This is a genomic window from Vibrio sp. NC2, assembly GCF_025195005.1.
Taxonomy (GTDB): domain Bacteria; phylum Pseudomonadota; class Gammaproteobacteria; order Enterobacterales; family Vibrionaceae; genus Vibrio; species Vibrio splendidus.
The window spans coordinates 1-57,671 of record NZ_JANVFC010000002.1 but is presented as its reverse complement, the minus strand read 5'-3'; the positions used below and the strand labels follow the sequence as shown (position 1 = coordinate 57,671).

Annotated in this window: 48 protein-coding genes, 2 tRNA genes and 4 pseudogenes; 18 read left to right on the top strand and 36 right to left on the bottom strand. The window is 42.8% G+C overall.

The annotated features are described in order from the left end of the window. Window positions 1-112: 112 nt before the first annotated feature. The 9 genes from NX845_RS03985 to NX845_RS03945 all read right to left on the bottom strand — a co-directional run bounded on the left by NX845_RS03985 (window position 113) and on the right by NX845_RS03945 (window position 6,852). Window positions 113-1,036, bottom strand: coding sequence for an ABC transporter substrate-binding protein (locus NX845_RS03985; RefSeq protein ID WP_260256553.1), 924 nt, complete (start codon window positions 1,034-1,036; stop codon window positions 113-115). Window positions 1,037-1,038: 2 nt separating this feature from the next. Beyond that, window positions 1,039-1,914: a metal ABC transporter permease gene (locus tag NX845_RS03980; RefSeq protein ID WP_017095751.1), complete on the bottom strand. Its 876-nt coding sequence runs from the start codon at window positions 1,912-1,914 to the stop codon at window positions 1,039-1,041. Beyond that, window positions 1,914-2,648 carry a metal ABC transporter ATP-binding protein gene (locus tag NX845_RS03975; protein WP_065682500.1) on the bottom strand — a complete coding sequence of 245 codons (735 nt, stop codon included), beginning with the start codon at window positions 2,646-2,648 and terminating at the stop codon, window positions 1,914-1,916. The genes NX845_RS03980 and NX845_RS03975 overlap by 1 nt, the downstream gene beginning before the upstream one ends. Continuing rightward, complete coding sequence (locus NX845_RS03970) at window positions 2,648-3,583, bottom strand: metal ABC transporter solute-binding protein, Zn/Mn family (RefSeq protein ID WP_065682499.1); 936 nt, start codon at window positions 3,581-3,583, stop codon at window positions 2,648-2,650. The genes NX845_RS03975 and NX845_RS03970 overlap by 1 nt, the downstream gene beginning before the upstream one ends. Window positions 3,584-3,628: 45 nt before the next feature. Beyond that, the gene (locus NX845_RS03965; protein WP_065682498.1) at window positions 3,629-4,222 is read right to left on the bottom strand and encodes a DUF6162 family protein; all 594 of its coding nucleotides are present in this window, start codon (window positions 4,220-4,222) and stop codon (window positions 3,629-3,631) included. Then, window positions 4,219-4,554, bottom strand: coding sequence for a hypothetical protein (locus NX845_RS03960; RefSeq protein ID WP_065682497.1), 336 nt, complete (start codon window positions 4,552-4,554; stop codon window positions 4,219-4,221). The genes NX845_RS03965 and NX845_RS03960 overlap by 4 nt, the downstream gene beginning before the upstream one ends. Before the next feature lie 115 nt (window positions 4,555-4,669). Next, the gene (locus NX845_RS03955) at window positions 4,670-5,506 is read right to left on the bottom strand and encodes a DUF4198 domain-containing protein (RefSeq protein WP_065682496.1); all 837 of its coding nucleotides are present in this window, start codon (window positions 5,504-5,506) and stop codon (window positions 4,670-4,672) included. Window positions 5,507-5,606: 100 nt separating this feature from the next. Then, window positions 5,607-6,125: a DUF2271 domain-containing protein gene (locus NX845_RS03950; RefSeq protein ID WP_017093561.1), complete on the bottom strand. Its 519-nt coding sequence runs from the start codon at window positions 6,123-6,125 to the stop codon at window positions 5,607-5,609. 97 nt (window positions 6,126-6,222) lie between these two features. Then, on the bottom strand, window positions 6,223-6,852 hold the full coding sequence (locus tag NX845_RS03945; protein WP_017095756.1) for a PepSY-associated TM helix domain-containing protein: 630 nt from the start codon (window positions 6,850-6,852) through the stop codon (window positions 6,223-6,225). 416 nt (window positions 6,853-7,268) lie between these two features. Between NX845_RS03945 and NX845_RS03940 the strand changes: the two genes are divergently transcribed. Next, window positions 7,269-7,589, top strand: a complete 321-nt coding sequence (locus NX845_RS03940) for a hypothetical protein (protein ID WP_102482660.1) — start codon at window positions 7,269-7,271, stop codon at window positions 7,587-7,589. Between the two features lie 166 nt (window positions 7,590-7,755). On the opposite strand, the gene NX845_RS03935 is transcribed toward NX845_RS03940, so the two are convergent. From NX845_RS03935 to NX845_RS03905, 7 genes are all read right to left on the bottom strand, one after another. Then, window positions 7,756-8,934, bottom strand: a complete 1,179-nt coding sequence (locus NX845_RS03935) for a lipopolysaccharide assembly protein LapB (protein ID WP_017081050.1) — start codon at window positions 8,932-8,934, stop codon at window positions 7,756-7,758. Then, a complete protein-coding gene (locus NX845_RS03930) occupies window positions 8,931-9,551 on the bottom strand; it encodes an energy transducer TonB (protein ID WP_017093558.1) in 621 nt (206 codons plus the stop codon). The genes NX845_RS03935 and NX845_RS03930 overlap by 4 nt, the downstream gene beginning before the upstream one ends. Window positions 9,552-9,570: 19 nt before the next feature. Further along, the gene (locus tag NX845_RS03925) at window positions 9,571-9,975 is read right to left on the bottom strand and encodes a biopolymer transporter ExbD (protein ID WP_004731145.1); all 405 of its coding nucleotides are present in this window, start codon (window positions 9,973-9,975) and stop codon (window positions 9,571-9,573) included. Next, window positions 9,972-10,532, bottom strand: a complete 561-nt coding sequence (locus NX845_RS03920) for a MotA/TolQ/ExbB proton channel family protein (RefSeq protein ID WP_017081048.1) — start codon at window positions 10,530-10,532, stop codon at window positions 9,972-9,974. The genes NX845_RS03925 and NX845_RS03920 overlap by 4 nt, the downstream gene beginning before the upstream one ends. After that, window positions 10,532-11,908: a MotA/TolQ/ExbB proton channel family protein gene (locus NX845_RS03915; RefSeq protein ID WP_017081047.1), complete on the bottom strand. Its 1,377-nt coding sequence runs from the start codon at window positions 11,906-11,908 to the stop codon at window positions 10,532-10,534. Before NX845_RS03915 ends, NX845_RS03920 begins: the two co-directional genes overlap by 1 nt. After that, window positions 11,908-12,675: a DUF3450 domain-containing protein gene (locus NX845_RS03910; protein WP_017095757.1), complete on the bottom strand. Its 768-nt coding sequence runs from the start codon at window positions 12,673-12,675 to the stop codon at window positions 11,908-11,910. Before NX845_RS03910 ends, NX845_RS03915 begins: the two co-directional genes overlap by 1 nt. A gap of 179 nt (window positions 12,676-12,854) precedes the next feature. Beyond that, a complete protein-coding gene (locus NX845_RS03905; protein WP_065682495.1) occupies window positions 12,855-14,951 on the bottom strand; it encodes a TonB-dependent siderophore receptor in 2,097 nt (698 codons plus the stop codon). Between the two features lie 548 nt (window positions 14,952-15,499). Here NX845_RS03905 and NX845_RS03900 point away from each other — a divergent pair. Then, window positions 15,500-16,804, top strand: a complete 1,305-nt coding sequence (locus tag NX845_RS03900; protein WP_065682494.1) for a dicarboxylate/amino acid:cation symporter — start codon at window positions 15,500-15,502, stop codon at window positions 16,802-16,804. A 236-nt stretch (window positions 16,805-17,040) separates the two neighbouring features. Here NX845_RS03900 and NX845_RS03895 read toward each other — a convergent pair whose 3' ends face one another. The 3 genes from NX845_RS03895 to NX845_RS03885 all read right to left on the bottom strand — a co-directional run bounded on the left by NX845_RS03895 (window position 17,041) and on the right by NX845_RS03885 (window position 19,642). Continuing rightward, complete coding sequence (locus NX845_RS03895; RefSeq protein ID WP_065682493.1) at window positions 17,041-18,426, bottom strand: sensor histidine kinase; 1,386 nt, start codon at window positions 18,424-18,426, stop codon at window positions 17,041-17,043. Further along, window positions 18,423-19,088: a response regulator transcription factor gene (locus tag NX845_RS03890; RefSeq protein ID WP_017079290.1), complete on the bottom strand. Its 666-nt coding sequence runs from the start codon at window positions 19,086-19,088 to the stop codon at window positions 18,423-18,425. The genes NX845_RS03895 and NX845_RS03890 overlap by 4 nt, the downstream gene beginning before the upstream one ends. Before the next feature lie 80 nt (window positions 19,089-19,168). Then, window positions 19,169-19,642 (bottom strand): NYN domain-containing protein, encoded by a 474-nt coding sequence (locus NX845_RS03885; protein ID WP_004731130.1) that lies wholly within the window; start codon window positions 19,640-19,642, stop codon window positions 19,169-19,171. Between the two features lie 275 nt (window positions 19,643-19,917). Between NX845_RS03885 and NX845_RS03880 the strand changes: the two genes are divergently transcribed. Next, on the top strand, window positions 19,918-20,469 hold the full coding sequence (locus NX845_RS03880; protein ID WP_065682492.1) for a DUF4174 domain-containing protein: 552 nt from the start codon (window positions 19,918-19,920) through the stop codon (window positions 20,467-20,469). 51 nt (window positions 20,470-20,520) lie between these two features. On the opposite strand, the gene cobA is transcribed toward NX845_RS03880, so the two are convergent. From cobA to nirB, 4 genes are all read right to left on the bottom strand, one after another. Then, a complete protein-coding gene (gene cobA, locus NX845_RS03875) occupies window positions 20,521-21,297 on the bottom strand; it encodes a uroporphyrinogen-III C-methyltransferase (RefSeq protein WP_065682491.1) in 777 nt (258 codons plus the stop codon). Window positions 21,298-21,593: 296 nt separating this feature from the next. After that, window positions 21,594-22,409, bottom strand: coding sequence for a formate/nitrite transporter family protein (locus tag NX845_RS03870; RefSeq protein WP_017079293.1), 816 nt, complete (start codon window positions 22,407-22,409; stop codon window positions 21,594-21,596). 123 nt (window positions 22,410-22,532) lie between these two features. Further along, on the bottom strand, window positions 22,533-22,856 hold the full coding sequence (gene nirD, locus NX845_RS03865) for a nitrite reductase small subunit NirD (protein ID WP_004731122.1): 324 nt from the start codon (window positions 22,854-22,856) through the stop codon (window positions 22,533-22,535). Window positions 22,857-22,871: 15 nt separating this feature from the next. Further along, on the bottom strand, window positions 22,872-25,430 hold the full coding sequence (gene nirB, locus NX845_RS03860) for a nitrite reductase large subunit NirB (protein WP_017079295.1): 2,559 nt from the start codon (window positions 25,428-25,430) through the stop codon (window positions 22,872-22,874). Window positions 25,431-26,050: 620 nt separating this feature from the next. Between nirB and NX845_RS03855 the strand changes: the two genes are divergently transcribed. Continuing rightward, window positions 26,051-26,506: a plastocyanin/azurin family copper-binding protein gene (locus tag NX845_RS03855; RefSeq protein WP_260256552.1), complete on the top strand. Its 456-nt coding sequence runs from the start codon at window positions 26,051-26,053 to the stop codon at window positions 26,504-26,506. 169 nt (window positions 26,507-26,675) lie between these two features. On the opposite strand, the gene NX845_RS03850 is transcribed toward NX845_RS03855, so the two are convergent. The 5 genes from NX845_RS03850 to NX845_RS03830 are packed head-to-tail and all read right to left on the bottom strand — an operon-like array spanning window position 26,676 to window position 32,711. Continuing rightward, on the bottom strand, window positions 26,676-27,119 hold the full coding sequence (locus tag NX845_RS03850; protein WP_004731117.1) for a CopD family protein: 444 nt from the start codon (window positions 27,117-27,119) through the stop codon (window positions 26,676-26,678). 9 nt (window positions 27,120-27,128) lie between these two features. After that, window positions 27,129-29,873 (bottom strand): arsenate reductase (azurin) large subunit, encoded by a 2,745-nt coding sequence (locus NX845_RS03845; RefSeq protein WP_260256551.1) that lies wholly within the window; start codon window positions 29,871-29,873, stop codon window positions 27,129-27,131. After that, the gene (locus tag NX845_RS03840) at window positions 29,874-30,458 is read right to left on the bottom strand and encodes an arsenate reductase (azurin) small subunit (RefSeq protein ID WP_065680018.1); all 585 of its coding nucleotides are present in this window, start codon (window positions 30,456-30,458) and stop codon (window positions 29,874-29,876) included. Then, window positions 30,455-31,621, bottom strand: coding sequence for a cytochrome-c peroxidase (locus tag NX845_RS03835; protein WP_260256550.1), 1,167 nt, complete (start codon window positions 31,619-31,621; stop codon window positions 30,455-30,457). Before NX845_RS03835 ends, NX845_RS03840 begins: the two co-directional genes overlap by 4 nt. Further along, window positions 31,608-32,711: a cytochrome-c peroxidase gene (locus NX845_RS03830; protein ID WP_260256549.1), complete on the bottom strand. Its 1,104-nt coding sequence runs from the start codon at window positions 32,709-32,711 to the stop codon at window positions 31,608-31,610. Before NX845_RS03830 ends, NX845_RS03835 begins: the two co-directional genes overlap by 14 nt. 137 nt (window positions 32,712-32,848) lie before the next feature. Between NX845_RS03830 and NX845_RS03825 the strand changes: the two genes are divergently transcribed. From NX845_RS03825 to NX845_RS03770, 12 genes are all read left to right on the top strand, one after another. Further along, window positions 32,849-34,837, top strand: coding sequence for a hypothetical protein (locus NX845_RS03825; protein ID WP_065682487.1), 1,989 nt, complete (start codon window positions 32,849-32,851; stop codon window positions 34,835-34,837). A 232-nt stretch (window positions 34,838-35,069) separates the two neighbouring features. Beyond that, the gene (locus NX845_RS03820; RefSeq protein WP_017087539.1) at window positions 35,070-35,585 is read left to right on the top strand and encodes a sigma-70 family RNA polymerase sigma factor; all 516 of its coding nucleotides are present in this window, start codon (window positions 35,070-35,072) and stop codon (window positions 35,583-35,585) included. A 4-nt stretch (window positions 35,586-35,589) separates the two neighbouring features. Beyond that, window positions 35,590-36,528, top strand: a complete 939-nt coding sequence (locus NX845_RS03815; RefSeq protein WP_065682518.1) for a FecR domain-containing protein — start codon at window positions 35,590-35,592, stop codon at window positions 36,526-36,528. An 86-nt stretch (window positions 36,529-36,614) separates the two neighbouring features. Continuing rightward, window positions 36,615-39,740, top strand: coding sequence for a TonB-dependent receptor (locus NX845_RS03810; RefSeq protein WP_065682486.1), 3,126 nt, complete (start codon window positions 36,615-36,617; stop codon window positions 39,738-39,740). A gap of 234 nt (window positions 39,741-39,974) precedes the next feature. Continuing rightward, a complete protein-coding gene (locus NX845_RS03805) occupies window positions 39,975-41,306 on the top strand; it encodes a PKD domain-containing protein (RefSeq protein WP_065682485.1) in 1,332 nt (443 codons plus the stop codon). Window positions 41,307-41,665: 359 nt separating this feature from the next. Continuing rightward, window positions 41,666-43,054 carry a PKD domain-containing protein gene (locus NX845_RS03800; protein ID WP_017094790.1) on the top strand — a complete coding sequence of 463 codons (1,389 nt, stop codon included), beginning with the start codon at window positions 41,666-41,668 and terminating at the stop codon, window positions 43,052-43,054. 195 nt (window positions 43,055-43,249) lie between these two features. Beyond that, window positions 43,250-43,978 (top strand): Slam-dependent surface lipoprotein, encoded by a 729-nt coding sequence (locus NX845_RS03795; protein WP_017094789.1) that lies wholly within the window; start codon window positions 43,250-43,252, stop codon window positions 43,976-43,978. A gap of 90 nt (window positions 43,979-44,068) precedes the next feature. Then, window positions 44,069-45,607, top strand: coding sequence for a surface lipoprotein assembly modifier (locus tag NX845_RS03790; protein WP_065682484.1), 1,539 nt, complete (start codon window positions 44,069-44,071; stop codon window positions 45,605-45,607). A gap of 288 nt (window positions 45,608-45,895) precedes the next feature. Further along, window positions 45,896-46,852, top strand: coding sequence for a tonB-system energizer ExbB (gene exbB, locus NX845_RS03785; RefSeq protein WP_017087532.1), 957 nt, complete (start codon window positions 45,896-45,898; stop codon window positions 46,850-46,852). 2 nt (window positions 46,853-46,854) lie between these two features. Beyond that, entirely contained in the window at window positions 46,855-47,283 is a 429-nt protein-coding gene (locus NX845_RS03780; RefSeq protein WP_017087531.1) for a biopolymer transporter ExbD, read from the top strand. Then, window positions 47,283-48,185: an energy transducer TonB gene (locus tag NX845_RS03775; RefSeq protein ID WP_260256548.1), complete on the top strand. Its 903-nt coding sequence runs from the start codon at window positions 47,283-47,285 to the stop codon at window positions 48,183-48,185. Before NX845_RS03780 ends, NX845_RS03775 begins: the two co-directional genes overlap by 1 nt. Window positions 48,186-48,428: 243 nt before the next feature. Beyond that, on the top strand, window positions 48,429-49,619 hold the full coding sequence (locus tag NX845_RS03770) for a hypothetical protein (protein WP_065682482.1): 1,191 nt from the start codon (window positions 48,429-48,431) through the stop codon (window positions 49,617-49,619). A 35-nt stretch (window positions 49,620-49,654) separates the two neighbouring features. On the opposite strand, the pseudogene NX845_RS03765 reads toward NX845_RS03770, so the two are convergent. The 3 genes and pseudogenes from NX845_RS03765 to NX845_RS03755 form a co-directional block, all read right to left on the bottom strand. Continuing rightward, a pseudogene (locus NX845_RS03765) lies at window positions 49,655-50,037 on the bottom strand (transposase); the annotation flags it as partial. A 172-nt stretch (window positions 50,038-50,209) separates the two neighbouring features. Next, window positions 50,210-50,283, bottom strand: a tRNA-Cys gene (locus NX845_RS03760). 273 nt (window positions 50,284-50,556) lie between these two features. After that, window positions 50,557-52,347 (bottom strand): citrate lyase ligase, encoded by a 1,791-nt coding sequence (locus NX845_RS03755; RefSeq protein ID WP_065682517.1) that lies wholly within the window; start codon window positions 52,345-52,347, stop codon window positions 50,557-50,559. Between the two features lie 339 nt (window positions 52,348-52,686). Between NX845_RS03755 and NX845_RS03750 the strand changes: the two genes are divergently transcribed. Beyond that, a complete protein-coding gene (locus NX845_RS03750; protein ID WP_065682481.1) occupies window positions 52,687-53,625 on the top strand; it encodes a VirK/YbjX family protein in 939 nt (312 codons plus the stop codon). Between the two features lie 414 nt (window positions 53,626-54,039). On the opposite strand, the gene NX845_RS03745 is transcribed toward NX845_RS03750, so the two are convergent. The 3 genes and pseudogenes from NX845_RS03745 to NX845_RS03735 all read right to left on the bottom strand — a co-directional run. Next, a complete protein-coding gene (locus tag NX845_RS03745; protein WP_254657897.1) occupies window positions 54,040-54,255 on the bottom strand; it encodes a hypothetical protein in 216 nt (71 codons plus the stop codon). A gap of 415 nt (window positions 54,256-54,670) precedes the next feature. Continuing rightward, the gene (locus NX845_RS03740; RefSeq protein ID WP_254657896.1) at window positions 54,671-54,868 is read right to left on the bottom strand and encodes a LysR family transcriptional regulator; all 198 of its coding nucleotides are present in this window, start codon (window positions 54,866-54,868) and stop codon (window positions 54,671-54,673) included. Beyond that, window positions 54,831-55,305 (bottom strand): annotated as a pseudogene (locus NX845_RS03735) (DDE-type integrase/transposase/recombinase); the annotation flags it as partial. The pseudogene NX845_RS03735 and the gene NX845_RS03740, both read right to left, overlap by 38 nt. A gap of 57 nt (window positions 55,306-55,362) precedes the next feature. Here NX845_RS03735 and NX845_RS03730 point away from each other — a divergent pair. Then, window positions 55,363-56,391 (top strand): annotated as a pseudogene (locus NX845_RS03730) (IS630 family transposase). 7 nt (window positions 56,392-56,398) lie between these two features. On the opposite strand, the pseudogene NX845_RS03725 reads toward NX845_RS03730, so the two are convergent. Both NX845_RS03725 and NX845_RS03720 read right to left on the bottom strand, forming a co-directional pair. After that, a pseudogene (locus tag NX845_RS03725) lies at window positions 56,399-57,083 on the bottom strand (IS3 family transposase); the annotation flags it as partial. 512 nt (window positions 57,084-57,595) lie between these two features. Beyond that, a tRNA-Cys gene (locus tag NX845_RS03720) sits at window positions 57,596-57,669 on the bottom strand. Window positions 57,670-57,671 lie beyond the last annotated feature (2 nt).

Genomic DNA, 57,671 nt, shown 5'->3' with positions numbered 1-57,671 from the left:
AAACTCAGACTAGAGCCAACGGACAAGAACAAAAAAGGCAGCCTCTATTTGGGCTGCTTTTTTGATCGCATTTGTTGAACGAGCGGTTTATTAGCTAACTTATTTTAGCCACTTAGCCTTTGAAAGGCTCAACTTCCCAGCGAGCAAATGGCGCTTTTGCGTTAATCCCTGCTCTTCCCCAACGGTCTACGGAATCAACAACAAGAATTCGCTCATTCGGTACCAGTGACTTAATCAACGTCGTTGGCTTTTTCGCTGTGACTAACCAGAGTGCATCGTCTTCTGAAAACATGGCTTTGAGTTTCGCTTTGTCTTGCTCTGTCCATTCCAGTTCAGCTTTGAACATGCGCTCTTCAACAAAAAGTTGGCTACCAGAAGCAAAATCTTCCAAGCTTTCTGAAAGCAACAATACTGAATCTACGTCGTTATCCAATAACACCGCTTGTTGCTTGTTAATCAGTTCACGAACATCAAGCATCACGCGTTGTAGGTTGCTATCAATGGTCTCAGCTTGCGCCGGCCACAACAACTTAAAGTCATCAGCCACAATTGCCGCCATACGCGTTAGATTGGTTGGGTTTAACCACGCGTATTTAGACACTTCACCATTTGATAACGTCAGCGCAGCGACACCTTGCGCACGCGGTGTAATCGCTTGAGCAGCATCAACCTCAACCAAACGGATGTTGCCTTGTCTTGCGTATACAAATGTAGGATCAGCTTGCCAGATAGATGACAGCGTTAGTGCAACAGTCGCCTTTTCACCTGACTTAAGCACCTTACTTGCGCCCTTAGTGCCAAACCAATTAGGCAAGCGATCAATACCGTAGCGTTTTGGTGGTAGGTATTCAGTGGTAATGTCTGTGCCTCTGGTTAGCTCAGTCGCCAACGCGTAGGTCACCGGCGTACTGGTTAGGATATCTTCAGCATTAACATTGAGAGACACCAATGAGCCAACCAACAACAGACTACTAAGTGCACTCACTTGAGCCGCTGCTTTCACTGAGATTGAGATACGGTTCATTAAAGAAGTCATGATTATGCCTTTCTTATAATTCGGTATAGCGTCGCCGCTAGGAAAAAGGTCGCAGAAACGATGATGATTGAAGCGCCCGAAGGTACTGGTAGTTTCAATTCCATAGGTAAGACGGTTCCAACTAAACACGCGACCGTTGCCAGCAACGCAGAAAGCAAAACAAAGCTGCCCATGCGTTTTGTCAACAGTCGAGCCGTCGCGCCTGGGATGAGCAGTAATGCCCCAACAAGAACCGCCCCCACGATCTTCACTGCTGCAATCGTCACTAAGGTGATCATCATGACAAACAAGTAGTCATAAAAGCTGGTGTTATAGCCACGAACCTTGGCAATATCAGGGCTAATACAAGTGAGAAGAATACGGTTGAACGTCGGTATCAAGAGCAAAATGATGAGTGCGCAGCTGCCTGCGAGGATTGCTAAGTCTTGATCTGTTACCGTGAGAATCGAGCCAAACAGCACGTTTTCAAGCATGTGAATGTTGATCTTACGCGCCACGTACATCAACAATGCCGCGCCGACCGCTAAAGCGAGCGCAAGGAAAACGCCGACTAAAGTATCGTATGGCACATTGGTTCTGTTTCTTACAAAATGAAGAAGCAACGCAAAGATCATACAGAAACTGAACAGACCAATAATTGGGTTTTCTGGTGGCTCACCAAGCAAAACACCGATAGCAATACCGGTTAATGCGGCGTGACCTACCGCTTCAGAGAAGAAAGCCAGACGCTTTGCAATCACCAAAGTACCAAGGCCACCTAATAACGGGCCGAGTAATAGCGCCGCAACCAAGGCATTCACCATGAACGCGTACATGAAGCTGTCTGATAACCAACCCGCTTCAACGCCACTTATGGCAAGTTGTCGTAACCAATCCATTACGCAACCTCCTTCGATTTAACGATAGCTGCACCACTGCTGTAGTGCTGGAACAAGCTTTCAATCTTACTTGGGTGTAGTACCTGCTCATTAGGACCACTATCAACCAAGAATCGATTCACAACATGTACATTCGCTTCAAGGCGACGCACTGCAGTTACATCATGATGAACGGCAAGAATGGTGCGACCTTCATCAACGCATTCACGAATTAGAGATTCAAGATAACGAACGCCCTGCTCGTCCATACCTGTGGTCGGCTCGTCTAAAACCAATAAACTTGGGTTATCCAATAAGGCTTGAGCAAACAATACACGTTGTTGCTCACCACCCGATAACTGGCCCATACGGCGGTCGCTACGAGTCGCCATACCCACACGATCCAATTGCGCGAGTGCGAGATCCAATTGCTTAGACTTACGACGCCAAAATAGTGGAATTCGAGTTTGGTTAAGCAACACGAAATCCATGACCGTCAGAGGTAAGCTCGATTCGAAGGTCGCTTTTTGAGGAACGTAACCAATACTTGGCTTTTCTGGCCAATGAATATTGATTTGCCCAGAGAAAGGTGTGAGACCAAGAACAGAGCGCAGCAAAGACGTTTTGCCTCCGCCGTTTGGCCCCATGATCACATGGCACTGACCCGCTTTAAGTTCTAGTGAGATATCGTCAAGAATGACGTTGTTGTCGTATTGCAGACCGAGCCGATTAATTGAAATTGATGGACCTAGCATTATGCATTCCCGCTCTTCGCTTGGTTAGCCGCAGCAAATTTCATGGCTTCGATCAGCGTTTCTAGGTTCTTCTTCATTTCAACTGCGACTTTGTCGTCTTCATATTCACCGTGCGTCATGTGAGAGAAACGGTAAAGCTGAACGCCCGTTTCCGCTTCAATGGTGTCAACAAAACGGTTTGGCATGTTGAGCTCATAGAACAGAACATCAATACCCGATGCGCGGATCTTCTCGATCGTTTCTTGAAGTTGGCTCGCACTCGGTTCAACACCGTGTGCAGGCTCAATCACCGCCGCGACATCCACACCAAATTCTTGAAGGATGTAGCCATACGCATTGTGCGTAGTCGCTACCTTCATGCCTGATGTATCGAGCTCACCTAATGACAACATCGCATCGCGCTTCATAAAGCGAAATTGCTTTGCGTATTTACGTGCATTCTTACGATAAAAAGCCGCGTTGTCTGGGTCGAGCTTAGAGACTTCGCTCGCGATGGTGTAAACCTTTTGAATCGTTGTCGAAAGCCCAACAAACGTATGCGGGTTCACAGCACCTTGACCAACAGACTGGCCTAATGCGGGAAGTAGAGGCACTTCTTTGTTTGCTTCGATCACCACTAAGTCATCACGTTGCGCGGCTGAAATCACTTTAAGCGCGAAATCATCGTGACCAATACCGTTTACCACGATGGCATCCATTTGGCTCAATCGCTTCAAATCATTGGGTTGTGGTAAGTAGTTATGCGGATTAAACCCAGCATCAACCAATGGAAGAATGTTCACTTTGTCACCTACCACGGCTTTTACGTAGCTGTAGTAAGGCTGAAGCGTGATACCAATCGTCAGCTTATCGCTATCGATCTTATATTCTTTTGCCAATGCATTGGGTGTCATTAACACCGCCAATAACGACATCAATAGAGTCATAATTCGCATAGTAAATCTCTTATTATTAGTGAGCATTTTTGTAAGCCGGGTTGTTTAATGAGAAGAAGCATCATGCTGTTCAACTTCTGATTCATTGACGACCATTTTCCAGTCTGCAGATTCCAGTGTGTTCTCATCAAAATTAGTCGGTTGACTTGCGACGCCACCAAAGAAAATCCAGATTTCAGGTGAAACGCTGTTCGCGTTTAAAATAAAGGAGTCCGCAAAGCCATGTTCGCTTTGTGCAGCATATTCACTTGATGTAGCTTGTTCACTTGGTGTAGAAAAGTAGTAACCGTGCTCGTCCAATAACCAAGTATGAGAACCTTTACGTTTCCAACTCTGGTCTTCAACAAATGGCGCGACCCATTCATCTTTAAGTGATACGACACTTGGCCATTCGCCATCAGAGTCCATACGCAGGTCGCGAATCTCTTCATGCGCTAAACGCAGTTCTGACAACATTGCCAAGTTTTCTTGTTCAACATCGGTCACCAGAATTTGATGATCAAGTACCGCTTTTACGTGGGATTCTGCTTGATGAAATGGAATAGCGACCGTAGCAAAGCTCAGAATGAACACAATGATCAGCCCTACCCATTTACCTTCTCTGCCTCCCGTGTCAGCACGTACGCCTTGAATCATCATTTCTCGCTGATCTCTACAACGTCGACTTCAACAGGAAACTCGTGGCCTGAATCAAACACAAGGTAAAACTCAGTATCTGGGTTTGGAAATTCAACAATAGATCGCTTATCGGTCATCTGTTTTGCAATCAAGTTGTCTTCGTAGTCGTACATCTGAACCGCGTAATCAATCGCTTTGCTACCGTCTGAATAGCCCGCTTCGCAAGCCACGGTTTTGCCTTCAAACCAGCAGCTCATTAATGGGAAGTGTGCTTGCGCAGGTAATGCAGCGAAACCAAGTCCCAGGGCTAAGCAAGGAGTTATTAGTGCGTTAAGTTTTGTTTTTATTGTCATGGTTCGTACCCTAGCCACAGTGCAAATTCTCAGTAGTAAACTGAGCGATAAAGGGCTCAAATGAGCCCTTAAGTTTTTGATTTCTTAATCAGGGATCTAGCCCCGACATCACAAATTATTGAAGCAGTGCTTCGAACGTTAGGTGAACGTTCGCGCTTGCTTTGTCTGCCAGTGGGTTGTCAATCAACTCACCTTTGTAGTTCGCTTTCATTACGTAACGACCCGCTACGTCTGGAGTGAACGTGATTTCGCCGTTCTCATCACTCACTACATCAATCTGTTCTTGGTGGTTGCGGTAAAGCGTGCCTTCACGAGTGATTTCCGCTTTCACGTCTTTTTGAATTTCACCGTTGTAGAAGAATTGGAATGTCACCGGTTCGCCTTCAATGATATCTGAAGGGTGCGTTACTGGCTTCATTTCAAGTAGCTTGCCTTCAATTTTGAAGACTGAATCCGATGGCTTACCTACTGTGATGTAGCTTTCTGCACGAGTGAAGCTGATTTGCGTTACCACGTCACGCGACTTTTCAGGAAGAACTGAATCACGTTCCGCTTTGTTTGCTTTGACCCATTTCACTGTGTCACGACGACCCGCTTTGTATTGCGTGTAGTAAGAAGGCTCATTGTTAATCGCAACTTTGTGCGTGCCTTCTTCTTCAAAGTAGAAATCAAAGATTGAACGACGTTTACCGCGAATAACAAAGTTAGGACGCTCGCTGCGACCGTCTGGCATGATGATATGAGCGTTTTCACTGCCTGCTGGCTTATCGAAAACGAACGTACCGTGAGATGCAGTCACGTCGAACGTTAGCCAATCGCCGCCTTCTTTCGATACGGTAAAGTGTGATGGCAAAATCCAGCGTGGGTGAGCTTGTGCCGTTGTCGTCGCTGCTAGGCCGAATGCCATCACACCCGCTAGTGCAAGTGCCTTAATTTTTGTCTGTTTCATCATGTTAAATTCCATTATTTATAATTGTTAGCCGTGTCGCTCTATCTGAGCCTACGATGACGACTGTCTATTCTGTTCAGTTTGCTTTTGCTATTCGCACTTACTATTTAGCGATGTAGTTCAGAGTGATTTCGCCCGTCTCTTCTGTCGCCTTTAGCTCATAAGAAGCATTTACATCCGTTAGCGATACTTTTTGACGAAGGTAGTTACGGCCACCGTGTTCGCGAACAACTTCGATATGAACCGTGTATTCGCCTTGCTCTAGAGCTTGGCCGTCATCGCTCTTACCATCCCAAACGAAACGGTACTGGCCAGCTGGGCGCGTTGCAGAAGTCACTGCATCAACCAATTCACGATCGTAACGCCCAACTTTTCTCCACCAGCTACGTAAGTCTTTAAGCCATTCATCTTTACCGACCCAAAGCTCGATGGTTTTCACTGACTTTCGTTCGCTGTTCTCTACCCACACCGCCACATAAGGACGCGCGTACATAGAGGTATCAATCTTTGGAAGCTTAAAGTTCACATCAAGTTTTGCCGTATCAGGGATCGCTTGTGCCATACCTAGGCTTGGCAAAAGAGATAAAGCAAGAAGCGCCTTGCTCCAGTTCATTTTTTTCATGTTTAACAACCTTTTAAATCCGTTTAACCTTTAGTTCGTTCTTCAAGCTGATTCACTAAACTGACTCATCAGCCTAATTCATCAAGCTAACGAGGGGTTAAGGTACGGCGAAAAAATAGATAGCAAGCGAGATTGCAGACCCAAATACCGTCCATTTAATGGAGGTATTCAGTGTTTTTTTCTTAGGTAACAGTAAGCACACGCCTGTAAGTACAAAGAAGATCATCAGTAGCGCTGTGATATCGATGAACCACTTCCAAACTTCACCGCTGTTACGGCCTTTGTGTAGATCGTTCAAAAGTGCGATAACGCCGTAATTGGTGGTTTCGACTTCCACCATTTCAGACGTCACGTCAACGAACACAGAAGCGTTGTAGCCTGGTCCTTTGAAGTCCATAGACACTTCACCGATGAGCAACTCACCGCCTTCAATCTCGGCGTAGATGTCTAAACCTGAAGGGACGCCAGATAGGTTGGCTTCTTCAAACAGAAATGTCTCAAAGGCCGTTTCGTCGGCTTTTAATCGTCCGTCTTGGATTGAAAATAAACTTGCAGGAAGCGTTAACGTAGACCGTTGGATATTGGGTTGGGTTGATTCAAATAACTCAGGTCGATTAAGGGTGATACCTGTCACTGAGAAGAAAAGAACAACGAACAGAAGCGCCATTGAGATATAAACATGAAGTCGACGAGCCCATGATTGAACCGCCCTACTTTTTAACGACATACAAACCAATACCTATAAATTTTATGGCGACAATTTAGTTGATAATCATTCGTATTGGCATTCAATTTACATTGTTTACGTTTGCCGAGCAGCGTAAGGAGATTTACATAACATTACATGGGAAGTAATCGAACTGCTTATCTACTCTGTTAACATGTAAATCTTGTTAACGTTTAAAGCTGGCGGTAATAACTGTTTCAAACGTCAATCAAGGGGACAAACGTCAATCTGATTCAACCGAAAGATCATCGATAGAAAGCAATAGGTGGATACACCGTGCATTTAAGAAAGGAAAGCTGGAAGTATTTAGAACTGAGATCACTATCAAGATCATTAACATCACGATCTGTTCAAGAGTAGTTTAAGCTATTGTCTATAAAACGAGCATGGCGATACATGTTTAAAAGGATTTTGAAATGCGTATGATTATTTTAGCTTTTACCATGTTGGTAACGGCTTGTACTAGCCAGATTATCGGCACTGACGAACATATCGAGAGTTATATCGGCTCCAATATTGCCGACGCCCAAAAGTTGTATTTAACGCCTCACTCTCAAGCTGTTTCATTTTGGGAATCGCGCACGTTTGCTTGGGTAGAAACTCAAACCCCACTCAAGAATGGCGAAACACAACATGCTTTCAAAAATCCCTATCGTGACTGCACTATCAACTGGGTTGCTGACCAAAACGGAATGATCATCGCGGGATCGCACAGTGGCGAGATGTGTAGCCCTTAACTTTGCCTTTGCTCATACCTCGATCAAACAGCAAGGCCTAATGAAACACTAAGGCTCAATTTTATTCAATATATAAAAAAGGGTGTCATTTGAACGATCAAATGACACCCTTTTGCTTTTCTTGTTTCTAATGTGCTGTTTCTTGTCTTCTGTTTGCTATGAGCGGTTAGACGTTTCCGTTGTCACTTACCGTTCTAAGCTGAGTCAGGTATTTGATCCAACCTTTCGCCTCAGAAGAGGGCTCAATGTTGTTCGCACGCTTGGCTTGAGCAAGGGCGTTATCAAGATTCTTTAACTTGTACCATGAACGCACTTTCGCTAAAGCAACGTCGGCTTGTTTGTTTTTGTCTTTCACTTTGTCTAAAACAACCAACGCTCGGTCGTAGTAACCTTGCTGAACCAATAGCTGTGCCACATTCCAGTGGTATTGAGTGTCCTTTTTAGAGGCTAACGTCCACACTTCAATGGCATTGTCCCACTCTTTAGCTAGCTGCCAGTAAGTTGCTTGCTCAGCCAGAAGTTGAACGTCACTGTTCGCGTCATCTAACTTACTTATTTCTTCAGCAGCTCGCTCTGGAATACCTCGTTTGGCATAAAGCTGTGCTAATAAACGGCGATCCGAATTTTTAAGCTCAACGCCCTGTAAATCAGCCAGTGCTAACGTGTTCAATGCATCACGATTACGTTCCAATCTTAGCTGAATACCGACAAGTTGACGCCACCAGTTATCTTTCTCTGGTTGAAGTTCAATGAGACTTTCCAGTGTCGGAATAGACTGCTTCCACTGTTTTAACTGAAGCTGTGCGCCCAATTTTAGCGATAGAGGCGACAACTCTGCTTTTGAATTGAATTTGTCTCGATTACCGATGGCAACTAAGACTTTCGACCAGTTTTCAATTTGGTATTCAGCTTGTGCAATTCGCATCCAAAGCGTGTCTTTCTTTTCTTTTTCTGGCGCTGTTTTCACTAACTCGTAATAGTGCGGAAGCGCGTTTTTAAACTGCTGATCGTTCAACAACAAATCAGCCAGCATGCGCTTCGTTATCCAAGCTTGCTCATCAACCAGCAAATTGCTGTCGACCGCATAAGTAAGCTGCTTGATTGCCGTGTCGGTTTTGCCATCTTGCCAGTAAAACACACCCAGCATACGAGCTACGTACGCTTTGTCGTAGCCTTTCGAAAGCTCCAAGCCCGCAAGTACGTCAATCGCCTGTTTAACCTGTTCATCTTGAGCAAGCTTATTCGCCTTTTGAACACGAATAGCAGTATATTGAGTCAGCTCTTTTGCTTGTGTTGTAAGGGGCATTAACAACAAGCCCACTAATATCCATATCTGTTTCATCATTTTGCCAACTTAAACTCTAGTTTCACGGTTTGACCAACCTGAGCTATCGCTTTTCCATCGACGACTTTTGGTTGATATTTCCATTTTTTAAGTGCTCTCATCGCTTCACGTTCAAACATACGACGTGGGTTTGCGTCAGTGACTTGAATATCAACTGGGCGCCCCGTCTCATCGATAGTAAAAGACATAATGACATGACCTTCAGCGCCACGCTTAAGCGCCTTCGCTGGGTAACGAGGTTCTACTCGATACAGAGGCATTGCCTGTTGGTTCGACCCAAAATCAGAAAATGTCGGTGCGTTAATCGCTAAGCCATCAACCGATGTATTCAAATCCAATGACGGCAGTGAAGACATCGAATTCAGAGGCGTAACTTCAGCTTGTGACTGAGACGTTTTCGCTTCCGGTGGCGGCTCTGGCATTTCTGGTTTTTCAGGGACTGCACGTTGTCTTCTTTGGACTTCTTGTTCTTGTTCCACCATCACCATATTGAAACTTAACGTCTCACTATTATCTGGTGATCGTTGGTGGCCATTATCGACCATCCAAGCCATAAAAGAAAACAGAGCTAAGCCCAATGCGCCCGCTAGCGGTAAAGCAAGAAATAGGCGAATCATTTATGAAGATCCTCCAAGATCATCGCTTTTCAGCAGCAAGCGCAATGTTTTTAACACCCGCACCTTTAGCAGCGTCCATCACTTTAACAACCGTACCGTTGTAAGCGTGTTCATCCGCTTGAATAACCAAAGAAGCATCAGGTTGTTCTAGCAACAAGTGTTCTAACGTTGCTTGGACACGTTCAACATCAACAACACGTTTATCGATGAAGATGTCATTCGCTGAAGTGATCGCAACAAAGATGCCCGCATCCTTTTGGCTTACTACGTTAGACGCTTGTGGTCGATTGACTTCAACCCCTGATTCACGAACAAATGAACTGGTCACAATAAAGAAAATAAGCATGATAAATACAATATCAAGCATCGAAGTAAGGTCTATTTGAGCCTCTTCGTTTTTAGAATGACGTCGACCGAGTCTCATCGTTGACTCCTTAAAGATTTTTCTAATTTCAATTCTAAGCGGTTACACACTTTCGCTAAACGAGCGTGAACAAACATGCCCGCTAATGCAGCAACCATACCTGCCATGGTTGGCAGTGTTGCCAACGAGATACCTGAAGCCATCAATTTAGGGTCACTGCTTCCTTGAGTCGCCATGACATCAAAAACAGAGATCATACCGGTTACGGTACCTAACAAGCCCAACATAGGACAAATAGCGACTAACAGCTTAATAAAATTCAAGTTTTGGTTAAGCAAGATACTCGCTTGCCCTAACCAACCTTCACGAATGGCTTTAGCATGCCAAGAAGAGTGATCTTCTCTTTCATGCCACTTTGTAATCCAAACTTGGCGTTGCTTTGGAAAATAGAACGCTAGGTAAAGCACGCGTTCTACCACAAGCACCCAATACACTAGGACAACAGCGGCTAGCCACCACAGGACGAAACCGCCCTGCTCCATAAAGCTTGATAAAGACAGCAGCCAGTCACTCGTTAACCAACTTGCTGGTAATAGAGAACCCGACAAAATATCCATTACGCAGCAGTCCCAACTGGTGAAACAACAGCTTTTGATTCAACCGTCTTTTCTGCCTGTTCAGCAACAAGGCCAATCCCTTGTTTCTCAAGAATATTGCGAATGTTCTCTGATTGAGTGCTAAGAATGTTGTGTGCAAGTAGTAGTGGCATTGCAGCAACAAGACCAAGTACGGTTGTTACAAGCGCCATCGAAATACCACCCGCCATCACTTTAGGGTCGCCATTGCCAAACTGTGTAATCACTTGGAATGTTTCGATCATGCCGGTTACGGTACCCAACAAGCCAAGCATAGGTGCGAGCGCTGCTAGAAGTTTCAGCATCGACAAACCTTTCTCTAGGTGAGTCTGTTCATCAACGACCGCTTCTAATAGACGTAGCTCAAGTGCTTCAACCGTTTGGTTTTGTTCTTTGTTGTAAACCGCAAGAACGCGACCCAGAGGGTTGTCGCCCGCTTGTTCAGGGTGCTTAAGTTGTGCGCGAATTTTCTGACGAGCGATAGCCAAAGAAATACCACGAACCAATGCGATGATTAAACCAATTGCCAACAAGCCAAGAATCACTTTACCAACAACACCACCCGCTTGAAGGCGGTCAGTTAGGCTTGGTTCCAAAGCTAATTGATCTAGCATGAATCCACGGGAGGGATCGACTACCACGTTAGACACTTCGCCATTAGCTAATGTAGAAAGCGACGCCAGTGTTGGACCATTTGATGGCTGCTTCAAGTAAACAATCGCATCTTGGTGCTTAGAGTCCCACCATACGTAACCTGGTTCTGCAACCAAACCAATAGAACCTAGGCGATAAACTTCTGCACTTTCAGTTACTCCCTCATCATTAACAAGAGCAACAGTCGATTTGCTTATCTCCGAGCTCGCTTTGATTTGCTCCATCATGCTTAACCAAAGGCCTGTTAATTGAGACATCGAAGGCAATGATTTAGCGTCCACGATGTCATAAACAGTTTCTGTGTAAACAGCTCGATCGACATTAGTAACGGTGTCAGATAGTTCATGATCGAGATCTTTCGCGTTTTGTCTTACAACTCCAAACAACTCACCTAAGCTACCAGTCTCTAAACGCAGTTTCTCTTCTAAACGAGCCAGTTTATTTTCGTTATCACTGAATGTACTCGTTAGAACGTCTGTCGCGTTTTGAACCGATGTACGTTTCGCATCAAGCTGTGCTTTGATGGCTTTGAGTTCTTGTTCTGTCTTTTTGAAGTCAGCCTCACGCACCACGTTGTGAGAAGCTTGAGTGCGGCTTTCTGATTTTGCTTTATTAACTAGTTGAGCAGTCGTGTCTGATGCAGAGAAAGCAGAAAATGAAATGGACGTAATGCAAAGCAATGCTGCTAATGGCTTAAAGTTCATTACTTAACCTCCGCAACAGTCAAAGAAACAGGTAAAGTGATTAAGCTTGGAGATGCTTGCTTATTAGCAATATCGTACGCTTTGTCCAACTCAGATTTCATCGAAGAATCAAGCTCTTGCCATTGGGCGCTATTTTGGTCCCAAGACCAATATTGAGTACCATTCAAGTTACGAGCGACTAGTGAAATACGTCCAAGATGCAAAACGTCAACTTCAAGTACTTTATCTTTACTTAATTCGACACGGCTTGAATAAGAACTGAGCTTAATACCGTAATCCACTTCAATTTGATACGCCTCTAAGATACGGCGATATTTTTCAGCGTCGCTGACATCAGCACGAGTTATCATCGCTTTCAGCTTTTCAACGCGACGCAGACGGCTCTTTTTCTTGAAAGGAAGATCACTTTCAATAACTTCTTGGAGGCCATCGATCATCTTGTACATTAAAGGCACAACACCTTGACGCGTTAGTTTAATTTCATCGATCTGCCCTTCAATGCTCTGAGCTTCTTGATTCTGGCTTTCAACCAATGCAGCAAGGTGATCGTGATAGATTTCTAGATTTTTCACTTCTTCTTGCAGACGCTCAATCTCAGATTGCAACATTAGAGTCGCTTGTGAGCTTTTATCAATAACCTTTTGGCTCGAAGCCGACGCGTTATTGGTCTTGTTTTGAATTGATTGAGCTTGATCCAAGCTGTTTGCCATAGAAGACGTTGCAACCAAACTGATGGCAAGCGCTAGGCTAGTTTTTAAAAGATTCATAATTGTAGTCATTTACTATAAGAAGAAGGTCAAATGAGTTTTATTGATAAGCAGTCTCATTATCATTAAAAGTCACTCGCATTACTAGGGATATTTTTACTAAATAGCAGAATCACGAAAGGGGAAAGTCGAAACCTTCCCCTTAGTATTTAAGCTATCAATGAAACCCTACAGACAAATTAGTATTTAACCTGCAGTGTTGCCATGTAGTTGCGGCCTTCGCCAATGACTACACCGTCAGCATATACCTGACCATTGATTACATCAGTTGAGCCACCGCCGGCTAAGTAATCCGTATCAAATAGATTCTCAACATTAAACCTAACGATCATATCTAAATCAGCGTCATATTTAAGCGTGTATGCAACACCCATATCAACACGGGTGTAACCGTCTTTTTTGAATGTATTAGCATCATCGCCATAACGTGACCCTTCATAGATAACGCCAACGTTTACATCAGTCGCATTGGTAACAGAGTATTTAGACCAAAGGCTCGCTGAGAACTCAGGAACATCTGCTGGACGGTTACCAGCATAAGTTTCATGATTAACAATTTCAGCATCTAGGTACATAGTAGAGCCACTAAGTGATAGCTGTTCTGTAATAAAGCCCTGAGCTGAAATTTCGGCACCACGGTGATGTTGTTCACCAGATTGTGTCTTAGTGTAATCACCGTTCGACTCTTTAACATCAAGTGCGATGCTATCTTGGGTAATATCAAAAATCGCACCGGAAACGAATAGGCTGTTATCCATAAGCTCCCATTTCGTGCCAGCTTCGTATGACTTACCTACTTTAGCGTCAAGAAGTTCGCCATCATTCGTATAAGTTCGACGACCACTTGAAACCATGCCTTGAGGCTCGAAACTTTCAGAATAAGTTAAATAAACACTACCGTTTTCCGCTGGGTGATAAATAGCACCTAACTTCGGAGAAACATGTTCTTCTGCAACACCATTTGCAACTTTACGATCAAAACGCACGCCCGCTAAAACTTGCCATTGTTCATTTATTGAAATTAGGTCTTGAGCATAAAAACCCCAAGAATCATAAGAACTGAAAGTATGACGGTCATTGCTGCTCAACGTTGGTGTACCCACACTTTCACCAGGAGCAACATCTACTGAGTTATAACCCAATTGGTCGCGCTTGTAGCTATAACCTAACCAGTTTGAGCCAACCAAGAATTGGTGTTCCATACCTACCAACTCAAAGTCACTAACTACGTCTAAATAAGCAGTACGAAAACGCCAATTATCTTGACGATGGCTACCACCATGAGAAACCGTACCAGTTCCATCAGGGTTTAAGTTGTCGAAGCCCGGAAAGCTTTCTACATCAGTACGTTCAAAATCTTGGTAATTAAAGCCAGTACTCAGTCGAATTGAATCAGTAAGGTTAGCATTAACATCGATACCAACATTCTCTACGTCATTTTCAATCTCAGACCATTGAGCGTCCCAAATATGCTTATCGCTACCGACTTGTTTACCATCAACAAATAGTGCACCTGAGTCAACACTTCCATCATCATTCGTACGGTCGTAGTGAAGTGACACAAGTACGTCTTCTGTAACATCATAATCAACGAAAAGACCACCAACTAACCTTTCAGTTTGTGGCTTTGAACCATCACCATATTCGCGCCATGAGCTATAACTTTCTTTAGCTATAACGGTACGAGCTCGCAATGTCTGAGCTTCGTTGAGACTACCACTTACGTCCACTACTGTACGTGAGTGATCATTTGAACCAATATCTTGACTTACACTTACTTGAGTTTCATAAGTTGGTTTCTTAGCTACCATGTTAATCAAACCACCAGGAGCTGACTGACCATAAAGTAGACCTGAAGGACCTTTTACTACTTCAACTCGCTCAAGTAATTCAATAGGTTGACGGTAGTGAGACCAATGTTGTTTGCCATCACGAAGAAAACCCGAAGAACTTTCTAGATCGAACCCACGTAAAGAGAAACGCTCTCGGTTACGGCTTGTACCACCAGCACTAACACTTGCATCGTTTTGTAAAACTTCGCCCAGAGTACTAGCACGTTGTTCATCGATAAGCTGTTCATCAATGATCGAAATTTGTCCCGGAGTCTCTAATTGAGTCGCCTCCATGCGCATTGCTGTTGTGTTTGTGTCGGCCTTGTAACCGTAGTCACGACCTTCAACAACCATGTGCTCGTCTGTTTTTACTGTTTCTGCCAATACTGCTGGTGAAGCTAATACTGCGCCGATCACTAAAGCCAATGGGCTCTTTGAAAACATGTCCTTTACTCCGCTTTTATTCTTTTGTACGAGCACTTTGTTATTTATTCGATGTGCTCGGTTGAACCGTTTCCGGTACCACTGAATCATTTCGGGAGTGAATATAAGTGATAACTATTACCATTTGCATTAAATTTACATTCTTTGCATTCGTAAAGATTTGTAAAGCCCACTGAACGTACACTTTCTTTAGCTCAAAAAAATCAATTCAATACGTTAATTGAGCGTGCAGATCTGTAAACATGAATTCAACATTTCACTATAAGGTCATTGGTCTGATCAATCTAAGCAGCCAAGATCAATACAAATACTGTCTTGTCTTATTTACTACCTTTGAAACGACTGATTGATGTATAAAACCCTCGATAAATGTAAATAAATGGTGAATTATTTTGTTTTTATTTGTTTAATTTACACAATTATCAGTGATTCTGATCACATCTATAATTTCAAACTCATTTTTTGTTTTTCGATTTGATCAACCGACTGCTAATCTCCCGCTCACTTTGAAAAGGTATCAAAGTTATAAATAATAAGGAGTGTTCTAAATGAATACCAAGAAACCTATGTCTCTAACTGGTCGAGTTATCCTCGGTATGGTCGTGGGCATATTAACGGGATTTGCCATTCAATCCCTTTTTGCAGACAGCGGATTTGTTAACAACTACATCGTTAACGGACTCTTTGAAGTAGGCGGACAGATTTTTGTCGCCAGTTTAAAAATGCTTGTTGTGCCACTAGTCTTCGTTTCACTAGTGTGCGGTACAAGCTCTCTTAAAGACTTATCAACTCTTGGCCGTATGGGTGGCAAAACGCTTGCACTTTATATCGGTACTACAGCCGTTGCTATCACTCTAGCACTCACTATCGGTAACCTGTTCCAACCTGGAGCTGGTGCGGATCTTACTGCTGCGAGCTCTTTCAAATCAGCGGATGCCCCTTCTTTGGGCCAAGTAATCATCGACATGTTCCCAACCAACCCTATTCAAGCGATGGCTGAGGGCAGAACGCTGCAAGTTATCGTATTTGCTGTATTGTTTGGTATTGCAATCAGTGCAGCGGGTAAACCTGGCGAGCGTATCGCAGCGGTTTTCTCTGACTTGAACGAAGTGATAATGAAGCTTGTTGCTCTTCTGATGAACCTTGCACCTTACGGTGTGTTCTTTTTGATGGCGAAGCTGTTCTCTGGCCTTGGTTTAGGCGCAATTTGGAACCTGGCTGAATACTTCTTAGTGCTTGCTGGTACCCTACTTCTACACGGTTTGGTTACCTACAGCGCAATGCTTAAAGGATTCACAGGCCTAAGCCCAATTACGTTCTTACGTAAGATGGAAGATGCAATCATGTTTGCATTCTCAACGGCATCTTCAAACGCAACGATTCCAGTAACGATGGAAACGGCTAAAAACCGCATGGGCGTAGACAACAAAGTCGCTTCTTTCACTGTACCACTAGGTGCAACTGTGAACATGGACGGCACTGCTATCATGCAGGGTGTTGCAACGGCATTTATCGCACAGGCATACAACATCGACCTGACCATGGGTGATTACCTTATGGTTATCCTAACAGCGACATTGGCGTCTGTTGGTACTGCAGGTGTTCCAGGTGTAGGTCTTGTTATGCTAGCGATGGTATTGAACCAAGTTGGTCTACCGCTTGAAGGTATCGCGCTTATCATGGGTGTTGACCGCCTTCTTGATATGATTCGTACCGCAGTAAACATCACAGGTGATAGTGCCGTAACTATCATTGTGGCTAAGTCTGAAGGTTCTTTTGACGAAGCTCGCTTCAATGACCCTGCTGCTGGTGAGAAAGAAGAAGAAGTTAAGCTAACACGCCAACAGGCATAATCTAGCTTTTCTGTCGCTCTTACCTTCAAGCTAAGGCGTAATTAATGGCTATGCCTAGCTGATAATCAAAAGCGTATAAACAAAAACGCCACTGCTAATGCAGTGGCGTTTTTTATTGGGCTATGTGTCTAAGTTATATTTCTAAGCTATATTTCTGAGCAATATTTCTAAGCTATGTTTCTTAGCACGCTTTCAGTAATAGTTACCTATGGATCTCGACAGGTAATAACAAGAAGCTAATCAGCGATTGGGAACATAAGGTTCACTCTAAGCCCGCCACCGTCTCTATTCTCAACAGTAACCTGCCCATTCATCACTCCCATGGCTTCCTTCACGATCGCTAGCCCAAGACCGTAACCACCAGACTGTTTATCACGGGCTGACTCTATGCGAGTAAACGGATCGAAAATCCCTGCAATCTTGTTATCAGGAATGCCATGCCCGTCATCTTCTACAGATATGACACTGTAACGTTTATCGGTTAACAGTTCATAGGTAGTCACGACAACATGAGCATTCTCACCCGCATATTTGATCGCGTTACTGACCAAATTACCGATAACTCGCAGGAGTAGCCTTTCATCAACATTAACCATTGATGTCGGCGTCTCTAAATCACCAATCAAAGTTTGATTCGGTTTTAAATCATTTTGCATCTGCGCGATTAGCATCGAACAATAATGCTCAAGGTGCATCAAGCTTGACTTGGAGTCATAGCGAGACGTTTCTAGACGGCTGAATTCAAGTATCTCACCCACCAGCTTGTTCATCTCTTCTGTTTCATTTTCCATTCGTTCTAGCAAACCAATGCTTTTATCATCAACCTTGCCGCGCAGCAGGTGTAGTGCGAGGTTTTGCCTTGCTAATGGTGTTCTTAACTCGTGTGAGACATCACGAATCAAACGACGTTGCTTTTCAGCGAGAGACTTAATCTCTACCGTCATATGATCAAAATCATGAGCAAGTTCGTTGAACTCCCGCGTCGTGGAATTTAACTCAGAAACAACACTGACAGTGAAGTCGCCTTGCGCAAGTCTGCGGCTCGCTTCTCTTAATCTATCCAGCGGCTGCTGCAGGCTTTTCGCCATGATAATTGAGAACAGAGACAACACGATCAAAGCTATTACCGCTTTCAACATGTAAGAATATGGCGCAAAGGATTTAGCCGGGTGAAACTGGTGTGGGAGTTGGATAACCAGTGTTTTACCGTTATTGAGTGGCAGGCCGAATATCGGCTTACTCACACGATCACTAAGTTGGTGATCTAACGTTCTTAAGTATTTGAGCTTAAATTCAAAATGCGGGTGCATGTGACGATGTGTAACTGGTCGATTGTCTTTATCGATGACAAACAGATAATACTGCTGAGCATTGCCCCAATCCGCGAGTTCATCCATGTCCCCTTCTTCAATCAATACATTCGCTTGATAAGCAAGGTCGAGCATTTCCGCTTTAACCGATTCTGGCACTTTAAGCAGCGCTTTCATCAAGGCTCTTTCAGCGACACCTTGTAGGATCAAAATGCTAACTAAAATGACGGTCAGGTAACTGAATAATTGGAAAGTGAGTCCGTCTTTGCGCTTAGCAATAAAATCAGGGCAACGCAGCAGTTTTTTACTCATACTCCTACCGACTCTAGGTAGCTATAACCTTTACCACGAACAGTTTTGATATGTTGCTTCGACAAGCCAGCTTGAACCAATTTTCGGCGTATATTACTGATGTGCATATCTAAATTACGATCGAAAGGACAAAGCTCTTTCTTTAGAACATGGATTTGCAGGTCAGATTTTGAGACGACAATACCGTCATTTTTGACAAGATAATCAAGCAGATCTTTTTCAGTGCCCGTGAGAGGTAAACGAGATAGTTGTTCGCACAAACCGTGATTAGAGGAAGCTAAAGATTGTCTCTGGCGTTCAAAACCGACTCGGCGCAAGATCACCTTAATACGGGTTAGGAGCTCAGGAACATTGAAAGGTTTGGCGATGTACTGGTCGGCTCCAGCTTGGTAGCCATCCAGCATAGAGGCATCGTCGTTTAGTGCAGTCAGCATAAGAATGGGAGTAGCAAAACGCTGACAAATACGCCTTGCCACTTGAATTCCGCTCAAGTTTGGAAGCATTACGTCTAGTAGAACCAAATCGACAGGGTTCGATTGAATAAACTCTAGCGCAGATTCACCACAATGAACGGTATCAACGTGATACCCCTCATTTTCCAATACTTCACCCAGTAACTCACACAACTGGATATCATCATCAACAACTAAAACGCGAGACATTGCATACACCGATAAATAAGAACAGTTTGCATTCTAATTATCGTTATTATTGATTTCAATTATAAAGTGCGGGATTTCCTCTATAGAAGAAAATCTTTTTCAATCGGTACAAATTTTGAGGCAGAATCGATAAGATTTTGAGCAGTTAACCCCGGAACACCATACACTTCAACAGGTTTGCCAAAACGCTCTTTGATTCGCTCTACAAGGATTTCGAAATCACCGTCTCCTGATACCAAAACAATCGTATCAACCGTCTCTGCAAGTTCTATCGCGTCTAACGCAATACCCACATCCCAGTCGCCTTTTGCACTGCCATCTCGGCGCTGAATAAAGGGCTTTAACTTCACATTAAAACCCACACCACGAAGGATATGGTGAAATTGACGCTGCTTTGGATCTTGGCTTGAGATTGCGTAAGCATTAGCTGCCACAACGTTACGCCCTTCCGTGGCAACATACCAAAACTGGTTATAATCAAAGTTAGAACGGTATTTGTCGCGCGTTGTGTAGTAAACGTTCTGAACGTCGACCAAAATTGCTATGTTTTCCATAATTTCATACCTTTAGATTTTCCGTATACCCTATTCTATTCAACTCTAAAATGCGAGCCGCTTTCTTTAATAAAAATGAACTCATTAGCTATGCTTAACGTAGCTATTATTGGCTTGACGTAGCTATTATTAGCTTAACGTAGCTGTTATTGGCTTAACGTCGCTACTATTAGCTTAACGCAGCTGTTATTGACTTAACGTCGCTACTATTAGCTCAACGTAGCTGTTATTCGCTTCACTCAGAGCTTGTTTGAGTTTATCAAGGAAGGTGGAACATGCAGTACCGACAAATAATCAAATCATACCTTGGCAGCATCACTAATGGCTCAGTATTGCCACGTTGCTGCGCAGCGATAACCAAAGCAATATCCAAACCATTAAAAACTCTATTAACAAGCGCGGTTATGTTTATGATTCTGTCAGTCAACTCGTTACACGCTTACCCAGCCTACTCTCACTCCAAGGCCTTACCGCACCGCAGTGTGATCTATTTTGCGCCGAAGGAGGACTCCGCCGTCAAAGAGTTTCTCAATGAAGTGTTGATCAATAACTGTCAATTGGATGAACGAGACGTGGTTATCATAGTCATCGCGGAAAGCGGCTACACAGTCCCTACTTGGCTTGAAGAAGAATTTAACTTAGAGGCGGTAACCGACAGCTATGGAATACCGAAAGGCTCACATACTGCTGTTTTGATAGGTAAAGACGGAAAAGAAAAGCACCGATGGAATGGGAAGACTGATTGGAACCTTATCACCAACATTATTGATGAGATGCCTATGCGCCAAAAAGAAATGCAGCGACAAAGTAGCCGCTGCAGTATTTGATTCTTAGTCAGCTAAACGGTCGCTTAACACACTAACTTGTAAAATAATCAATTAAGCTTGCTTGTCAAACCAAGCCAATTTTTCATGAAGTTGGGCAACGCTACCTACCACAATCAATGCTGGGCTTTTTGCAACGCTGGCAAGGTTGGCTAGGTCACTCAACCCACCACGGAACACTTTCTGCTCTTGACGCGTACCATTCTCAATAATCGCAACCGGCATGTCTGCTCGCATACCGTTATCCAGCAAGTTTTTCTGAATGTTCGGGCTCTCTTTCAGACCCATGTAAAACACGATCGTGTGATTGTGTTGAGCAAGCGAACGCCAATCAATATCTTCGCCATCTTTCTTTAAGTGGCCAGTAATGAATTGAACGCTTTGTGCGTGATCTCGATGTGTCAGCGGAATACCCGCGTAAGCAGTCGCCCCTGCAGCTGCGGTGATACCGGGTACCACTTCAAATCTCACGCCGTTTTCAGCCAGAGTTTCACACTCTTCACCACCACGACCAAAGATAAACGAATCACCACCCTTTAGACGGACAACGTGCTTGTTTTCTTGTGCTTTGGTCACCAATAATTGGTTGATCTGATCTTGTGGTACACAGTGATGATCGAGCTTTTTCCCCACATACAGCATTTCTGCATCGGAGTTAGCCATTGCCAAGATATCTTTAGATACTAAGCGGTCATAAACGACCACATCAGCCTGTTGAATAACGCGTGCCGCTTTTAGGGTAAGTAAGTCTGGGTCACCAGGGCCCGCGCCTACTAATGAAACCAATCCCTTGGTTACTTCTTTAACATTCGATGACGATACTTCTGACATGCTGTGCTCCGAAGGTTTGCTTGTTTTATCTCAAGCTTCAATCTATGTGATAAGTCACTGTATTCATGATGACTTATCCAAATCCTTAACCCTTAGACTATCAGGTGTTGAGCTAAATATTCAGTCTAAATACTAACGAAGATAGAAGTAATTATAACAAAACAGTCTATTGCAGCTATTTTACTCAATAAAAATCAACGCATTGATGATGTTTAAGGCTTTCGAACTAAAAAAGCCCCAAACATGTTGTTGGGGCTCTTAATCTCATACTAAATTACGTTTCACCGTATTCAGAATTACTTAGCACCTAAAGAAGGAGCGGTTCTAGCGTGTGTTAGGAACAAAGGTACACATGTTAAGAACAAACCACCTACGATGTTACCTAGGATTGTTGGGATAAGGTTGAAGTTCAACCATGTCGCGATACCGAAATCAGCGCCTAGAATCATACCCAGTGGGAATAGGAACATGTTTACTACTGTATGCTCGAATACTAGTGCAAAGAAGATAAAGATTGGGAACCACATCATTGCGACACGACCAGACACTGTACGTGCTGTCATGTTACCAATCACACCTAGACAAACCATTAGGTTACAGAAGATGCCGCGTACGAAACACGTGATCCAGCCGTCCATACCCATGTTTTCAAAACCTAGGCTGCGACCAGTAGAAACAGCGATGAATTTCTGCGCTACTGCATTTGGTTCTAGAGAGAAATTACCCGTTAATGAGATAGCAACCAGTACCGCAACGATTAGAGAACCGATAAGGTTACCAAGGCCAACAATACCCCAACAACGCAGTACACGCCCCCAAGTCACACCTGGGCGGTTATCGAATTTCGCTAAAGGTGCAAGGCCGAATACGCCCGTTACTAAGTCGTAACCCATTACACTTAGAATCACGAAGCCTACTGGGAACACAAGAGCGCCAACGATGCCGATACCTGTTTGCACGATAGCCGTGATTGCTACAACAACGGCTAGAGAAAGAATGATGCCTGCCATTGTGCTTCGAATCAGAAGATCACGAGTACTCGTTTTCGTTTTCGCTTCACCCACATCGATCATCGTTTGAACGAATTCAGCTGGTTTAAAATCAGGAGACATAAGGTTGTCCTTAAAAAGTTAAAATTAAAAGTTAAAATCGGATAGGAAAAGGTTCTAGTTGCCGAACTAAGGCAATGTCGATAACTAGAACCCTTGATCTATCAAATCTTGTTACGTATTCGATTATGCTGAGATTTCAACAGCACCTTTGGTAATACGAGCTTTATACGCTTTCACGCTGAAGTTCTCGTCTTCCATGCACACACCTGTTGCTAGGTTAAAGCGTTGCTTCTTAAGTGGGCTCGCCACCCAAAGCTCACCTTTGTGCTCAACCGTTAAACCGCGAGATAAAACGTTTGATTGGAAAAACGGGTCAGTATTACTAATAGCGAACACTTCTTCGGCTTTAGTTGGGCGGAAAATAGCAACTTGCTCACCACCAACCAATGCACAAACACCGGTACCTGGAATAATATCTTCGATCTTACAAACTTTGGTAAATGCCATGATGTCGTCTCCCAATTAAACCAGTTCAACGTGAAGGATGTCGCCCTTCGCTTCTGGGTGTTTTTCTGTAAATGTTGCTGGGCGGTGTTGTTCACGGCCATCGTCAACAAACACAACGTTTTCATCACGGTCATCAGCATTGATGAAGTGTGAGAAGCGCTTAAGTTGAGCTTCATCGTTGATAGTGTCAGTCCACTCACAAGCGAAGTTACCCACGAGGCCAGCCACGTCAGCTTCAAGCTGGTCGTTAATGCCAAGTTTGTTATCAACAATCACTTCACGTAGGTAGTCAACGCCGCCTTCTAGATTGTCCATCCATACCGAAGTACGTTGTAGTGGCGCAGCCGTGCGGATGTAAAACATCATGAAACGGTCGATGTATTTCAGCAGTGTTTCTTGGTCTAGGTCGCTTGCCAGTAAGTCTGCGTGACGAGGCTTCATACCACCGTTGCCACACACATACATGTTCCAACCAGCGTCCGTTGCGATAATACCTAAATCTTTACCTTGAGCTTCAGCACACTCACGAGTACAGCCAGACACACCGAACTTCATCTTATGAGGAGTACGGATGCCTTTGTAACGGTTCTCGATCATCACGCCTAGGCCAACTGAATCTTGAACGCCGTAACGACACCAAGTTGAACCAACACATGTCTTAGCCATACGAAGTGCTTTTGCGTAAGCTTGACCCGTTTCGTAACCTGCAGCGATTAACTTCTTCCAGATTGCTGGTAAGTCATCTTTCTGAGCACCGAATAGACCGATACGTTGTGCTCCAGTGATCTTCGTATATAGGTTGTATTCAGCCGCAACATCCGCAAGAACGCTTAGAGCTTGAGGCGTTACTTCGCCACCTGCCATGCGAGGGATAACCGAGTAAGTACCATCTTTCTGAATGTTACCTAAGAAGTTGTCGTTGGTATCGTGCAGTTTTACTAGCTCAGGCTTAAGGATGTGGTCACCCCAGCAAGAAGCAAGGATAGAACCCGCTAGAGGCTTACATACTTCACAGCCGTAGCCTTTACCGTATTTCTCAAGTAGCTCGTCGAATGTTTTGATTTCTTCGATACGAATCAGGTGGAAAAGCTCTTGGCGAGAGTAAGCAAAGTGCTCACAAACGTCGTTCTTCACTTCTACACCCGCTTTTGCAAGTTCAGCGTTTAGCACAGAAGTCACAAGCGGAATACAACCACCACAACCTGTACCTGCACCAGTGACTGCTTTGATATCACCGATGGTATGGTGACCTTCAGCGACCGCTTGAGCGATCTTGCCTTTGGTTACGTCGAAACAAGAACAGATAACGGCAGTTTCCGGTAGTGAATCAGCGCCAAGCGTTGGTTTTTCACCACCAGCGTGTGCTGGAAGAATCAATGCATCTGGGTGTTCTGGTAGGTCAATTTCGTTCAACATAAGTTGAAGAAGGTCACCGTAATCAGAAGTATCGCCAACCATTACTGCGCCAAGCAGTTTCTTGTTGTCTTCAGAAACGATTAAGCGTTTGTAAACTTCTTGCTCTTCGTTTTGGTAAACGTAGCTTTTACAACCAGGAGTACGACCGTTTGCATCACCGATTGAACCTACTTTCACGCCCAGAAGCTTAAGCTTCGCAGACATGTCAGCACCTTCAAATGTGCTTTCGTTACCAACAACGTGGTCAACGGCAACTGTCGCCATCTTGTAACCAGGAGCCACTAGCCCGTAGAACGTTTGGTTCCAAGACGCACACTCACCGATTGCGTAGATATCTTTGTCTGTCGTTTGACAGTGATCGTTGATCTCGATACCACCGCGAGGCGCAATACCTAGACCCATTTGACGAGCAAGTTTGTCTTGTGGGCGAATACCAGCAGAGAATACGATGAAATCAGTTTCTAGCTCAGTGCCGTCTGCAAAACGCATCACGTTACGAGCTTCAGTGCCTTCAGGAGCAATTTCAAGCGTGTTCTTGCTTGTATGGACATTGACACCCATACGTTCGATCTTTTGACGAAGCTGATTACCACCTGCAAGATCAAGCTGCTCTGCCATAAGCTTTGGAGCAAACTCAACAACGTGAGTGGTTACGCCAAGCGCTTTAAGTGCGCCTGCTGCTTCAAGGCCAAGTAAACCACCACCAACAACAACACCAGATTTAGAATTCTTAGCGGTCGCTTCGATAGCTTTTAAGTCTTCGATAGTACGGTAAACAAAACAGTCTTTGCCTTCGTGGCCTTTAATCGGCGGTACGAATGGGAAAGAACCCGTAGCAAGGATAAGCTTGTCGTATTGAATTTCACGACCAGTGCTTGAGTAAACTGTTTTCTTTTCACGGTTAACGTTGATAGCACGTTCGCCGATCAGCATATTGATGCCGTGTTTCTCGTAGAAACCTTCTTTAACTAAAGAAAGTTCATCTGCAGTGTGGTGTGAAAAGTAAGAAGAAAGGTGAACACGGTCATACGCAACACGTGGTTCTTCACAGAACACCGTAATGTCCATGTTTGCAACATCTGTCTTCTCGACTAAATCTTCGATATAGCGATGGCCTACCATCCCGTTACCGATTACGACTAGCTTCATCTTGCTCATAAGAATTCCTGAAGGTTATATATTTCTTAACTACACGAATAATGAATTATGAAAGAAAATGAAAATATGATGTAAATCAATTACGAAAACGAACTACCCGAAAGGGGTAGAACAAAAGAGGTAGATCTGCTTATTTATCGAGCTAAGCAAACGAATAACCTTGGTTTTGATAGGGTTTAGCGGGATTTTATATACACTTTGGCGCACTAGAAAGAGTGTTGTAAAATTTCACAATAGGTTAGCAATGACGTAAGTAAATGACAATCATTTTCATTTACTAACTTAACACAACGTTAAAACTTACGTTAATTTCCAAATTCATGAAGAACTATGTGCAGTTATGAAAGGGTTTTGCCGAATGAATGATCAAAAAATGAACATTGAATCATAATGTCATCCATTTTATTAAATCCGAATCGTGACAAACAACTCGCAAAATGTCCTTAGATTATTAACGAGCCTTGAAGACAAAGCTTTCCCAGTTATCAAACTGTTAATTTAATTGATCCAGCACATATAGCGTTCAAATTCACCGAAGCTATATCAAATCAAGCTTTCAACCAAACGGTGAATAAATTAAAATTATTGGAAATAATTCTCATTTGATAGAGCCAACTACTATGCGTGTACTTCTACTGATCTTAACTATCATTGCCACTCCTGCACTTGCTGAAACAAAAGTCATCAAACAAGTGATGGACATGAATTCTGAAAACATCGACAAGATGTATCAATTCATTCCTGATTACGTAGAAATCGACCCTGGTGACAAGGTGCTTTTTAAAGGAACCGTTGGCTCTCATACTGCTCATAGCATTCAAGGGATGCTTCCTGACGGAGCTAAACCTCTTATGATATCCGGGTCAAACGCTCAGGAAGTCACTTTTGATAAGCCCGGTGTGTACGGAATCAAATGTAAAGTGCACCACAGACACGGAATGGTGGCGCTAGTGGTCGTGGGTGACCCAAATGTTAACTTAGAAGAAGCTCGCACTGCAGCCAAAAAACGTGTGAGTCGCCGAGCTCAGAAGAAGATGCAAGGCTTGCTCGATCAAGCAGAGCAAAAGGTTCAATAACCTTTGTCCCTACTTTTAAAGCACCGACTCTCCATTTGGTATTGAGATAGGAATGCCTGTCTGAAAACGGTTTTCGGGAGTCAGTAACAAGAAACAGCGCCGAATTAGCGCTGTTTCTTGTTATCTACTTAGACATGGTCAAATATTCCGCACTAAACGTACAAACATATCAAACTAGCCACCCCGTTCTGAATGAAACTCCGACAACCACAAACAAAATTGAAATAATAGTCACTGGCACAATGTGCAGCGCCATATCAACCAAGTTGTCCTTCGATAGTTTTGGAATCACACGAAAGCGTGCGTCTAGGGCTAGCAATACCGTCAGAGACAGCAACGTCAATTTAGCGGCAATGCCATGAGCCAATGGAATCGACATATCAAACCATAAGCTAACGTCCGGCAACATGTGATAAGCGAGCATCAACCCGGTCACCACTTGAACTACCAAAGCAGGCATTCCCACCTTTTCGTACCCTTGCTCGAATTCCAACAACATTTCTGGAGAACGGTGTTTCAAGACTTTAGGAAGGATAACGACGCTGAGAATAATGTGCCCTCCCGTCCAAATGGTGGCAGCCAATACATGCAAAACCAATAATACGCCAAACATAAACTTCCCTTACACAATGTTACGTGGTGCAAAGGAGAATCCTTCAAACTCACGCTTATATTTTGATTCACCAATTTTCTTTATTTTGGCGACGCCCATTTTGTAGTTGTAGTTACCACTGATTTGGTCAACTACCATTGTTGTTAAAGCATTCGCTGGGTTCTTCATGTCCATCATATTGCAATACAACACACCTTTTTTCGTGGCTGAGGTGACAATCGCAACGGCTTTAATCTCCGCGTAATCCAGTTGAATGTGACCATTTTTCATTAAGTTACTAAACTGGAAATCGTCTGATTCGATACCCAGAATCGTATCCTTAAAATTGGCCACCCGCTCCGAATACACCAGTACTTCATCTCCGGCTTCTATGCCCCGTTTTTCCGCATCTTCTGGGTGTACTTCAATCCAGTTTTCAGGCCAACGATGCGTGATGTAAGGCCTGCGCTCGGTATCATCAAACCCTGACTGCCAAATTTCGTTAATACGACCATTCGAAAACCATAACTCGTCCTGTTTTGGGGTAAGCCAAGCGTGGAAATCACTGAACAGATCCCAAGGGTGCTTTTGAAGATTGACCTTCCCCGTCTGACTATTAAATTGAGTGAGCTGTTTACGCATAATATTGGCGCCTTGAGGCCCATCTTGCAGCCCTTTGTCGACCAGATCACCCCAACTCATTTCAGTGTCATGTAGGCGCTTAGTGCCAATCAGCTTTTTGGTATCATAGTTATAAAAAACAGGCCCTTGAATCCCTTCAGTACCAAATTCAGCGAGCTTTTGATGAAGAGTTTTTCCTTCAGCATGTGCTGCAACTTTAATCATATTGAAATCTTTACGGCTACCACGGCTAAATCGTGATGACTCTTCAGCTACGTCATTTGAGTTTTGCCAATCAAACCCGTCGTACCCCATTCGCGAAGCCATTTGAGCAACGATCCACCAGTCTGGCTTAGCCTGACCCGGCGCATCAGCGAACTGTTGGTAAAGGCGCAGCCGACGCTCACCATTAGCACGCATGAAATCCTCTTCCCCCCAAGTCGCGGCCGGAAAGATGATATCGGCAAACTGTTTACCTATAGGATCACGTAAGTAAATATCTTGATTGATGACGACCATTCCACCAGAATCTGCACGCTTTTTGAGTGTATCTATAATGTGCTGTTTATCACGTCGCGTCGCTTGGTGAGGATTACGTGTGGTTAAATCGGTGAATTTCTCTTTCAACCCATAGCTGCCACACATAGCTTGAATCCATGTCGTACCAATGACATGGGCCATACGGGTATGCCCAGAATAGAGATATCTATCGGTGTCTATTGAGCGTCTGCGTCTGCCTGCGACTTTTTCAGGTGACTTGTTCCTTGGTAGTTTCCCACCGGCTAGTCCACCACGTTGATGCCCACCAAATCGACCAATCACACGCCCTTCTCGGCCACCAGTACCGATTATCGTTGCAAGGGAGGCGATGGCGTTGGTATTCCCGGTATTATTCGACCAATAAAAGCCCTTCTCTATACCAATTGAGGCTTTAACTCGTTGACCGTTGACTGGCATTGCCAACATCTCAGCGGCTTTGTGGATCTTCTCCACATCAATACCCGCTATCGAAGCGGCATACTCAGGTGCGTACTCTTTCTGCTCCAAATTCCATTGCTTATAATCATCAAAGCCATTCGTTTGGAATTTGCCCCAAGTGGTTCTCCATTGCCATGGCGTATTACGAGTACCCTGACCAAAACCTGAGCTCGATTCCCATTTATTATTGACCCAGTTTTCAATCCACTCATTGTCTTGCCAGCCTTGCTCTAAGATCACTCGAGCAATTGCACCAATCACAAGATTATCGCTACCGGGATTAATATCGAGGTGCAATCCACCTTGAGCTTTAAGCCAGGCTATTCCAGCAGTTTCACGAGGGTTCAAAATCACGGTTTTCATCCCACGATGCACCGCTGGCATAATAAACTGCGTAAAGATGATGGTTTTTGTCTCATACGGATCTGTTCCGCAGATCATCAAAGTATCTGCCGCGCCCCAATCATCATAACTTGGAGCAAAATTATCAAAACCCGCATCTCGAAATCCTGGGGTTGCGGTGACATCTGACGGCGTATCATGAAACGAAAAATTCGCGGTATTGACATGACGCAATGCATACTTTGTTATCGCATAGGTGTTTTCAATATACTGATAGGAATAGGTTTTTACGCAGTAACTGTTCGAACCGTGCGTATCAATCACATGACGGCCGACTTGGGCTGCTATATCCAACGCAAAATCCCATTCTACCGGCTGTAACTGACCGTTAATTCGAACAAGTGGTTGCTTCAATCGATCTTTGGTTGGTGTTTCTGGGTTATAAAGCTTTCTTGCGAGCAGTCCACCACGAACCGAAGAGTCACCGCCTTTATTGACGACCTGTATGTCTTTGTCTGCCACTACAACCACATGGTGTGGTTTGCCATTATGCGAAATAATATTATGTTGCTGTGGCGAAACCCAAGCTTGCAAAGCATGAACCGGGAAATCGACACCAAATGCATTTTCACTTGCAGCAGGGCCACCGGAAGGGCTACTCACGGGCCAGCGATAAACCTTATAACCACACGCAACAATACAATAGTCACACGCTGTTGTGATGACTTCCGCACTAGCAGGTGGCAGTAATGTACTAGTCGGTTGCAGATACTGGCTGTTTAAAGCTGATTTATCGTTTACAGCCAATTTATCGTTAAAAGAAAATTGAGTCATCTAGCTAACCTCCACATCGATCAGATTTTCCATTCGACCAAAGATCAACCCCATAACCCCGACCGCATAGATATCATCACCTTCTAGCTCCAGCAGTACTTGAGGTAAGCTCTCAAAGGCTTGACCAGAAACCATAATGCCATGACGTCGTAAATCAAATGTAGACAAGTGGAATGGACACTGCCCGACAATGCGATGCTCCCCTGTTGCTTTATAAGCACCGGTTAAAGGCCCACCTTGATGAGTACACGTCATCGAGTACGCCACAATATCTCGCTGTAACCCTATCCCACCGCCACATTCGATGTCGGATTTAACCAGCATCGCAATCGAGTTTTTTCCTTCATCTGGATATTGAAAGTGAACCGGAATGTGGTTACTGAGTTGACTTAACTTTGCGATTTTCTTACGCGGGTAACCGACAATACGACCTTCTACCTGAGTTTCAGAATCAGTCCCTGCAAATAAGGTCAGAGGAACCATAGAGACGGCAGTGGCTGCGCCGGAATAAAGTAAAAAATCACGTCGTGACATCATGCATTTGTTGTGTCGTTTACTCGAATTTTGCTCTGAGTTGGCGATCATTTCTCTGCTCCAGCAAGTTCTTCTTTAGTAAATAGCGGTTGGTATTCTGGAATGGTTGGCTCTTCAATAAAAATCTGTTCACCTGAAAATGCTTCGATAAAACTCAGTAAGTTTTTTTTATCTTGCTCCGTTAAACCGAGAGGTTGGATCAAAGCAGATTTGGTTTTAGGGTACCCAGTAGTGCGCCCGTCATCCGCCACACCACCTCGATCGTAAAAATCGATCACCGCTTCTAAAGTTGGAATAGTGCCATTGTGCATGTAAGGCGCTGTGTATTTTGTATAACGTAGGCTTGGCGTGCGAAACTTACCAAACATCTCTTTACGTTTAGCACGAAAGTAAGCACCGGGATCGGCCTTTGTAGTGCGGTACATCTCTTCGGTGACACCTTTAGAATAAAGCTCAAATCGAAACGTTATCTGTGCCAGTCCATCATCATTCCACCAAGGGCTTGGCGGCACGCCAATGTTGTAGAATTTCTGGTCAGATGCCAAAGCCCCGTTGTGACAAGCAATGCAATTCGCTTTGCCCTCAAACAGTGCTTTACCCTTCAATTGGGACTCAGACAAAGCGTTTTTGTCACCGAGTAAATAGTTGTCTATTGGTGTGTCACGTTGAATCATCGTACGTTCAAACGCGGCTATAGCGCGCCAAGCGTTGTGTATTTTCGGAGTATCATCACCAAACACTCGCTTAAAACGTTCAACATACTCAGGTACTAACGCTAAACGCGCTTCCATGATGTCATCTTCACCATTACCCGCGACCGCGCCCTTCGCAGCATCTTTGGCTTGCGCTTCCAATGACATAGCGCTGCCCGCCCAGAAAAATTTGTCATAATAAGCCGCATTAATAATCGTTTGGCTATTACGCCAATGTACCGTACCCGGATATCCCATGGATAAGTCATCAGGAAAACCCCAACCCTGAGATTGAATATGGCAACCAGCACATGGGCTAGTCGTATCGCCACTTAGCCGACCGTCATAAAATAAGATCTTTCCCAACTCTATTTTTTCGGGTGTTTGTTTATTATCCGCAGGCACAGGCACCTCACCTAGAGGCTCAAGCTGTACTCTTGCATTAACAACATTGGGAAGCCCCGTCATCCCAATAAGAATAAAGAGTGCTGCCTTTAATACAGAGCGCTTAGTTACGAGCATTTGACCAATCCTCCGTGTATTCGTAACCGAAGTCATAGTCTAACCATTCGTATTCTTCGCCTATAAGGGCGTCTCCAGATAACGATTCCAAAAAAGCCACTAGCGCCTTTTTTTCATAGTCCGTTAGGGAAAGCGTGGTGACTCGAGAGTCTTTGTTTGAGTCTTCGCCACCACCTTGATTATAAAATTCAACCACATCTTCAAGCGTGGCAAGCATGCCATTGTGCATATACGGCGCAGTTTGAGTGAGCTCTCGCAGCGTTGGCGTTATGAACTTACCGCGATCGCTACCATCCGCTTTATGAGTTTGAACATGCGCACCAACATCGCGCTTTAACGTTAAGTAATCTTGCACACCCATAAACATGTTGTAGGCAAGAAAAGATTGATGTCGCATTGGGTCTAAAAATATCTCATGATTTTCTGGCACTCCGGTATTGTGTGCCTTTCCATCCGAAAATAGAGCACCACGATGGCATTGGCTGCACCCCGCTTTGCCTGTGAACAGCTTTTCTCCCTGGCTCGCTAAGTCGCTAAGCTCACCCTTGTCAAAAGGGACGTTTTTCGAAGTCAATGTTTTTAGGTATTCAGGCAGAGCTTTGCGTACTCCGCCATTTGACGGTTCTCCAAGATTGGCCGCTTTAAACATCTCGACGTATATTGGGTCTTGTTTGAGGCGTTCCTGCATCAAACGCATGTCCATATTCATCAGCCAGTCTTCAGTGATATTCTCCCGCACCACATCGTTTAGGTTGGTGCCAATACGACCATCGTGAAACCACACCTCTTTATAGGCTGTATTAATAAGTGTTGGAGCATTGCGAAATCCATCACTCCCCGTATAGGCAGGACTCAACGGTTCAGGGTAAGAAAAACCATTAGATGGAATGTGGCAACTGGAGCACGATATCGAGTCGTCCCCGGACAAGCGCGTATCAAAAAACAGTCGTTTACCGAGTTCTGCTTGAGCTGGATCGACATCTAAAGGAGGCAAAGCAGCATGTAAATTCATCGTAAAAAAGGAGCACAATACTACGCAGACTTTTCGAGCGAAGCTTTGAAGTGTGGACTGTGCTCGTAAAACACTCATCGGCATTCCTTTTTAAGGATCATTATCAATGAAGCCTATTATTAACACGTGAAACATTAAAGATATGATTAGGATCATACAATTCGGAATGATAAGAGTTATTATTCAAACTTGTTAGTTCAGTGGTACTAAAACCTATGTCTCTCGATAAATTCCTTCTCTGTGTCGAACATACCTATCTTGCTGGGAACGTATCCGATCAAATTCTAGCAACTCAGTTTCTCGCTCAATTTTCGCAAACTAAACACCTCTTGCTTACAGGTTTAGAATCCAACGTTGTAGATGTTGTTATCACAAGCCTAGAATGTTTAGCTCAAGACAAGCATGCTCCTATCAAAGACATCATCCACTGCTTTCAACAGTGGGATGACAGCGAAGTAAAACTAGCCGCATTGAATGCTATTGAGCACAACAACGATTCAGAACAAGCGAAGGGATTATTGATAGACGTCGTTTGTGACGATATCGATTACTGGGAAGGTGAATGGAATGATGGTGATGATATCCGTTTGAATGCTGCACGTATTTTGGATAACCATGAACTTAATTTAGATTACATTCAAGCGAGTCGTTTACTGCCCCTGCTTCGAAGTGACCCTGAGCCTGATGTTCAGGTCAAACTAGTCTCAGTGCTATCGCGTCACTCACCGGCACTACTTAAAGAGAACTTTGCAGTAACGCGCACAAGTGATATGCGTATGTTATTGAAAAGCACACCGGATAAAATAACGTTATTCAAAGCCACGCAACACCAAGATCTACGTTGCCAGCAAATCGCCTTTCAACGCCTGTCTCAAATGAACAGTCGTGAGTATTTGCAAATGTTTTTAACTGGCCTTTCGCACTTAGACCCACTGATAAGACAAACATCTCTCAGTACATTGGAAAAATGGAATTACCAAGTCGACATTAAGTACCTTGGTCAGAACGACTTATTGCAAGAAATTCCAATCGATATCCTTTCGGCACTGCTTAGCGACAATCACAAGCAACAACTCGTGAATCAATGGCAAGATAAACGGCACCTCTCTCATTCAATAACGGCGATACTTCTGTTAATCTCGAGCTTAAACCCGCAGAGTAAACAAGCCCAACTTAGAAGCTTTATGTCAGTCTTTTATGAGAAGTTTTCGAGCTTAGACGAAGCGACTCAACTTGATTGCTTGAATGTTTTACTAAGTGACATATCACAAACCCTAAGCCTTGCCTTTATCCGTCAGCAACTGCAATCGGGCACTTGCAGCAATTCAGTGAGGCGACAACTCATTGATCACCTATCTCATACTCTAGCACCGAGTTCTCAGGCCTATCTAAAAGAGCTCATAGTCGACTTACCTGCAATTATTACAACCAATCAAACAGAAAGAGAAACGGCGACAACAGAATTACCACATCGAGAACTTGACGGTCCGAATGATGACTCTAGTGCCACACAGCCTCCTATCACTTCCACGCTTGATTCGTTGAGGCAATCAGCGCATTCAAAACCTTCAACAAAACATGCTCGAACCAAACGAGTTGCAATCGAAAGCTTGTCAAACCTAGCGTTAGCGATTGAATACTGTCAAGACAAGCAATATCTGATGGAGCTTTGCTCTATTGAAAAACTGACCAACCTATCCAACGCTGAATTTCACGCGCTAGTCATTGCCTTGCGTTGTCATCATATCAACTTGACTGACGTTGAGACGCCCTACTTCAACCACTCGGTATTAGATCTAGTCTTGAATGATGATTGTTCCAACCTCGAAAGTATCATCGATTGGCTTGGCATTCTCTGGATCGATCAACACCGTTTACAATTAATAGCCTCTGAAAGCCTCCCTCTACAAGTCTGTTTAGTGCGATATACCACTGACGAAACAGAATTACTCGGGCTACTAAAGCACCCTTATATTGGTATCCAAATCGCGGCGCTGAAGCAATTAAAACAGTCTGGTGGTTGCTCACATGAAGAGCTAGTTAGCTTGATCTTAAAAGAACCCGTACTTTATCCTCAAATCTCTCTTTTTGATGCCAATACAGTCTACAACGTACTTGCTGAGAAAATCCAAGGTTCACCTTCAATAGCTCTACAAGCTGCCCTTGCGTTTCTAGGTGCGACAGATATTGATATGACTCATTGACCAATGCATTAAGCATTAAGCATCAATTCTGGAATCCTATAATTTGGGGTAATGTTATGCCCCCTCAACCAGACTACGCTTAAATCAACCTTGCATCCTTTTTAATCACTTAACAAAATTAAATACATTTATAAAATATTTATGTAGCACATATTTGCATTTCTGATATATTTCTCAATCCGTAATGATAACAGTTATCATTACGATTCGAATTACTAGGGAGTATCAGGCAATGACATTAACAAGCCCTGCCAATATGGAACGTATAGACAATATGTACCAAGAGCATTATGGCTGGCTTTCGATATTTATTAGGCGCCGTTTAGGTTGTCCGGATACCACTGCGGACTTAGTTCAAGACACCTACCTCCGTTTACTGACTCGCGGAAAATTACCAGAATATAAAGATTCACGTAAATACCTGACCCATATAGCCAAAGGTCTAGTGATCGATTTGTATCGTCGGAAACGAGTTGAATCGGCCTATCTCGAACTGATCGAAAGCGAACCATTACAAATTACTGGCTCGCCAGAAAACCATACAATAGTAGTAGAAGCTTTAGTTGAGATTGACTCTCTGTTGCACCGGTTACCTATAAAATCTCGCCAAGCCTTGTTGATGCGTCAGATAGAAGGAAAGAGTTACAAAGTTATCGCAGAAGAACTGCAAGTCTCTATCTCTTCTGTCGAAAAGTATGTAGCTAAAGCCTTACAAGGTTGTATGCTAGCTATGTTAGACGATGCGTAATCCTATGCACAAGCTAACACGAGAAACCTTAACAGAAGCGTCAAACTGGATGGCTCGTCTATGGGCAGATGATGTCACACAACAAGACCAAGATGCCTTCCTTTGCTGGAAGAACGCTCATCCGCAGAATGCCGAAGCATGGAAAAAACTAGAACTAATACAAAGTAAGTTTGCAAACGTTCCTCAATCGGATATTAGCCGACAAATCTTGACTCCGAAGAAATCGGCTCTTTCTAGGCGAGATATGCTTATATTAAGTGGTCTTTCCTTCACTAGTCTAGTTGTTGGTATATCGACTTATCGAACAGCACCTAAAGGTGTTGAGTATGCAACTGCCACTGGTGAAATGAAATCAGTAATTTTATCCGATGGCACCGAGATCGCACTCAATACCGCTTCGCAGATCTATGTCGAGTTTAACCAACACCACCGCCAATTACATCTAGTTACAGGTGAGGTGTTGATTACAAATTCACACCATAGAACACCTCTATCTGTCTCGACTATTCAAGGTCGAGTACTACCTCTAGGGACACAATTCACAGTTCGCGAACATGATGCCGCCACCGAAGTGTGCGTTTACGAAGGAGAAGTGAAATTGCAACCGATGCTAGGAATGGGGACTTCCCATATTTTGGCAGGCCATCAGGCAAGCTTCAACCGACGTACAGTTTCCAGTATTGAAAGAAATAAAAGTACCGGAGCACTGTGGTTATCTCAAAAGATATTAGCCGAAGCTACGCCTTTAATTGAGTTCATAAACGAGTTATCTCGGTACCGTCGTGGAATACTCAATATTGACCCTTCATTGAAAGATTTGAAACTGACCGGTATTTTTTCTACGAGCAATATCGACCAAACACTATATAACATCAGTCAGATCTTACCTATCAAAATTCAATACCGCACACCTTTATGGGTCACCATTAAACCTAAATATTGAAACTAAATCGTATAAACATTACGGATTTAAATTATTCATCCGGTGTATCAGACAGTTAAGCGAGTCTAAATACCAATAAGGAAATAATGGTGCCGTATAATACACCACGTCAGTTGCTCTCTGTGTTCATAAAAGCCAACCTTGGTGTGGCGGCGATAATGCTGCCTTACACCGTAATGGCAGATACATCCCAACAATATAATATACCAGCAGGAACTCTTGATAGCGTTCTTAACCAGTTTGCGGTTGAGTCTGGGGTTGAGTTCTATCTCAATTCTTCTCTTTCAGAAGAACTGTATACGCAAGGTTTAACTGGCGATTACCAGCCAGAACAAGCGCTGAATATTTTACTAGCAAATACGGGGTTAGATGCACAGAAACAACCTGATGGAGTGTACTATGTTTCCCCTTCATCTGATGAAATGACACTTAATGCCATTCAAGTAAGAACTCACTTTGAGGATGCCTACCAGCGTGATCAAGAAGGTGAAATGGCCGTATACGATGCCGACGTTGCCACGGCCTACTTAGGTAAAGAAGAAATCGAACGTTTCAAAGGAACAACAGCCGCCGACTTATTTACAGGTGTAAGCAATGTTCACAGTGGCGAGTCTCGAAACGGTGGAGGAAGTATAGACCCCAACGTTCGCGGTGTGCAAGGGTTTGGTCGTGTACCTGTCGTGATTGATGGAACCGAGCAAGCCATTTCTGTTTACAACGGTTATCGCGGCTCTTCAAACAGGAACTACATTGACCCTAATCTCATAGGTAGCATGAAGGTGTACAAAGGTGCCCAATTGAGCTCCGACATCAATACCTCTACAGGTGGTGCTGTTCAAGTTACGACATTGCAACCACAAGATATAGTCCCTGAAGGTGATGAATTTGGTATAGAAGTCATTACTGAAACAAGCAGTAATTCAGTTGCGCCAAACAAAGCGCGCTTGCATACGGGAAAGCGCTGGCAAGATGTTCCAGCTTATGCAGACATCGGGGGGGTACCACTTTATGATGATCCAGAATTACGCTTCCAAACTCGTGATAATAAAAGTAATGATCCTTTTAATGGTGAAGATATCGCTTACCGCCTTGCTCTCGCCGGAATAATACCAAAATTTGAATGGCTTGCCGCTTATGCTTATCGTAACCGTGGTAATTATTATTCTGGCACCAACAAAGACGAGTTTTATTCCAAACCGTCAAGTGAAGGTGGTGAGAATATAATCCAAGGTCGTAACCCATATTTAGAACTAGAACATATGGCTTTGGTACATAGGCCTGGGCATGAAGTACCTAATACATCCTCTGAAATGGAATCGGTACTGGTTAAAGGAACGTTTAATTTTAACGATTATTATAAATTGCAATTCAATGCCCGATATACAGAAAGTATTCACGGTGAAATACTCGCAAGTCGTTCAGATTATCGAAATACAAATGGATTACCTCAATGGCCTTTAGCCAATGCAAAAATGCAGGCTTATAGCCTAAAATATCGAGCTAACCCAACCAACCGCTTTCTTGATTTAAGCACTAATCTTTGGCTTACTAAAACCGATTCAAAAAGTAACACTGGTTATGGCTTTCCTAATTTTGTCAACAGAAGAAGCGAAACACCTGATACTATCATTAACACTTCAACCGTAAATCGTGATGAAAGTCGATACGGGTTTAACTTCAAAAATAAAATGCTATTAAGTAGCTCACTTGATCTGACCGTTGCTGGTAGCTATCAAAAACATGAACTTATGCCCAAAGAAGGGCTCGAGTACATGATTAACTTTTACCAAGGCGCGGTAAGAGCAGGCGAACGTGAAGAGTACAATGGCTCAGCCAAAGTCGAATGGCGACCGTTAGACTCACTAATTCTTAATGCTGGTGTTAGATACATCTCATACAACTCCACAGATTACTACATAGAAAACCGAGTCAACGCAGGTGACATTTCAAGTCTAAAAGAATACAAAAAAGATGGTTACCACCTCAGTTACCAAACTTTAGAAAACTATGCGGCAGAAGAAATCGCCCAAAACGTTGCTAACGCAGAACATGAAGTGCGAGTAACATTCAGCAAAAGTAACATCACTCAAGAAATAACACGTTTAAAAAATTTAATCTCTCAATTCCCTAGTCAGGCAACTGAAAATAAAGCATCTCTTAAAACTAAGCAGCAGGAACTAGCTAACTTTGATTCGCTACTCGCCTCAAAGATTCAGCAAGGAACTAATGCAGCTCAAAACCAAACAACTTTCATCGAAGAACATTCAGCCGATTGGCTAGTAAATAGTCGCAATGATTTAAATCTAGCTAATAATGCTTGTAAAAATGCAATGCAAAAAGACAATTATGTTAAAGGCAGCTGCACTGCAAAAGCTATTGAATTAAAAGAAGTTTACAACACCGATTACAAAAATAGCGGAAGTGGCTGGATGCCCTCTTTAACTGCGACTTGGTTATTCAATGATAATAGCCGTATTTATGCCAGATACGCTGAAACTCTCCGCTTCCCTAGCTTATTTGAAAGTACCAGTGGCTTTAGTGGTAATCCAAGTGCCTCCGCTCCATTACAACCCGAAAGAGCACGTTTATTCGAAACGGCCTACGTCCATTACTTCGACAATGCCAGCGCTAAAATCACCTATTTCGACCAGATCATTGAAAACGTTATGGACCGAGATAGAGACAGTTTTGCGTTTGCAAATTTAGACAGCCAACGCACCAGCGGCATAGAATTAAATACTCATTATGACAATACCGACTATTTCGCCGATGGGTCTTTTGCCTATAATTTCCGCAATGAAGTTTGTGATAAAAATACAGCAGCACAACTCTACGCATACGACACGATTAAAAAAAATACGCCTTCGGATGAAACATGTGTTCGAGGGGGCTTTTCCAAACAAAGCTTCCTAGCCGCTCATGCGGCTCCTGAATACACGGCCAATTTGTTGTTGGGGGCTCGTTTTTTCAACCAAGATTTAGAAGTAGGTTTTAGGACCAATTATGTTTCAGGCAGCCATGATGAAGATGTAATAAAACGTACCGATGTGACAACTTACGATGCTTATATGAAATATAAATTCACTGAAAAGATCGCAGGCGAACTCGTGGGAACAAATCTGTCAGATGTTTACTACCTAGAAGCAGGTTCTGTTTCCGGCATGCCAGCTCCAGGAAGAACTATCGGTGTAAAACTAAGTGGAAAGTTTTAGATGCCATTTAGTTTGCCCTTGATAACTTAGCCTACTTTCCTAACTTCATCCTGCTCTAGTTACTAAATAAGTAAATGGATAGATAACAAAATAAAAAACGCCTTAAATTGGGCGTTTTTTATTTACGGATTCGCTCAACTCAAACGGTATATATATGAAACTAAAAATCAGATATGGCTACGAACTGAACCAAACTACGTTCAAGTAGCCTTCAGCACAATTAGGATGAAATACATGAAGTCGAACTTTAAATGGACATTACTTGCTTTAACTATTCCAACTTTAATCGCATGTGGTGGAGGCAGTTCAAGTTCAACACCCGCAGCGCAAGATCCTTTGGGTTTAGCGGTGATCTCCGCGCAAAGTGTCGCGAAGGTTAACAGTCGAGTTCGAGTTGATGGGCTTCAGAGTGAAGGATTAGATGGAGAATCTCTTAGCTACCAATGGGAAATCAGTAATAAACCGGAAGGGAGCACAGCTTCACTTAATAACGCCAATGCTGTCTCTCCATACTTCACTCCGGATATAGCTGGTAACTACACCTTAGATTTGGTCACAAAAAGTGGTAGTAAAGACAGTGAAAAAGTCTCTTATGTAATCGATGTAAGTGATGCGAGCACTAATACGCAGCCGATTGTCGATCTAGATTTTCCTGACAGTGTCGCTATTGGTAAAACCGTCGATCTACATTCACAAGCTTATGATGCAGACGGTGATGTGCTGACTTACCAATGGGCACTACTTTCATCGCCAAGTAATGCCACAATGAAATTAACAAACAGTGCCACTCCAACAGCAAATCTCCTTTCCAACACTGCCGGAGATTACCAATTAAAGCTAACAGTGAGTGATAGCTACGAAACAATATCTGAAGAAGTGACTGTTTCATATTCTGCTGAAAATGTAGCGCCTAAAGCTAGCGTAAAAAACAAGCAAACATTTGAATTAGGTACAAGTGCACTGCTTGACGCAACAGCAAGTACTGACGGAAACGATGACCAAATAACCTACGAATGGAAAGTGGTTTCTCAACCAGAAAACAGCACGGCAACGCTAAGTAGCACAACAGATGAAAAACCGAATTTTACCCCTGATTTAATTGGCGACTATGTATTGTCCCTTACCGTTTCTGATGGCGAATTAACCAGTAAAAAAGAGTACATTCGTTTATCTGCAACAGAAGTCGGAACCAGTGACCTTATTCTTAAGTATGCGGAAGATACCACGGCTAGAGCATGGCCATTTGCTGAACAATTCACTTCGAATATTTCGACTACGGGCGATGCACCAGCTCATGTTCTACTAGGCACTTTTAGCCTTGAAGCTGTAGGTAAGGACTATACAATTAATGAGACAACCGCTATCGATTATATTGGTAATGTTGATGCGGTAATGACAGGAATGAATGCTGGTCAGGTACTAAATGCTGGCGATAAAATTAACGTAAAAATGTGGGCAGAGCCAACCCAAGGTCAATTATCAATGATTTCATATGGTTTCATTGTTGATACAACTTTAGAGCAATATATGGGACTGGGGTATATGTATACTTCAACGGCTGAATAATAAGAACGTAGTTGCTTGAAGCTGATGCTATAGCATTATCGCTAGGAATAGAGATAAGAACAACACTATTACGTTTTAACTATGTTCAAGAAACTCTTAATTCGTATCATCGACGATATGATGAGTTCTATGAAATGTTCAAATCCGAGTGTCAGAACACTCGGATTTTTCCTTATTCAATTAGACAGACTCTATTACTTAGCCTACCCCTCATTCAAAACTCAGGTTTTCCTTTAAGGGTTTTCATAGTTCGTTCGGTGTATCGGTTAGGACATCATTACAACTTTCAAAACCGACTGGATAAACGATGAGCGTATACCTCTTTGTATTCCATTCAAGATTTGTATCAGGAATTATAAATGCACATTAATTTTCATTGGGCACCCATCTTATTGTTTGCTGCGCTATCAACAGGCTGTAACAGTGGTGGGGATAGCAACACTCCAAGTACCGACCCAGGTTTACAGAACAACCAGAGACCGATTGCGATTGCAGGCATAAATCAGCAAGTGAAAGAAGGCGATCGGGTACAACTCGATGGAACCTCAAGCATTGATTATGATAAAGACGAAATTACCTATCAATGGTCTTTGAGTTCAACCCCGCTTCAAAGCCTAGCGGAACTGTCTCAGGTCGATGCAATCAAGCCCACATTTATAGCAGACAAGTTAGGAACCTATGTTGTTGATCTTGTCGTTCATGATGGAACCACCAGCAGCCGAACCAACCAAGTAAAAGTTGTTGCGGTTTCTGATGGAGAAAACTCACCACCGACGGTTTCGATATCTCGGGACCATTATCGTGCTAATCTAATTGATTTTGTTACGATTTTTGACAACGCAAGCGATGCTGACGATGACGAGTTAATATATCGCTGGAAAATCATACAACAACCAGAAAACAGCAACCCAAGTCTGGATAATACTTCTTCTAAATATCCAAGGTTAACGACAGATACTATCGGCGATTACATTGTGGAGCTTACTGTATCCGATGGTTTGGCATCCGCCAGTGATACAGCCACTGTTTCTTTCTACTATGAGAACGTCCCACCAATTGTTAGAGGGACAGGAAGCCCTATCGGTGCCATTGAAGGCATGACCATTCCATTAGACGCAAGTACAAGCGAAGATCCAAATGGTGACCCGATCACTTTCCAATGGTCATTCATCTCAAAACCTCAAGCATCAAACACTGTCATTGTTAACCCAAGCTCACCAAAACCTCATTTTTTAGCAGACGTAGCTGGTGACTATGGCATTACTGTCGAAGTCAGTGATGGAGAGTTGTCATCATTTCCATCAAAAGCTGCCTATGTGCGCGTGGCTTCGCTGACGGGCCCCCATGCAAAGGTAATGATTGATGATGACCCCAACCCTGTTCTATTACCGTATCGCAATACATGGACCATTGATAAGACACAAGATAGCGGTGACCTCCCAGACTATTATGAACTGGGCACTTATACATTTGAAGCCGTAACCAATGACATCACTCTAACGGTTAGTACCCTCCGAGATCGATCGAATACAGTACAACCAATAGCTCGAACCCCCTTTGGTGAATTAAAGGAAAGACAAATATACGTTATTCCAGCTGGCACAAAAGAAGTCATTACAATCCTTTCCCCTCCGACTTCAGGTCAAACCACGGATATAGGCCTTGGTTTTGCATGGAGCCTCTATGGCTTGGGTGATTACAGTCCAATCCGAAGAGCGGGTGGGAATTACATATTCACCAGTCGATAGCCAATATATTTACTTAGATTTATCCATTCAACAAAGCGCTTATGAACTTAGGCGCTTTTTTTTTATTTTATATTTGTTTACGGGTTTGGACTTTTACTTCGGTGTATTTGATGAAAGCAAGTGAGATGTCTGTCGCGCGCACCGGGCAACTGGCTTGATTTCAATCATTTAAAATACATTTAAAAGGAATAGAAAATGAAACCAGTTCAACTTTCATGGATCGCAGCAGCATTTCTTGGTCTAAGCCCTGTCGTTCAAGCCGGTTTTGACGGTGCTATCAGCGACAATTCACTTCGCCAAGTTGGTGAATCAGAAGTTTATGTGCCATTTTTCCACTCAAAAGGCAAAGCAGGAATCGGCAGTGCTACTGGTAAACGCGTCGACTTCGACGGCTTAGCTGGAAATATTTTCAGCAGTAAAGAGCGAGACAGTGTTCATACATCAGGCAGTAAACACTTCAGTAACTCTCACTACAATTTTGTACAAGTTGCGAACCAAGACATTTGGTTTGGGGAATGGTATGAAGGCAACCAAGACGCAGATTTCAATAACCGAACGGTTTACTACGTAGGGAACGATGCAGGCACAACAGTACCAACTAGCGGAACTGCAACTTACAACATCACAGGCATTAATAAGTTTAGTGGCAGCAATAAATTGTCTGGTACATTCAAAGCCGATTTTAATAGCCAAACATTAAAAGGCAAAATTTCTAATGCAAGCCTAACTGTTGGTGTGAATAGCACTATTGACTCTGCAACGGCGTCGTTCAACGGAAGTGCAACCGCTACACAAGCTGGTTCTGTAACCCAAGGTTCATCTCAAGGTCACTTCTTCGGTGCGGATGCCGCATCTTTAGCCGGTATCGCGACATTCACTAGTAATAGTGATCTTGATACTGCCTTTGGTGGTGAAAAGCAGTAAAACTTTAGCCTAAACCAAAGAAGCAGCACACGCTGCTTCTTTCTTTTTCATCTGTGCTTCACTTAAAAGCACTCGCGCATTAAGACACCCATGAAGTTCAACCATTCACAACGATTATTCCTACCGCTTATTTCTTTTGTTGTCATTCCAAGCGCATTAGTCAGTTTGCCGAGTGTGGCATCTAACCCTGATACTAGCCTTCGAATTGAACAACAAGATGCGCTATCGGCAGTCGAAAAAGAAAACGCCATTTTAGCTGAAGAGCTGCAAGATGAAGAACAGCGACAAAACGCGCAGCAATCATCTTCTAATTTAATTGACCCTTCAATAGCGGATCCTGAGTCAACGTTCAGCATAGATCTTTCGGATTCAAACCAAGTCGCCCAAGCCTTGCACCTTTCTGCTCAGCAGCATAATTGGGGCTTAGCTCAGCAACTACTCAGCCATTATCAGCTATTCGATAACGCAGACCCGCTGCTTATTCATTATGTGCGTGGTGGTATTTATCGTTCACAAGGTGACCTAAAACGTGCACAAGAGGAATACACTCAGTTAATCACGTTACAACCCAACTTTATGCCAGCGCAATTAGAACTAGCACGCGTTCTATTCGAAAACCACAACAACTCAGAGTCATTAGAATTATTCAAACAAATTGAAGCTTCACTCCCATCTAACAACCCTCGAACTCAAGGTATTCAACGAACCATAGATGTATTTTCAAGTGCGCTTAAAGCTCGTGATGACTGGGGCGGTTCCATTAGTTTCGGGCCATCGTTTAATGACAATCTAAACAGCTCTTCCGAAAGCTACACATGTTTAGTTCATAGCGATATTGGGCAATGCATCATCGATAGAGTCACCCCAAAAAAGCAACAGGCTTTTGGTATCGATTATGAAGCGAGCTTAAATAAACGAACCTCACTCACTGGTCATCATGGCGTTTCTTTTAGTGGGCTTACCTACGGCACTCGTTATTCAGGTCAAGACGAATATGATGAGCAAACCGTAAAAGCGAGCTTTGGGTACAGTTATCAGAGCCAAAGAGATCGCGTGTCCTTCGCACCACAATTTGAGTTCAATACGTTTGCAGGAAAAAGCCTGTATTTAAGTTCTGGAATCAAACTGGATTGGTTCAAAACCGTAAACAAACAAAGTGCATTTAAATTCGAAACCAAAGCTGATTATCAAAACTATCAACCAGGAAAACTGGATTATCAGTCTGATTGGCAATTCTCAACCTTGTTCACTTATTGGTATCAATTACCTGAAAAATGGTTGTTATTTGGAGGCTTGGACTGGACAGATAAACGAAATGATCAACAAGTTCATGCTTATACTTTGTCTGGCGTTCGACTTGGGGTTAATAAAAACGTCAGCCCATGGTTAGATATCAGTCTATTTGCTTCTTTGAGAGATCGCCGATATCAAGATTTCAGTGCTTTACTTGGAGATAAGCGACATGACAGAGAACAAAATTACACCTTAGTCATTCACTCACCAAGTATTGAGTATTTAGGCGTGTCTCCCACCCTTAGCTGGACTCATAAACGAGTGAAAAGCAATATTGACTGGCTTTATACTTACCAACAGAATGAAATCGGCTTAAAGCTCATTAAACGCTTCTAGATGGAGAGAAATTCACACGTAAAGGAAATATTTCGACCGTCTAAAAACCTTTGAGAAATAGAGTGTTCGAAAGATTGATTGATTGATTGATTGAGTAAAATAAGCGCTTTTAAACCATACAAAAAATTTCTTCATGTTTTGGTGAATACGAGCCTCAAAGGTAAAGATTATTTTAAATTCGATAAATTTTAAAATAATCTTACGGCTTTATCATTCTCATTCGGTATCCCTTTCAGAACATACTGCAAACCTTCTTTGCTAATACTTATTACCTAATGAGCAACCACAATGAATACGCTTTTTTTTCGCCTAATGTCAGTGCTTTCCGCACTGGCCATTACTTCGCAGGCTAACGCGACAGCAGAAACATCTCAAACATCTGCACTCTCAGCTTCTTCAACGACAGCGTCGTCTCAATTACAAGTAACTCAGCCACCACCAAATGAAACCTCAACTAACACATTGTTAGATCAACCCTATCTTGATCACCCCATTGTCGAACAACAACTAGCCCCGCCTTCAAACCCTCTAATTACACACGACTTTTCCGCTCTGGGCATGTACCACGCTGCGGATTGGATAGTGAAAACAGTTATGATCTCTCTTCTAATTGCGTCTGTAATGAGCTGGGCTGTTTTTATAACCAAGCACGTCCAATTATCCCTTGCGACTAAGCGAACGAAAAAATTACTTGCTACACTGGTAAACAGCGAAAGTATGATGGATGCGGAAACCGCCATAGCTCACCACAAAGCGAATGAAACATCGTTAATAACCGCGGTTCAACATGAGCTTTATATGTCCTCCCTTGGCCACGCAACTGGTGACGGTATTAAGGAGCGAGTGCAGTTGCGACTAGAGCGAGTTCAAACTGAACTCGGTCGCAATATGACATCGCTTACTGGTATTCTTGCCACTATAGGGTCGATTGGTCCCTTTGTAGGTCTGTTTGGTACGGTATGGGGGATCATGAATGCCTTTATCGGAATAGCAAAGTCCAAAAGTACTACCTTAGTTGTTGTAGCCCCAGGAATAGCAGAAGCTCTACTTGCCACGGCAATTGGACTTATAGCAGCAATCCCCGCTGTTATTATGTATAACTACTTCACTCGGTTTATTGGAAAGTACAGAGCGTTAGTCACAGATGTGTCTACAGCGAGTATGGTGTTAGTCAGCAGAGAGCTCGATAGAAGAAACAGCGACAATGAAAGCAACCTTGATTTAGATGTAAAAAAGGTAGGTTAATAATGGCTTTTAAAACCTCTGCAAACAATGATGAAATGACTGAGAATCATGAAATAAATGTCACGCCTTTAGTCGATGTGATGTTAGTGCTACTAATCATAGTGATGGTCGCCTCACCGCTAGCAACAGTTAATGTTCCCGTAGATTTACCGTCATCCTCAGCAACACCTCAACCACCACCAAAGAGCCCCTTTTATTTAACGGTACAAGAAGGGTTAGTTTTAACTTTAGGTGAAGACTTAACGGTTCCATTGAGTCAAATAAAGCCCGCCTTGGATCGGGCCTTAAAAGGGCAAGAAAAACGCATCTACCTCCGAGCAGACAAAGAGCTCAATTACCAAGATTTAATGACGGTAATGAATACACTCGTAGCGTCTGGTTATAGCCAGATAGCTCTAGTTGGTGTCGAATCACCATTGGAACGACAATAATGAGCTTATTGGCAGACCCTAACTACAGAATGATTGAACCTCGAAATAGATTTCTATTTTTTGGGTTGAGCGGAAGTATCATTCTACATATATTGTTTGTTGTTGCGTACATGTGGACCCCTGAATACAACTTTACCCCTCCAGTACAAGCAGCCCCAATAATGGTGAGTATTGTAGGCCCGTTAGCCGCCAGTAAGCAAAAATCAGAAGACACTGACTTAGGTGAACCCCAGCAAGAAATCATTCAACAAACGGTACAGGAGATGATAACGCCAGACCCCAGTTATGCACCAAAAGCCCCTACTCCACAGCTAGTGAAAGGAAAAAAAACGTCTCCATTTTTGGCTCCAGAAAAACCTAAAAAAGACAGACAGAAAATACAGGCAAAACCCGTTAAGGCAGAGATCGATAAAATAAAACCAATAAAGCCTAAGCCTAAGCCTAAGCCTAAGCGACCAGAACCCAAGATAGTCAAAGACATTGCAAAAGAGTATCCAGAACAAAAGCTTCAAACAATCATGCAGAAAGCCCAATCTAAGCAAAATATTGCGGCACAAAAAACAGCAGATGCTGCATCTGCTTTACGAAAAGGCCAACTTTCAGAAAATGGACGTATGGCGAGGGTGAATTGGCAACAAACACTCCATGCTCATCTAGAGAAGCAAAAAAAGTACCCTAGAAAAGCAAAACGAATGAAACAAAGAGGAACACCTGTTATTCGCTTCACAATGGACAGAAAAGGCCATGTCCTTGACGTAGTGTTAGTGAAGAGCTCAGGGACTTCTTCCCTAGATAAAGAAGCCATTGATCTTGTTTATCGAGCTCAGCCTCTTACTAAACCTCCGAGTACAATCGCAGGCAATAAACTGAGCCTGACGCTACCAATCAACTTTACTTTTTAAGGTTGCAAACCTCTGGCGGTAGTCGGTTAATAACTCGCGAACGATGAGGTAGCAAAAATCATTTCTTAATGGCCTCTATATTATTGATTTAGGCTAAGTACAATTGGGGGTTGCCTGGCGAACCAACAGATCACGGGCATTGTAAGACATTGTATGGGTATGTATTACGGCAACTGCAATCACCCAATATCACGCGACATCTCGGTATATTAGCACCACGTTCTAAATCATAAGATGTGTACCATGAAAGTGTTATCTTTAACTGCGTTCGCTGCCACTGTTCTTCTTGTTGGTTGTAATAGTTCAAACCAAAGCAAGCCTGTGGCAAGCCAAGAAAATGTCAAACCATCCGTTGTTCACGGGATCACAATAGAAGCGGTCCCTTCTCAGTTCTCTGCGTATTCCAAAGCAGGTTATAACCGACATGTCGCGGTCAATGCCCCTAATGGCAAATCTATCCATATTCTAATTATGGATCGCCTGAGCAATTATCAGATAGTCAAAGCAGTCAATGTTCTCAATCACTATCTAACCCCCGTTGATGGCACTAAATACGGGAGCGCTGACTCAAAACGCGATATTGCAAATGCTATGGCGAACAATGGCGCAATATTGAAACTAATGAATTATCACGATGAGCCCCAATATAACGACGATTTGGATGGCCAACCCTTGTTCGAAGAGGAAATTCAAGTAGAAGGCGGAGAATGGTATGTTCGACAGGACTATGAAGAGCATCGCGATGCGTCTTACGAGGAAATTCTCCACCTAGTCCATGACTATGGTATTGGTGTTCTTAACTCCCCTCAAAGTGGCGAATCGGCATTACCTTTATTTCAAAAAGAGCTGAATACAATACAGACTCAGGCTTTACATAATGCCTATACACCTCCAGTTGACACTTTGGAAGAGTGGCAAGAAGAAGTCAGTGTTGACCAAGAGTACTTTGCAGCCGTCATTGATAGCTATTACGGGCTTTGGGGGGCGTATAGTGGCGAAGGTATGTGGGGGTTATACAAAGTTAAAACTCGCGACGACTTTTCTACAAGAGATCCTAACGCGCAATATATTACTGAACAGATTTTCTCTCCAACACTGACTTACGACGCATACATTGCTGATACATTCACCGGCACTTTTAAAATGCAATATGACCCAGCAACGCCCTACACTCATCACTCTCAATATCTGACGAAACTAACGCTATCGGGCAAGAATAACGCAAATATTGAGATCAATGGATATGATAATAAGGTAACCGGAAATTTAGGTGTTAATACGGTTGTAGTACATGGTCCTAAAAGTGAATACCAAATCCACAATCTTGGGGGCGGTAAATTTCAGCTCAATGACACCGTTACTTCACGCGATGGCTTGAATATCCTATCAAGCATTGAACAAGTGCAGTTCACTGATCAGCGTTGGACTCTTTGACTAGGGCGTGTTGATCTTTGCTGTACATTTCGTGTTCAACAATACATCGGTAACCACATTAACATGAATGCCAGCGATAACATGCTGGCATAACTCCTTTCTAGCTTGTCATATCTACTCGAAATAGCTCGATAATGCTTAATTCTCCCAAAGGCATTTTCGACCAAGTGACGATACTTGTATAGACACCAATCCATACTGTCTTTGTCTATCTCTTGTCCGTAATTGCGTTTAGCAATTACCGTTTCTCCGCCACGTTCCTTAACAAAAGTACGGAAAGGTTCGCTGTCATATCCTTTATCACAAACGATGGTATTAACTTCATCGAGTTGCTCAACTAAGCTTTCGGCATGCCTATATCGTGGCGTTGTCCCTCTGATAAATCAAAGCAAATCGGCAGGCTACCACTATCTACGGCTGCAACTTTCTCTTTGATTCAGCTCTAAATGTGTCTAACCTTTCGAAGGTAATGAATGGGTTTTACGGGCATTCTTCTATCTGAAAAGGCAAAAGAAAAGCATTCAAAAGCCAAATCACTTTCCTAAAGACGTAAAAAAGCCCGACCATTTCTGATCGGGCTTTCTAAATGATGGAGGCGCCTCCCGGAGTCGAACTGAGGTCCACGGATTTGCAATCCGCTGCATAGCCACTCTGCCAAGTCGCCTTTAATAGTGTTTAAAGAGAACAACTCTTTTGAACATTATCAAACAAGATAACAATCAAATAGATGGTGCCACTGGCCGGACTTGAACCGGCACAGCGCGAACTTCGAGGGGTTTTAAAACCCTGTGTCTGGCAATTCAACCACTAGAGAACGTAATAACCCGATGAAGACGCTATATTTCAGCATCTAAACGGTAATAATTAGAATGGCTTAGGCCATAATTTTAAAACCATCTATTTTTTAATTAATAGGTAAGAAAGCACCAAAAGCGTACTAATAGTTTTGTTTTAGGAAAAGATATGTCGGTTCGGGTACGATAGCTTTTATCGCATCGAAATCTCTTGTCTTCAACAACTTTCGGACCTTGGAAGCACTGATCGAATCCCCATTAGCAGATATCCGTTTGATAATTTTGACATCTATACCATAGGTAGGCAGTAACTCAGCCATCTTTTCGTTATATTGCCTAGTAATCATACAATTCGGCTCATCACCTAGGAATATTTTACTAATATTCAGTGCTTTAGCTATATATTCACAGAAAAACCACGCTTCCATCGATGCATCGGCTTGAGTTTCTTTGGTATCTTTATCAAAATAATCGGGATAAGTTAATTCTGTACAGATAAACTTGCCTCCCCTCAATACAGTAACGTTTTCTAAGTGTTGTGTGCTTTCTATCACCAGTTGTAAGCGATCTTCAAACTTAAAAAACGATTTATCTTCTTCGATAACAAAGATAAATAACTTGTCAACATTTTTCGATGCGTATTCAAGAAGGTGTAAATGGCCTTTTGTAATTGGATTACAGTTTACAGCTACACTACCAACTTTTAATCCATTGTCCGGTGTGTACTGGCTTAATAAAGATAAGTAACTCTTCATTTCACAAGTTTCAAAAACTTGTGCTGTTTGTCGGTATAAAAAGTATTTTAAATTATCAAGTACCTGGAAGATTCTGTCACTTGGGACAGTATAAGTATCATTAATTTTACCGATACGAGATATCAATATTTCTTCTGTAATTGATTTAGCTAAGACACGATTTCCACGCGGTGAAAAATGACAATGGTGCTTAGCAAGATCTACAAAAAAATTGTCGCCTCGATCAAATTTATTCATATCTAACTTAAAAATAACGTCATCATCAAATCGATTAAATTCATCATAATCAAAAAATAGAACAATATCGCCTTTTTTTATTTCTGTTTGTATAAGGTTGTTTATTGCTAGAAGTAAATTCATTCCATGTACGCCATGATTTTCAACTTTTATATCATCATGGTATTTATTTATTTCTTTTTGAATGAAACTTACTATAGTATTTTCATTACTAGTGCCGACTGAATATGTTGTTGATGTACCGAAGCATAGTACACGATGATTAAAATTCTTAGGTTGGCCCACTGTTTTTCTAATGCCATTTTCAACTGAAACATATGAGTTTTTCATATCTCCCAAGACTACCTTTGTTGCTTTTATAACAGGAGGTCGAAAACTAAACAACTCATCAAACTTTACATTCTCGTAATCTTTATAAATTTTTTTTATATAATCTGGAGCATTATTTTCCTTACTCCACTTAGGGCGTTCATTATTATAGAGATCTATATTGGATAATAATTCTTTTTCTTCTTTAGTTTTATTTTTAAGTTCAGAACCTTTTCCTAGTAAACTTATTAAGATAGGTGTAGCACCTTTACTTGACACATAATCTTTAATGAATTTTATTTTGTCTAGGTCATAAACACTGTCATCAAGGCTACCAAGAGTTGGTATAATATCTTCTGTCTGTTCCAGTTCAGAACTAAAAGGTAGAGCTTCAATTTTTTCAGCCTCGTCAGTTAATATATAAAGGTTTTTCAACACATAATAGTAGCTTGGCTTCAACCCTGAATCATAAATTTTTTTTGCATGCTTAATTGCGTGATGGTAATCGCCGATCCTACAATAAAGTCTGGTTAACTTCACATCCTTCGTTAGCCATTCATCACTCAAGCCTAACGATTCCTTAACAAGATACTTCGCAATCCTCAATTTAATTGACAAGTTACCAAAATTCATTTCACCACCTAACATTTACAATATGGATATATCAAATAGGACTCATTAGCCTGGCGCGAAGTTATCATATATTGGACCTCCTGTTTGTAATTAAATGTAATAAATTGTCCGAAATTAGTTACTATTTTATCAATAACAATCGAGGCGAGACTACAAAGGCATGGATGGCTTACAAGGTGAGTTACGAGGAGCTAGGGCGATAGGTTATCTTCCATTAAAAATGGCAGTTTTCAGGCTGGTCTTTTTTAACTTTGTACAAAGTTGAATTACATTAAATTACGCCAAATTACATTGAATCACGTTAAATTACGTTATTCATTTCAAAACAAGCACCGACTAATGACTAATCATCAAATCACCATGAACAAATCCATCGTTCATCAAAGTAAGACTATTTACTCGGAACAGTTTGCAAAGAGCTATCACCCGATCTGGATTTACCGTATCAAGTTTATTGCACGCGCGTTGTTCTATAAAAAGGCATTCAACTACTTGGTTGATAACATCGATGCGTCAATGTTAGAGATGCTGTGTACACGCTCACATCGCTTTTTGGAAAAACCTTTTCGCCCGTACATCATCAAAAACAACCCGGCTATCAATCGCTCAGAGCTTGTTATTGACCATTACAAAACAGCTTCTGAACTGGTGTCTCTAACATTAATGAAACAGATCTATTCAGATTCCAAAGGGCTCACTCTTATAACCTTTGAAATTAATGAGATCTTATATACGGTGAAATTGGTGTATGAAGAACGTTATCAAAAAGAGGGCGATATGAGCTTAGTACTGCAAAGCCAAGACGACGGTAACTTCTACACAATCTCCTTTATCCTCGGCCACGAAAATGGGGGGCGTTGCATTAAGATTGGCGGGTTACAAGGCCCATGCAGTAGCGAGTCCAGCAACGAAAAGATAAAAAATCTGACTCGCAAACTTTATGGCCAGCGTCCAAAAAGTCTGATGGTAAGCCTACTAAATATCCTTGCACAGATCTGGGAAGTAGAGACCATTCTTGCGGTGAAGGCACAGTCTCACACTTATGCGGCGAAACGCTACAGAAATGGGCGAATCAAGACCGACTACGACGCATTATGGATTGAATTGGGCGGCACCGAATACGACCGTAACTTCTATTCGCTTAGCGTTAATGCACCACGTCGCGACATCGAAGTTATGTCTCGTTCTAAACGTTCTATGTACCGCCGTCGTTATGAATGGTTAGACAACACCAAAACGACATTCGAAGAAGCATTAAAATACTCTTATGACGAGTGATAAATTAGGCACTATGAATACACGAGTATCCACCACTTATCTCCGAATCATGAAAAATAACGCGGTGCGTATCCACAGCATTAACAATCTCGGTATCATCTGAGTGACAGTTATAACTCGTACTTCGTTAAATGGCCATACCACTTCGATTCGCGAGAACGCACTCAGTAACGAGCATCACCAACACCTTTATGTCCCAAAACTTCTTAGATTTAACTAACTGACCGTAAAGCAAGCTTTGTACTAGACAAAAAAATCTGAACTGTGAATCGAGAATCTAAAACAGGATATTTCTGAATTGAGTTAATCGCCTATTCCAGTAACCCGAGCCAAAAATTTCACCTCTAGAGACATTGCCGGAGCCAGTGATGAAGAATAGTTCAGCCTCTGTAAAGCCTGAGTTATCTGAATGCTTTATCTATCCTTACCTAACAAACCAGCGAGAATTTGCCTCGTGCCACATAAGGACAGTATCGATGAAATCTCGGAGTTTCTTCGGGTAAAATCGTATTGTGCGTACACTAAATAAAAAGGGGGTTGCAAACTATACCACTCGGGTAAAACTCTGGTCAGTAGACCGCTATCAAGTAACTCTTCAACAACTGGCAATGGCAAGTTCGCAAGTCCCATATTGGCTACCGCGAGGGCTTTAATCCCATCATAACTTGAGCATGAATATTTCCCCTAAGATCGAGTTAATGCTTTCTGGTTATCATTTGAAAATAGCGACCAATGGTTCCAATTTCGGTTCAGGCTATTTTGGATGCATTCGACATTGAGTATATCATCAGGAGTCTTAATTACATTTCGGGTTAGCCAATCAGGGGACGCGACGAGTATATTCTGCATAGTCCCAAGGCTTTTGGCTATCAAGTTGTCGGGCAGATTCTCATTCGCTCTCAAAGTAACATCAAACTCCACATCTTTGACACCTGTAGTCACTCCAGGTCAATTTTCACATTCGGATAATGTATACTGTATTCAAGAAGTATTTTTGTACACAATTGATTATCAAGGCTACTAGGAGCGGTGAAACGGATATCACCTAGGTCTTCTTGCAATAAATCTTGAATGTTTTCGAGGCCTTTAGTGTTAACTCTTCAATCTTTTGTGCGATTTCAAGCAACTCTCTACCGGCTTCCGTCAAGGTCACGCTTCGTGTTGTACGATGGAATAGGGTACATGTGAGTTCGGATTCCAATGATTTAATGTGACGAGAAACCAAGCTCTTTGTAGTGGTCACTGATATTGGCCACGCTCTTAGAGTTTAACCAGAACAACCGTTCTGATTCATTGAGTGTCAAACCACCGTTGTATTGGTGCGGGTGGAGCTGGCAATAGTAACCAATGATATATCGAGTAATTTCTTGTTGAGTCTCAGCAAAGCTACGATAGCCTACGGTTGGTATCCATTCCGTCTTCAAACTTCTAAAGAAGCGCTCCATTGGGGCAGTTTCCTCGTCGAGATAGGCTTTGCTTTATCTGAAAGCGCCATAATAGGTACCGATAACTTCTGCTTGTATAATGATTGCCTTGATCGCTGTGGAACATGACGCCCTGTAGTTTACCTCGAGGTTCATAGGCCATGGAAAGAGCCTTACTCGTTAATCGACTATCGGGCGATAATGACATTGCCCAACCAATCGTTTTTCTAGCAAATAGATCTATAACAACAGCTATACCCGTGATCATTGAAGATGCTTGATTTCTCCTTAAATCAGGATCATGCTACTCACCATGAAAATTGTACTGACTCCTGAGCAAAAGCAACAACTCGAACAGATGCACAATACTGAGCGTGATCGTCGAGTATGCGACCGTATAAAAGCTGTCTTACTGGCTTCCGAGGATTGGAGCCAGGTTATGATCTCTCAGGCTCTTCGTATCCATGAATCTACTGTTGCTCGTCATCTTAGTAATTATGTTCTATCTGAAAAACTTAAACCTGAGAATGGCAGGAGCCAGAGTCGACTTTCTGATACTCAGACGATGCAGGTCATTGAGCATTTGATTGAGAAAACCTACTTTCATACGCGTCAAATCATTACTTACTTCGAAGTGGAATTTGGTGTGAGCTACACCGTTGCAGGTATTAATAAGTGGTTACATCATCACGGTTTTTCATACAATAAGCCCAAAGGTGTCCCGCATAAGCTAAAACCTGAAGAGCAGCAAGCATTTATCAAGTATTACAACGAGGTGCTTAAGTTCAATGATGCGCCTGTACTTTTCATGGATGCCGTTCATCCAACTCAATCAACAAAGCTTAGCTGTGGCTGGATCCGTAAGGGACAGGATAAACTTATTGAAACGACAGGTAGCCGTACTCGAGTGAATCTAATCGGTGCTCTGCCATTGAAAAACATCACCGCAACGATCATAGATACTTATGAAATGATAGATAGTGAGAGTATTGTTCGCTTCTTTTAGAAACTCAAGAAAGAGCATTATCCACTAGAGCAAACCGTGCATATTGTACTTGATGGTACGGCTTACCATCGGTCTGAAATGGTGAGAAATGCGGCAAAAGCACTCAATATAGAGCTTCATTACTTACCTCCATACAGCCCAAACTTAAATCCAATAGAGCGGCTTTGGAAAATCATGAATGAGCATGTAAGGAACAATGTTTATTTCCCCTCCAAAGTAGCATTCACCTCTGCTATCAAAAAGTTTTTCGATGTGACGTTACCAGAAGTTTCAGGCTCACTTGTATCCAGAATTACAGATAATTTGCAGATACTGACAGCTGCAGCTTCAAGTTAAACGGGTATAAGTACATCCAACGATTTCCCGTCCAAACATAAATAACATCACCAACCCAAACTTTGTTTGGTTCCGCAACTGCACACTGGCGACTTAAGTGGTTTGGGATCTCAATATGTTCTTGTGATGCTCTGCGATACTTGTGTTTTAGTACTTGACAACTCACTAACCCAAGAGCTTTCATGAACTTTTTTGTTCTGTAACGACTCAGGTGAGTTCCCTGAGTCGTTAGTATGTCAGCAATTGTTCTCGCTCCCGCAGAGCCGTTACTTGCAGTATGAGCCTCGCAAACTAGACTACGGAGCTTTACGGTTTCAGCATCAATTTCCGTAGGCCGTTTTCACCAGTAGTTATAACTGCTTCGATGAACATTGAAAACTTCACATAGTATTTTTACGCTGTGGCTATGCTTGAGTTTCTTGATTATCAAGAATTGTTCAGTGAGTCTGACATCAAAAGAGCCGTGGCTTTTTTAATATTTCATTATGCTCTTCAAGGCGGGCTAACTTCTTTTTTAGTTCACGAATTTCAATTTTTTCAGGCGTCAGTTGTGATGCTTTAGGTGTGTTCCCTTGGCGTTCCGATTTTAATTGGCGAAACTACTTATCCATGGTGGATTTCCCAACATTCATGGCTTGATCTGCTTCTAATTTGAATTCCGCACTAAATACTCGTCTTGTACGTTTTTTCATAGTGTCACCTGTTAACTTATGAGGTGATGATATTACCTCTAACTAAGTGACCAAATTCACCGTATCACTACACCCTCTCGCTATTTTTCGAATCGTGGTATTCAGTCGGCAACAGTCTATCAGGGTTAGCTCTATCGTTTTTGCATACATTTACTAATCCGATACAGGCAAGTTAGACCTTGGGATCTCGCTCATTTTTGTCTAATTATATGTCGGACGACACGTTTCAATCAAAATCGGCCAACAACCCTAATAGTTGTTTATTTGGGTTTAGTGCCCGCTTTTCTCACCGACTGGACTAAGACTAGAGACATACCGGAGGCTTTCCCTTCGGTATGTTTGCACCAAGTTTCCACACAACTCAGTAGCGCAGATATTTCCTCGCATACCCTTCCCCTAGAAATTCCGTGCAAGATACCGGAGATAGACAAGACAAAAAGCTATCGAAACCAAAACCACTTTCCTTCAGACGTAAAAAAGCCCGACCATTTCTGATCGGGCTTTCTAAATAATGGAGGCGCCTCCCGGAGTCGAACCGAGGTCCACGGATTTGCAATCCGCTGCATAGCCACTCTGCCAAGGCGCCTT

What these genes read in the sequence shown, in the direction of transcription:
- NX845_RS03985 (WP_260256553.1), bottom strand. Translation starts at nt 1,036, where the DNA reads ATGACTTCTTTAATGAACCGTATCTCAATCTCAGTGAAAGCAGCGGCT.
- NX845_RS03980 (WP_017095751.1), bottom strand. Translation starts at nt 1,914, where the DNA reads ATGGATTGGTTACGACAACTTGCCATAAGTGGCGTTGAAGCGGGTTGG.
- NX845_RS03975 (WP_065682500.1), bottom strand. Translation starts at nt 2,648, where the DNA reads ATGCTAGGTCCATCAATTTCAATTAATCGGCTCGGTCTGCAATACGAC.
- NX845_RS03970 (WP_065682499.1), bottom strand. Translation starts at nt 3,583, where the DNA reads ATGCGAATTATGACTCTATTGATGTCGTTATTGGCGGTGTTAATGACA.
- NX845_RS03965 (WP_065682498.1), bottom strand. Translation starts at nt 4,222, where the DNA reads ATGATGATTCAAGGCGTACGTGCTGACACGGGAGGCAGAGAAGGTAAA.
- NX845_RS03960 (WP_065682497.1), bottom strand. Translation starts at nt 4,554, where the DNA reads ATGACAATAAAAACAAAACTTAACGCACTAATAACTCCTTGCTTAGCC.
- NX845_RS03955 (WP_065682496.1), bottom strand. Translation starts at nt 5,506, where the DNA reads ATGATGAAACAGACAAAAATTAAGGCACTTGCACTAGCGGGTGTGATG.
- NX845_RS03950 (WP_017093561.1), bottom strand. Translation starts at nt 6,125, where the DNA reads ATGAAAAAAATGAACTGGAGCAAGGCGCTTCTTGCTTTATCTCTTTTG.
- NX845_RS03945 (WP_017095756.1), bottom strand. Translation starts at nt 6,852, where the DNA reads ATGTCGTTAAAAAGTAGGGCGGTTCAATCATGGGCTCGTCGACTTCAT.
- NX845_RS03940 (WP_102482660.1), top strand. Translation starts at nt 7,269, where the DNA reads ATGCGTATGATTATTTTAGCTTTTACCATGTTGGTAACGGCTTGTACT.
- NX845_RS03935 (WP_017081050.1), bottom strand. Translation starts at nt 8,934, where the DNA reads ATGATGAAACAGATATGGATATTAGTGGGCTTGTTGTTAATGCCCCTT.
- NX845_RS03930 (WP_017093558.1), bottom strand. Translation starts at nt 9,551, where the DNA reads ATGATTCGCCTATTTCTTGCTTTACCGCTAGCGGGCGCATTGGGCTTA.
- NX845_RS03925 (WP_004731145.1), bottom strand. Translation starts at nt 9,975, where the DNA reads ATGAGACTCGGTCGACGTCATTCTAAAAACGAAGAGGCTCAAATAGAC.
- NX845_RS03920 (WP_017081048.1), bottom strand. Translation starts at nt 10,532, where the DNA reads ATGGATATTTTGTCGGGTTCTCTATTACCAGCAAGTTGGTTAACGAGT.
- NX845_RS03915 (WP_017081047.1), bottom strand. Translation starts at nt 11,908, where the DNA reads ATGAACTTTAAGCCATTAGCAGCATTGCTTTGCATTACGTCCATTTCA.
- NX845_RS03910 (WP_017095757.1), bottom strand. Translation starts at nt 12,675, where the DNA reads ATGAATCTTTTAAAAACTAGCCTAGCGCTTGCCATCAGTTTGGTTGCA.
- NX845_RS03905 (WP_065682495.1), bottom strand. Translation starts at nt 14,951, where the DNA reads ATGTTTTCAAAGAGCCCATTGGCTTTAGTGATCGGCGCAGTATTAGCT.
- NX845_RS03900 (WP_065682494.1), top strand. Translation starts at nt 15,500, where the DNA reads ATGAATACCAAGAAACCTATGTCTCTAACTGGTCGAGTTATCCTCGGT.
- NX845_RS03895 (WP_065682493.1), bottom strand. Translation starts at nt 18,426, where the DNA reads ATGAGTAAAAAACTGCTGCGTTGCCCTGATTTTATTGCTAAGCGCAAA.
- NX845_RS03890 (WP_017079290.1), bottom strand. Translation starts at nt 19,088, where the DNA reads ATGTCTCGCGTTTTAGTTGTTGATGATGATATCCAGTTGTGTGAGTTA.
- NX845_RS03885 (WP_004731130.1), bottom strand. Translation starts at nt 19,642, where the DNA reads ATGGAAAACATAGCAATTTTGGTCGACGTTCAGAACGTTTACTACACA.
- NX845_RS03880 (WP_065682492.1), top strand. Translation starts at nt 19,918, where the DNA reads ATGCAGTACCGACAAATAATCAAATCATACCTTGGCAGCATCACTAAT.
- cobA (WP_065682491.1), bottom strand. Translation starts at nt 21,297, where the DNA reads ATGTCAGAAGTATCGTCATCGAATGTTAAAGAAGTAACCAAGGGATTG.
- NX845_RS03870 (WP_017079293.1), bottom strand. Translation starts at nt 22,409, where the DNA reads ATGTCTCCTGATTTTAAACCAGCTGAATTCGTTCAAACGATGATCGAT.
- nirD (WP_004731122.1), bottom strand. Translation starts at nt 22,856, where the DNA reads ATGGCATTTACCAAAGTTTGTAAGATCGAAGATATTATTCCAGGTACC.
- nirB (WP_017079295.1), bottom strand. Translation starts at nt 25,430, where the DNA reads ATGAGCAAGATGAAGCTAGTCGTAATCGGTAACGGGATGGTAGGCCAT.
- NX845_RS03855 (WP_260256552.1), top strand. Translation starts at nt 26,051, where the DNA reads ATGCGTGTACTTCTACTGATCTTAACTATCATTGCCACTCCTGCACTT.
- NX845_RS03850 (WP_004731117.1), bottom strand. Translation starts at nt 27,119, where the DNA reads ATGTTTGGCGTATTATTGGTTTTGCATGTATTGGCTGCCACCATTTGG.
- NX845_RS03845 (WP_260256551.1), bottom strand. Translation starts at nt 29,873, where the DNA reads ATGACTCAATTTTCTTTTAACGATAAATTGGCTGTAAACGATAAATCA.
- NX845_RS03840 (WP_065680018.1), bottom strand. Translation starts at nt 30,458, where the DNA reads ATGATCGCCAACTCAGAGCAAAATTCGAGTAAACGACACAACAAATGC.
- NX845_RS03835 (WP_260256550.1), bottom strand. Translation starts at nt 31,621, where the DNA reads ATGCTCGTAACTAAGCGCTCTGTATTAAAGGCAGCACTCTTTATTCTT.
- NX845_RS03830 (WP_260256549.1), bottom strand. Translation starts at nt 32,711, where the DNA reads ATGAGTGTTTTACGAGCACAGTCCACACTTCAAAGCTTCGCTCGAAAA.
- NX845_RS03825 (WP_065682487.1), top strand. Translation starts at nt 32,849, where the DNA reads ATGTCTCTCGATAAATTCCTTCTCTGTGTCGAACATACCTATCTTGCT.
- NX845_RS03820 (WP_017087539.1), top strand. Translation starts at nt 35,070, where the DNA reads ATGACATTAACAAGCCCTGCCAATATGGAACGTATAGACAATATGTAC.
- NX845_RS03815 (WP_065682518.1), top strand. Translation starts at nt 35,590, where the DNA reads ATGCACAAGCTAACACGAGAAACCTTAACAGAAGCGTCAAACTGGATG.
- NX845_RS03810 (WP_065682486.1), top strand. Translation starts at nt 36,615, where the DNA reads ATGGTGCCGTATAATACACCACGTCAGTTGCTCTCTGTGTTCATAAAA.
- NX845_RS03805 (WP_065682485.1), top strand. Translation starts at nt 39,975, where the DNA reads ATGAAGTCGAACTTTAAATGGACATTACTTGCTTTAACTATTCCAACT.
- NX845_RS03800 (WP_017094790.1), top strand. Translation starts at nt 41,666, where the DNA reads ATGCACATTAATTTTCATTGGGCACCCATCTTATTGTTTGCTGCGCTA.
- NX845_RS03795 (WP_017094789.1), top strand. Translation starts at nt 43,250, where the DNA reads ATGAAACCAGTTCAACTTTCATGGATCGCAGCAGCATTTCTTGGTCTA.
- NX845_RS03790 (WP_065682484.1), top strand. Translation starts at nt 44,069, where the DNA reads ATGAAGTTCAACCATTCACAACGATTATTCCTACCGCTTATTTCTTTT.
- exbB (WP_017087532.1), top strand. Translation starts at nt 45,896, where the DNA reads ATGAATACGCTTTTTTTTCGCCTAATGTCAGTGCTTTCCGCACTGGCC.
- NX845_RS03780 (WP_017087531.1), top strand. Translation starts at nt 46,855, where the DNA reads ATGGCTTTTAAAACCTCTGCAAACAATGATGAAATGACTGAGAATCAT.
- NX845_RS03775 (WP_260256548.1), top strand. Translation starts at nt 47,283, where the DNA reads ATGAGCTTATTGGCAGACCCTAACTACAGAATGATTGAACCTCGAAAT.
- NX845_RS03770 (WP_065682482.1), top strand. Translation starts at nt 48,429, where the DNA reads ATGAAAGTGTTATCTTTAACTGCGTTCGCTGCCACTGTTCTTCTTGTT.
- NX845_RS03755 (WP_065682517.1), bottom strand. Translation starts at nt 52,347, where the DNA reads ATGAATTTTGGTAACTTGTCAATTAAATTGAGGATTGCGAAGTATCTT.
- NX845_RS03750 (WP_065682481.1), top strand. Translation starts at nt 52,687, where the DNA reads ATGACTAATCATCAAATCACCATGAACAAATCCATCGTTCATCAAAGT.
- NX845_RS03745 (WP_254657897.1), bottom strand. Translation starts at nt 54,255, where the DNA reads ATGGGACTTGCGAACTTGCCATTGCCAGTTGTTGAAGAGTTACTTGAT.